46 protein-coding genes (2 of these 46 only partly in view) are annotated in these 57056 nt (G+C 72.8%); 25 read left to right on the forward strand and 21 right to left on the reverse strand.

All coding sequences use genetic code 11. The annotated features are described in order from the left end of the window. A protein-coding gene (locus tag ACIBKY_RS24890) for a glucose 1-dehydrogenase (protein WP_397099848.1) crosses the window boundary here: on the forward strand, positions 1-765 show its 3' portion. 6 nt of this gene lie to the left of the window's left edge; 765 of the gene's 771 nt are visible here — the last part of the coding sequence; its start codon lies beyond the left edge, outside the window; its stop codon occupies positions 763-765. Positions 766-866: 101 nt separating this feature from the next. Then, positions 867-1610, forward strand: a complete 744-nt coding sequence (locus ACIBKY_RS24895; protein WP_397099850.1) for an ABC transporter permease subunit — start codon at positions 867-869, stop codon at positions 1608-1610. A gap of 80 nt (positions 1611-1690) precedes the next feature. Here the strand turns inward: ACIBKY_RS24895 and ACIBKY_RS24900 are convergent, their stop codons facing one another. Continuing rightward, positions 1691-2563: a diacylglycerol/lipid kinase family protein gene (locus ACIBKY_RS24900; protein WP_397099852.1), complete on the reverse strand. Its 873-nt coding sequence runs from the start codon at positions 2561-2563 to the stop codon at positions 1691-1693. A gap of 282 nt (positions 2564-2845) precedes the next feature. On the opposite strand from ACIBKY_RS24900, the gene ACIBKY_RS24905 reads away from it, so the two are divergent. Beyond that, positions 2846-6520, forward strand: a complete 3675-nt coding sequence (locus ACIBKY_RS24905; protein WP_397099854.1) for a hypothetical protein — start codon at positions 2846-2848, stop codon at positions 6518-6520. A 71-nt stretch (positions 6521-6591) separates the two neighbouring features. After that, entirely contained in the window at positions 6592-7293 is a 702-nt protein-coding gene (locus ACIBKY_RS24910; protein WP_397099856.1) for a DJ-1/PfpI family protein, read from the forward strand. Here the strand turns inward: ACIBKY_RS24910 and ACIBKY_RS24915 are convergent. Then, positions 7286-9115, reverse strand: a complete 1830-nt coding sequence (locus ACIBKY_RS24915) for an amidohydrolase (RefSeq protein WP_397099858.1) — start codon at positions 9113-9115, stop codon at positions 7286-7288. The two genes, ACIBKY_RS24910 and ACIBKY_RS24915, sit on opposite strands and share 8 nt — an antisense overlap. A 73-nt stretch (positions 9116-9188) precedes the next feature. Here ACIBKY_RS24915 and ACIBKY_RS24920 point away from each other — a divergent pair, with 73 nt between their 5' ends. Further along, entirely contained in the window at positions 9189-9809 is a 621-nt protein-coding gene (locus ACIBKY_RS24920) for a TetR/AcrR family transcriptional regulator (RefSeq protein ID WP_397099860.1), read from the forward strand. A gap of 200 nt (positions 9810-10009) precedes the next feature. Here the strand turns inward: ACIBKY_RS24920 and ACIBKY_RS24925 are convergent, their stop codons facing one another. The 5 genes from ACIBKY_RS24925 to ACIBKY_RS24945 form a co-directional block, all read right to left on the reverse strand. Further along, on the reverse strand, positions 10010-10846 hold the full coding sequence (locus ACIBKY_RS24925; RefSeq protein ID WP_397099862.1) for an ABC transporter ATP-binding protein: 837 nt from the start codon (positions 10844-10846) through the stop codon (positions 10010-10012). Positions 10847-10926: 80 nt separating this feature from the next. Next, a complete protein-coding gene (locus ACIBKY_RS24930; protein WP_397099864.1) occupies positions 10927-11982 on the reverse strand; it encodes a FecCD family ABC transporter permease in 1056 nt (351 codons plus the stop codon). Further along, a complete protein-coding gene (locus tag ACIBKY_RS24935; protein WP_397099866.1) occupies positions 11979-13022 on the reverse strand; it encodes a FecCD family ABC transporter permease in 1044 nt (347 codons plus the stop codon). Before ACIBKY_RS24935 ends, ACIBKY_RS24930 begins: the two co-directional genes overlap by 4 nt. After that, on the reverse strand, positions 13003-13881 hold the full coding sequence (locus ACIBKY_RS24940; protein ID WP_397099868.1) for a siderophore-interacting protein: 879 nt from the start codon (positions 13879-13881) through the stop codon (positions 13003-13005). The genes ACIBKY_RS24935 and ACIBKY_RS24940 overlap by 20 nt, the downstream gene beginning before the upstream one ends. A 7-nt stretch (positions 13882-13888) precedes the next feature. Then, positions 13889-14854 (reverse strand): ABC transporter substrate-binding protein, encoded by a 966-nt coding sequence (locus tag ACIBKY_RS24945; RefSeq protein WP_397099870.1) that lies wholly within the window; start codon positions 14852-14854, stop codon positions 13889-13891. Between the two features lie 142 nt (positions 14855-14996). Between ACIBKY_RS24945 and ACIBKY_RS24950 the strand changes: the two genes are divergently transcribed. After that, a complete protein-coding gene (locus ACIBKY_RS24950) occupies positions 14997-16637 on the forward strand; it encodes an ABC transporter ATP-binding protein (RefSeq protein ID WP_397099872.1) in 1641 nt (546 codons plus the stop codon). Next, positions 16634-18343 (forward strand): ABC transporter ATP-binding protein, encoded by a 1710-nt coding sequence (locus ACIBKY_RS24955; protein ID WP_397099874.1) that lies wholly within the window; start codon positions 16634-16636, stop codon positions 18341-18343. Before ACIBKY_RS24950 ends, ACIBKY_RS24955 begins: the two co-directional genes overlap by 4 nt. A gap of 85 nt (positions 18344-18428) precedes the next feature. Here ACIBKY_RS24955 and lgt read toward each other — a convergent pair whose 3' ends face one another. Then, entirely contained in the window at positions 18429-19229 is an 801-nt protein-coding gene (lgt, locus tag ACIBKY_RS24960; protein WP_397099876.1) for a prolipoprotein diacylglyceryl transferase, read from the reverse strand. Between the two features lie 112 nt (positions 19230-19341). Here lgt and ACIBKY_RS24965 point away from each other — a divergent pair, with 112 nt between their 5' ends. Both ACIBKY_RS24965 and ACIBKY_RS24970 read left to right on the forward strand, forming a co-directional pair. Further along, positions 19342-20481: a sensor histidine kinase gene (locus ACIBKY_RS24965; RefSeq protein WP_397099878.1), complete on the forward strand. Its 1140-nt coding sequence runs from the start codon at positions 19342-19344 to the stop codon at positions 20479-20481. After that, positions 20478-21119: a response regulator gene (locus ACIBKY_RS24970; protein WP_397099879.1), complete on the forward strand. Its 642-nt coding sequence runs from the start codon at positions 20478-20480 to the stop codon at positions 21117-21119. Before ACIBKY_RS24965 ends, ACIBKY_RS24970 begins: the two co-directional genes overlap by 4 nt. Here ACIBKY_RS24970 and ACIBKY_RS24975 read toward each other — a convergent pair. Next, positions 21100-24204, reverse strand: a complete 3105-nt coding sequence (locus ACIBKY_RS24975) for a BTAD domain-containing putative transcriptional regulator (RefSeq protein WP_397099881.1) — start codon at positions 24202-24204, stop codon at positions 21100-21102. The genes ACIBKY_RS24970 and ACIBKY_RS24975 overlap by 20 nt on opposite strands. A gap of 524 nt (positions 24205-24728) precedes the next feature. On the opposite strand from ACIBKY_RS24975, the gene ACIBKY_RS24980 reads away from it, so the two are divergent. Then, entirely contained in the window at positions 24729-25079 is a 351-nt protein-coding gene (locus ACIBKY_RS24980; protein ID WP_397099883.1) for a hypothetical protein, read from the forward strand. A gap of 80 nt (positions 25080-25159) precedes the next feature. After that, positions 25160-28432, forward strand: coding sequence for a BTAD domain-containing putative transcriptional regulator (locus tag ACIBKY_RS24985; protein ID WP_397099885.1), 3273 nt, complete (start codon positions 25160-25162; stop codon positions 28430-28432). Here ACIBKY_RS24985 and ACIBKY_RS24990 read toward each other — a convergent pair. The 6 genes from ACIBKY_RS24990 to ACIBKY_RS25015 form a co-directional block, all read right to left on the reverse strand. Next, a complete protein-coding gene (locus ACIBKY_RS24990) occupies positions 28423-30183 on the reverse strand; it encodes an ABC transporter ATP-binding protein (protein WP_397099887.1) in 1761 nt (586 codons plus the stop codon). The two genes, ACIBKY_RS24985 and ACIBKY_RS24990, sit on opposite strands and share 10 nt — an antisense overlap. Continuing rightward, complete coding sequence (locus ACIBKY_RS24995) at positions 30176-31930, reverse strand: ABC transporter ATP-binding protein (protein ID WP_397099889.1); 1755 nt, start codon at positions 31928-31930, stop codon at positions 30176-30178. Before ACIBKY_RS24995 ends, ACIBKY_RS24990 begins: the two co-directional genes overlap by 8 nt. Then, the gene (locus tag ACIBKY_RS25000) at positions 31927-33063 is read right to left on the reverse strand and encodes a lanthionine synthetase LanC family protein (protein ID WP_397099891.1); all 1137 of its coding nucleotides are present in this window, start codon (positions 33061-33063) and stop codon (positions 31927-31929) included. Before ACIBKY_RS25000 ends, ACIBKY_RS24995 begins: the two co-directional genes overlap by 4 nt. Positions 33064-33295: 232 nt before the next feature. Then, positions 33296-33478, reverse strand: coding sequence for a hypothetical protein (locus ACIBKY_RS25005; RefSeq protein ID WP_397099893.1), 183 nt, complete (start codon positions 33476-33478; stop codon positions 33296-33298). A gap of 6 nt (positions 33479-33484) precedes the next feature. After that, positions 33485-35833 carry a lantibiotic dehydratase gene (locus tag ACIBKY_RS25010; RefSeq protein WP_397099894.1) on the reverse strand — a complete coding sequence of 783 codons (2349 nt, stop codon included), beginning with the start codon at positions 35831-35833 and terminating at the stop codon, positions 33485-33487. Then, a complete protein-coding gene (locus tag ACIBKY_RS25015) occupies positions 35830-36813 on the reverse strand; it encodes a thiopeptide-type bacteriocin biosynthesis protein (RefSeq protein ID WP_397099896.1) in 984 nt (327 codons plus the stop codon). Before ACIBKY_RS25015 ends, ACIBKY_RS25010 begins: the two co-directional genes overlap by 4 nt. A gap of 191 nt (positions 36814-37004) precedes the next feature. Here ACIBKY_RS25015 and ACIBKY_RS25020 point away from each other — a divergent pair, with 191 nt between their 5' ends. Both ACIBKY_RS25020 and ACIBKY_RS25025 read left to right on the forward strand, forming a co-directional pair. Further along, entirely contained in the window at positions 37005-37673 is a 669-nt protein-coding gene (locus ACIBKY_RS25020) for a HEAT repeat domain-containing protein (protein WP_397099898.1), read from the forward strand. 6 nt (positions 37674-37679) lie between these two features. Next, positions 37680-38684 carry a HEAT repeat domain-containing protein gene (locus ACIBKY_RS25025; protein WP_397099900.1) on the forward strand — a complete coding sequence of 335 codons (1005 nt, stop codon included), beginning with the start codon at positions 37680-37682 and terminating at the stop codon, positions 38682-38684. A 306-nt stretch (positions 38685-38990) separates the two neighbouring features. On the opposite strand, the gene ACIBKY_RS25030 is transcribed toward ACIBKY_RS25025, so the two are convergent. Genes ACIBKY_RS25030 through ACIBKY_RS25040 form a run of 3 tightly spaced genes read right to left on the reverse strand, consistent with a single transcriptional unit; the run spans position 38991 to position 40397 of the window. After that, positions 38991-39653, reverse strand: a complete 663-nt coding sequence (locus ACIBKY_RS25030) for a DUF998 domain-containing protein (RefSeq protein ID WP_397099902.1) — start codon at positions 39651-39653, stop codon at positions 38991-38993. Then, positions 39650-40201, reverse strand: coding sequence for a Clp protease N-terminal domain-containing protein (locus tag ACIBKY_RS25035; protein WP_397099904.1), 552 nt, complete (start codon positions 40199-40201; stop codon positions 39650-39652). The genes ACIBKY_RS25030 and ACIBKY_RS25035 overlap by 4 nt, the downstream gene beginning before the upstream one ends. Positions 40202-40211: 10 nt before the next feature. Continuing rightward, positions 40212-40397 carry a hypothetical protein gene (locus ACIBKY_RS25040; RefSeq protein WP_397099906.1) on the reverse strand — a complete coding sequence of 62 codons (186 nt, stop codon included), beginning with the start codon at positions 40395-40397 and terminating at the stop codon, positions 40212-40214. 164 nt (positions 40398-40561) lie between these two features. On the opposite strand from ACIBKY_RS25040, the gene ACIBKY_RS25045 reads away from it, so the two are divergent. Beyond that, positions 40562-41677, forward strand: a complete 1116-nt coding sequence (locus ACIBKY_RS25045; protein ID WP_397099908.1) for a S1 family peptidase — start codon at positions 40562-40564, stop codon at positions 41675-41677. 95 nt (positions 41678-41772) lie between these two features. Here ACIBKY_RS25045 and ACIBKY_RS25050 read toward each other — a convergent pair whose 3' ends face one another. Next, complete coding sequence (locus ACIBKY_RS25050; RefSeq protein WP_397099910.1) at positions 41773-42135, reverse strand: GntR family transcriptional regulator; 363 nt, start codon at positions 42133-42135, stop codon at positions 41773-41775. Beyond that, complete coding sequence (locus ACIBKY_RS25055) at positions 42129-43073, reverse strand: hypothetical protein (RefSeq protein ID WP_397099912.1); 945 nt, start codon at positions 43071-43073, stop codon at positions 42129-42131. The genes ACIBKY_RS25050 and ACIBKY_RS25055 overlap by 7 nt, the downstream gene beginning before the upstream one ends. A 184-nt stretch (positions 43074-43257) precedes the next feature. On the opposite strand from ACIBKY_RS25055, the gene ACIBKY_RS25060 reads away from it, so the two are divergent. From ACIBKY_RS25060 to ACIBKY_RS25080, 5 genes are all read left to right on the forward strand, one after another. Next, the gene (locus tag ACIBKY_RS25060; protein WP_397099914.1) at positions 43258-44010 is read left to right on the forward strand and encodes a tRNA-dependent cyclodipeptide synthase; all 753 of its coding nucleotides are present in this window, start codon (positions 43258-43260) and stop codon (positions 44008-44010) included. Between the two features lie 19 nt (positions 44011-44029). Continuing rightward, positions 44030-45244 carry an MFS transporter gene (locus tag ACIBKY_RS25065; RefSeq protein WP_397099916.1) on the forward strand — a complete coding sequence of 405 codons (1215 nt, stop codon included), beginning with the start codon at positions 44030-44032 and terminating at the stop codon, positions 45242-45244. Between the two features lie 91 nt (positions 45245-45335). Then, positions 45336-46370, forward strand: coding sequence for a M4 family metallopeptidase (locus tag ACIBKY_RS25070; RefSeq protein ID WP_397099918.1), 1035 nt, complete (start codon positions 45336-45338; stop codon positions 46368-46370). A gap of 259 nt (positions 46371-46629) precedes the next feature. Then, positions 46630-47091, forward strand: a complete 462-nt coding sequence (locus ACIBKY_RS25075) for a hypothetical protein (RefSeq protein ID WP_397099920.1) — start codon at positions 46630-46632, stop codon at positions 47089-47091. Between the two features lie 307 nt (positions 47092-47398). Continuing rightward, entirely contained in the window at positions 47399-47599 is a 201-nt protein-coding gene (locus tag ACIBKY_RS25080) for a hypothetical protein (protein ID WP_397099921.1), read from the forward strand. Between the two features lie 54 nt (positions 47600-47653). Here ACIBKY_RS25080 and ACIBKY_RS25085 read toward each other — a convergent pair whose 3' ends face one another. Then, positions 47654-48655 (reverse strand): LacI family DNA-binding transcriptional regulator, encoded by a 1002-nt coding sequence (locus ACIBKY_RS25085; RefSeq protein WP_397099923.1) that lies wholly within the window; start codon positions 48653-48655, stop codon positions 47654-47656. A gap of 78 nt (positions 48656-48733) precedes the next feature. On the opposite strand from ACIBKY_RS25085, the gene ACIBKY_RS25090 reads away from it, so the two are divergent. The 6 genes in view from ACIBKY_RS25090 to ACIBKY_RS25115 are tightly spaced (at most 53 nt apart) and all read left to right on the forward strand, a layout consistent with a single transcriptional unit that may run on beyond the window. Beyond that, a complete protein-coding gene (locus tag ACIBKY_RS25090; RefSeq protein WP_397099925.1) occupies positions 48734-50221 on the forward strand; it encodes an alpha-N-arabinofuranosidase in 1488 nt (495 codons plus the stop codon). Next, entirely contained in the window at positions 50218-51456 is a 1239-nt protein-coding gene (locus tag ACIBKY_RS25095; RefSeq protein ID WP_397099927.1) for an ABC transporter substrate-binding protein, read from the forward strand. The genes ACIBKY_RS25090 and ACIBKY_RS25095 overlap by 4 nt, the downstream gene beginning before the upstream one ends. Further along, entirely contained in the window at positions 51453-52319 is an 867-nt protein-coding gene (locus tag ACIBKY_RS25100; RefSeq protein ID WP_397099929.1) for a carbohydrate ABC transporter permease, read from the forward strand. The genes ACIBKY_RS25095 and ACIBKY_RS25100 overlap by 4 nt, the downstream gene beginning before the upstream one ends. 23 nt (positions 52320-52342) lie before the next feature. Continuing rightward, on the forward strand, positions 52343-53122 hold the full coding sequence (locus ACIBKY_RS25105) for a carbohydrate ABC transporter permease (RefSeq protein ID WP_397099931.1): 780 nt from the start codon (positions 52343-52345) through the stop codon (positions 53120-53122). A gap of 9 nt (positions 53123-53131) precedes the next feature. Continuing rightward, a complete protein-coding gene (locus tag ACIBKY_RS25110) occupies positions 53132-56977 on the forward strand; it encodes an alpha-L-arabinofuranosidase C-terminal domain-containing protein (RefSeq protein WP_397099933.1) in 3846 nt (1281 codons plus the stop codon). 53 nt (positions 56978-57030) lie between these two features. Next, a protein-coding gene (locus ACIBKY_RS25115) for a hypothetical protein (protein ID WP_397099935.1) crosses the window boundary here: on the forward strand, positions 57031-57056 show its start. 172 nt of this gene lie beyond the right edge of the window; the window shows 26 of its 198 coding nt (coding positions 1-26); the start codon lies at positions 57031-57033; its stop codon lies beyond the right edge, outside the window.

Consider the following 57056-nt stretch of genomic DNA (forward strand, 5'->3'; position numbering starts at 1 on the left):
CACACCATTTCCCGTTTTCAGGACAAGATCGCACTCATCACCGGCGGCACGAGCGGCATGGGACTGGCCGCCGCGCGGAGGTTGCTCGCCGAGGGCGCGCGGGTGGTCATCACCGGCCGCGACAAGGTACGGCTGGACGCCGCCGTGGAGGAGCTGGCCGGTGGGGAGCGCGTGCTCGCGGTACGCGGCGACGCGGCGAGCCTGGCCGACCTGGACGCGCTGATGGCCCGGATCCGGGACCGGTTCGGCCGGTTGGACGTGGTCTTCGCCAACGCGGGCGTGGCCTCGTTCGATCCGGTCGCCGAGGTCACCGAGGCCGAGTTCGACCGGGTCGTGGACATCAACTACAAGGGAGTGTTCTTCACCCTGCAGAAGGCGCTGCCGTTGCTGGCCGACCACGCGGCGATCGTGATCAACGCGTCGTGGACGCTGCACCGCGGCCTGCCCGGCGGTTCCCTGTACTCCTCGACGAAGGCGGCGGTGCACAACCTGGCGCACACGCTGGCGGCCGAGCTCGGGCCCCGGCGGATCCGGGTCAACTCCGTGAGCCCCGGCTACATCGAGACGCCGATGTTCCACGACAACGTCTCGGCCGAGGCCCAGGGCACGGTGGTGGCCGAGGTGGTGGCGGGCCGGTTCGGCACCGCCGACGACGTGGCGGGCGCGGTGGCGTTCCTGGCCTCCGGCGAGGCGTCCTACGTCAACGGCCAGGATCTGATCATCGACGGCGGCCTGGTCGCGGCCATCCCCGGGGAGATGCTGTAGCCGATCAGACCGGGGGGTTAGGAGCAGGCTCCCAGGTCGCGGGCCGCGTAACCCTGCCCAGGCAGGACGAAAATCGCGGCCCGCGCCGGGATCCTTGAATCGTGATCGACATACTCCGGTCCGAATGGACCAAGATTCGCTCGGTGCGTTCGACGATGTGGACGCTGGGCGTCACGGGCGCGCTGATGCTGGGATTCTCCGCGCTCATCAACCTCACGGCAGAGAACATGGCGCAGGGGCGGCCGGTCCCGGGGGAGGAGACGCTCTCGGCGAGCCTGACCGGCGTGATGTTCGCCTCGCTGGCCATGGCCACGCTGGGCGTCCTGGTGATCTCCGGCGAGTACCGCACGGGGAGCATCCGTACCTCGCTCATGGCGGTGCCCCAGCGCCTCATGCTGCTGGCCGGCAAGCTCGTGGCGTTCTCGGCGGTCGCGCTGGTCGTCTGCACGGTCGCCGCGGCCGGGGCGATCGTCGTCGGCGTGGTGATCGCCCAGCCGCCGTCACTGACGGCGGGCGAGATGGTGCGGGCGGCGCTCGGGGCCGGTCTCTACCTGAGCGCCTGCGGGCTGTTCGGGCTGGGTCTCGGCTCGCTGATCCGGCACACGCCCGGCGCGATCGTGTCGGCGATCGCGCTGATCATGGTGCTGCCCACGCTGACGGGCCAGTTGCCGGGGGAGTGGGGCAGGACCGTGTCCGAGTACTTCACCACGAACGCCGGCCTGCTGGTCGTCAGCGGCCAGAGCAACGGGTCGCTGGGCCCGTGGAGCGGGTTCGCGGTCTACCTCGTCTGGGTGGCGGTGGCGGTGGTCGCGGGCGCCGTCCTGATGAAGCGCCGCGACGCCTGACGCGGGCGCCGCGTGTGCGCCCACGACGCTTGACGCGGGCACCGCGTGTGCGCCCGCGCCGTCGCGGGCGCCCGCGTGGGTCAGGGGACGCAGACGGTGATGCCGCCGGGCAAAATGTCCGCCTTGAGCTTGGTCGCGCGGTCGCGGGCGCCGCCGTCCAGCTCATAGGTCCGCGGTACGGCCAGCCGGATCGTGACCTTCCTGGCCCGGGTGATGCGGACGAACGGCGACTCGTCGGAGCGCCCGGTGGCCATCTGCCCGAGCAGCCGTCCCCACTCCAGCCTGCTCCTGGCCGTGGCGACGCCCACCTCCAGCCAGCCGTCGTCGGGCCGGGCGTCGTCGAACGCCTCGATGCCGCCGGTGATCGTGCCCACGTTGCCCAGGAGCACGCATCCGGCCTCGCCGGAGAACCACTTCACGCCGTCGATCGTGATGCGGGTGGGAGTGGTCGTGTCGCCGGCGTGCCGCAGGCCGGTCCAGACGTAAGCGAGGCGGCCCAGCCGTCGTTTCAGCCCGCCGTCGACGTCGGCGGCCATGTCGGCGTCGAATCCGACGCCGGCCATGATGGCGAAGTGCTCGCCGTTGATCCGTCCCAGGTCGAGGGGTTTGCGGTGGCCTTCGAAGCCGATCCGGACGGCTTCTTCGAGGTCTTCGGGGATGTCCAGGTTGCGGGCGAGGAGGTTGGCGGTGCCGGCGGGCACGACGGCCAGGACGGCGCCGGTTCCGGCGAGGGCGTCGACGCAGCGTTGCACGGTGCCGTCGCCGCCCCAGACGAAGATGAGCTCGGCTCCAGCCTCCAGGGCCTTGCGCGCCTGTTTGGGCGCCTTCTTGCTTTTGGGCACCTCGTACCAGAGCAGTTCGCCGATGTCCCGGTCGGTGATCCGGCGGCGGAGCTCGTCCAGGCCTCCGCCGAGGGTCTTCTTGCGGTGGGCGATGACCGCGACCTTTCGCATGGTGGTCGGCTGCCCGGTGGCGGGCCGGTGAATCATCGGCCGCCGGACTGATTCGGGCGATGTCGCGATGCGGAGGGTCCTTGACATCTTTCGTGGACAAATGCAAGAAAGTGCCGGTAAACACTTTGCCCGAGCGGGCTTCTGTTGTTTCCCGCAAGTAAGTCCGCAGCTCGTGAGGTTCCCGGCCCGTTATGAGCGGTGAATGCGGCGAACAATCTTCCAGGGTTGATCAACGTCCTGACTTCGGTTTGAGTAAAGGAAAGCGATCCGGGGGGAGGCGCGGTGCCGCGGCCTGAGCGTCCGTTGGAGGGAGACGATCCGGAGGTCCTGCGCTTCGCCGCGGACCTGCGGCTGTTGCGCGCCAAGGCGGGCGACCTGACCTACCGGCAGATGGCCCGCCGCGCGCACTACGCCGCGGCCACGCTGTCGGAGGCGGCCTCGGGCCGGCGGCTGCCGACGCTCGCGGTCACGCTGGCCTACGTACGCGCGTGCGGTGGCGAGCCACAGGAGTGGGAGCGCCGCTGGCGGGAGTTGCGCGGCAGGGAGAACGACGAGCCGGAGCCGGTCGCCGACGAGGCGGCGCCGTACCTGGGACTGGCGCCCTTCCGGGCCGCGGACGCGCGGCGCTTCTACGGCCGCGAGGCGCTCGTGGAGGAGCTGCTGGAGCGGGTCGGCGAGCAGCGGTTCGTGGCGCTGCTCGGCGCGTCGGGGTCGGGCAAGTCGTCGGTGCTGCGCGCCGGGCTGCAGGCGCGTGTGCTGGCAGGGGCGCGGCCGTGGCCGGTGGTCGTGCTCACGCCGGGCGCGCACCCGGCGCGTGACTGGGTGCCGCCGGGCGACGGCGAGACGCTGATCATCGTGGACCAGTTCGAGGAGGTCTTCACGCTCTGCCGCGATCCCGGCGAGCGGGCGCGCTTCATCGACCTGCTGGCCGGCGCCGCCGGCGGGCACCGCGTGGTGATCGGCGTGCGCGCCGACTTCTATGGTCACTGCCTGGCCGAGTCCCGGCTGCTGGAGGTGCTGCGCCGCGCGCACGTCCCGATCGGGCCGATGACCGTGGAAGAACTGCGCCAGGCCGTCGTACGGCCGGCCGCCGACGCCGGTTGCCTGGTCGAGGGGGCGCTGGCCGCCCGGATCGTCGCCGACGCCGCCGGCCAGAACGGTGTGCTGCCTCTCGTCTCCCACGTGCTGCTGGAGACCTGGCGCCGGCGCAGAGGGCTCACGCTCACCCTGGCCGCCTACGAGGCCGCCGGCGGCATCGACGGCGCGATCGCCCAGAGCGCCGAGCGCGTCTACACCCAGCTTCCGCCCGACCGGCGGCGGCTGGCCCGCCGGCTGTTCCTGCGCCTGACGGTGCTTGGCGAGGGCGCCCAGGACACCAAACGCCGGGTGCGCAGGCGGCTCCTCGGTGAGGACGCGGCCACGGCCGAGGTTCTGGAGCAGCTGGTTGCCGCCCGCCTGCTCGTGCTCGACCACGACAGCGTCGAGATCGGGCACGAGGCGTTGCTGCGCTCGTGGCCGCGCCTGCGCGACTGGCTGGCCGCCGATCGCGAGGGGTTGCGCACCCACCAGCGGCTGAGCGAGGCCGCCGAGACCTGGCAGTCGCTGGGCCGCGATCCCGGTGCTCTCTACCGGGGTGTGCGGCTGGCGGCGGCGCGTGAATGGGCCGAGCGCCAGGCGCCCGCGCTGAGCCCGCCGGAGGAGGAGTTCCTGGCGGCCAGCCTGGCCGCTCGTGAGCGCGAGGAGCGCCAGGCCCGCCGCCGCGTGCTGGCCGCCCGCTCGCTCATCGCCGTTTTAACCGCCATGGTGGTGATCGCCGGTGCCGCCACCGGGTACGCGCGCAGCCAGCAGGAGGCCGCCACCGGGCAGCGCAACACGGCCCTGTCCCAGCGCGTGGCCGAGCGCGCCATCCAGCTGCGCACGGCCAACGCGCCGCTGGCCGCCCAGCTCAGCCTCGCCGCCTTCCGGCTCACTCCGACGCTGGAGGCGCGCGGCAGCCTGCTGAGCGCGTTCACCACCCCGCTCGGCGACCGTCTTCCCCACGAGATGAACACGCTGGCCTTCAGCCCCGACGGCCGGGTTCTGGCGGGCGGCGGCGACGACCGCACGATCCGGCTCTGGCGCGTCCACGACGACGGCCCGCCGGACAAGCTCGCCGAGCTGACCGGGGCGAGTGACGACATCGAATCGCTGCGCTTCACGCCCGACGGCCGTCTGCTGGTCGCGAGCCTGTACGACGGCACCGTCCAGCTGTGGTGGGCCGCGGCGGCGGGCCCGTCGGAGCCGCTGGCCGCCTTCACCGCCCACACCGGTCCCGTCTACGCCGTCGCGGTCGGCGGCGGCGGCACGATCCTGGCCACGGCGGGTGGCGACGGCAGGCTGCGGCTGTGGGACATCGCCAACGCCGGCGACCACCGCCTGCTGTCCACGCGCGCCGCGCACCGCTCCACCATCACCGCGCTCGCCTTCCACCCCGAAACCGCCACGCTCGTCACCGCCGGGGACGACGGCAACGCCGCCCTCTGGGACACCGCCGACCCGCGCCGCCCGCGCCTGCTGCGCCGCCTGAGCGGCAACGGGGAAAAGGTGACCGCCGTCGCGTTCAGCCCGGACGGCCGCCTGCTGGCGACGGCGGGCTGGGACCACCGGGTCCGCCTGTGGGAGGTGGCAGATCCGAGCCGGCCCGTCGTGCTGACCGGGCACAGCGGTCCGCTGCAGGCGCTCGCGTTCAGCCCTGACGGGCGCCGGCTCGCCAGCGGCGGCTGGGACCACACCATCCGCCTGTGGAACGTCGCCGAGCCGCGTGCCCCCGCCACGGTGCTGACCGCGCACACCGACGTCGTCTGGGCGCTGGCCTACCGGCCCGGCGGCGGCATGCTCGCCTCGGCCGCCTTCGACGGCACGACGCTGCTCACCCGTCTGCCCGGCCCCGTCATCGGCGGCAACCCGGCGGCGCTGTCGGCCGTGGCCTTCAGCCCCGACGGCCGTACCCTGCTGACCGGGAGCGAGGACTTCACCGCGGGGCTGTGGGACGTCGCGGACCCCTACCGGCCCGTCCCGCTGCCGCGGCTGCGCGGCCATACCGGGCAGGTCGAGTCGGTCACCTTCCATCCGGCCGGGGCCCTGGCCGCGACCGGCGGCGTCGACGGCGCGGTGCGGGTGTGGCGGGTCGCCGACCGGAGCCGGCCGTCGCCGTCAGCGGTGATCGGCGCCGCTCACGAGGGGGGTGTGCGCGCGGTGGCCTTCGCGCCCCGCGGCGACCTGCTGGCCAGCTCGGGCGCGGGCGACCCCGTCGTACGGCTGTGGGACCTGACCGAGCCGGCGCGCCCGCGCGCGGCGGGCTCGGTGCGCGAGGGCGGCAACGGCGGGACGGGCCTGGCCTTCAGCCCCGACGGCCATCTGCTGGCGACGCTGAACGGCGTGGTGATCGTCCTGTGGGACGTGAGCGACCCCCAGCGGCCGGTACGGCTGGCCACCAGCCCCCAGCAGCCGGAGACGATGCAGGCGATCGCCTTCTCGCCCGACGGCCGGATGCTGGCCACCGCCTCCCTGGATCGCACCGCCCGCCTGTGGGACGTGGCCGATCGCGCGGGAATCCGCCCGCTCTCGCAGCTCATCGGCCACACCGACGCCCTGCAGGGCATCGCCTTCTCGCCCGACGGCCGCAGGCTGGCCACCGCCTCGCTCGATCGCACGGTCGGCCTCTGGGACGTGCGCGACCCCCGGCGCCCGCGCCCCGCGGGCACCCTCACCGGGCACACCGACCGTGTCTACGCGGTGGCCTTCAGCCCCGACGGCCAGTACGTGGCCAGCGCGAGCGAGGACCACACCGTCCGGTTGTGGCCGGTCGACCCCGCGACGGCGGCGGTCCGCGTCTGCGCGCGGGCCAGGCCCGCGCTCACCCCCGCCGACTGGAGCCATGCGTTTCCCGGCCTCCCCTTCCGCCGGCCCTGCCCATGATCGCTGCCAGGTTTCCCAAGATTGCGGACACGCGCCGGTCGTGCCCGGCCCGGGGAGGTCAGGATGGGGGCATGGCAACCGAGAAGACCATCGCGTTCGTGCTCTACCCCGGCTGTACCATCCTGGACCTGGTCGGCCCGCTGCAGGTGCTGTCCACTCTCGCGGCGATGCGCCCGGAGTTCCGGGTCGTGGTGGCCGGGGAACGGCTGGAGACCTGGGAGACCGACACGCCCTTGCGGGTGCGCGCCGGCAACACCTTCGAGGAGGTGCCCGGCCCCGACGTGGTCGTGGTCCCCGGCGGCGGCGCGCCGACCCTGCGCGCGATGGCCGACGAGACTCTGCTCGCCTACGTGCGCGGCGCCACCGGGCTGACCACCTCGGTGTGCACCGGCTCGCTGATCCTGGGCGCGGCGGGCCTGCTCGACGGCCGCCGCGCCACCTCGCACTGGTCGATGCTCGACGTCCTGCCCGAGTTCGGGGCGATCCCGGTCCGGGAGCGCTGGGTGGCCGACGGCCCGGTGCTGACCGCCGCCGGGGTCTCCGCCGGGATCGACATGGCCCTGCACCTGACCGCCGAACTGGCCGGCCTCGACGTCGCGCGGGCCGTGCAGTACGCCCTGGAGTACGACCCGCGCCCGCCGCACGGCAGGCCGGACTGGGAGCGGGCGCCGAAGGAGCTGTACACCGCCCTGACCGGGCAGTGGGTGCGGGAGGGCCTCGGCGACCACCCCCTCGCCGGCCGTCTCGCCGCCCGGCTGAAGACCGTCAGCTGAACGGCTTCGCGGCCCAGACCACCTTCCCGCCCACCATGGTCAGCAGGACGTCGGTCCGGGAGATGTCGTCCGGCGCGACCTTGGTGATGTTCTGGTTCAGGACGATGAGGTCGGCCAGCTTCCCGGTCTCCAGCGAGCCGGTGACCTTCTCCTGGTGCATCTGGTAGGCGCCGTTGATCGTGACGGCCCTGATCGCCTCGCGCCTGGACAGGCCGGGCAGGGCGTTGACCTTCCCGGCGTACTGCGGGAAGTCCTTGCCCCAGTCGGCCTCACGCAGGATCGACGCTTCAAGCCCGAACCACTGGTCGAACGGGTCCAGGCAGCAGTCGCTGCCCAGCGAGACCTTGCCGCCGGCCCGGGTGATCGGCTTGGTGGGCTCGTACAGGTCGAACCGGGCGCCCAGGTACGGCTTGACCGCGTCGGTCGAGTCGGGCGCCGGTTTGGCCCACTGCAGTCCCATCGACGCGGTCACGTCCAGGGTGCCGAAGCGCCGGTAGTCGGCGGGGTCGACCACCTCGGCGTGCGCGATGGTCTGGTGGGCGCGGATGCCGGGATTGGCCTTGCGCGCCGCTTCGAAGGCGTCGAGGGCGGTTCTGACCGCGCGGTCGCCGATGGCGTGGATGTGGGACTGGTAGCCGAGCCGCTCCAGTTCGGCGACGACGGGATTGAGGAGCTTGGCGCCGATGTAGAGCTCGCCGCGGGCCGACTTGTCCTTGCGCGGCTTGCCCTTGGCGTCCAGGTACGGCTTGAGCAGGGCGGCGGTCTGGCCCGGGTACTGCACGATGCCGTCGAGGAGGATCTTGACGCCGTCGACGGAGACCGCGGGCTCGGCCACCAGGCGCGGGCCCTCCTGCTTGCCCGGGCGCCAGGCACGGACCGGCAGGGGGATCTGGCCGGGGCGTTCCAGTTCCTTGCGGATCTTGGCCAGGGCGGCGTACAGCTTCTTGGGTTCGCGCAGGTCGCCGATGCGGGTCCAGATGGCGAAGTGGGCGCGGGCGGTCAGGCCGCCGGCCGTACGCAGGTTCTGGAAGGTCGTGACCGTGGCGGCGTCGCTGCCGGGCACGAAGAAGCTGGTGATGCCCTCCTGGCTGAAGTCGCGCATGCGCAGGCCGGCCAGTTCGGCGGCGCGCTCGGGGGACAGGGGAGGCGGTGGCGGGATGAGCTTGGTGACCAGGCGGGCTGCGGCGTCTTCGAGCAGGCCGTTCGGCTCGCCGTTCTTGTCGTGGTTGATCCGGCCGGCGTCGGGGTCGGGGGTGTTCCTGGTGATCCCGGCCAGGTCCAGGGCTTTCTGGTTGACCAGCGTGGTGTGGCCGGTGACCGCCGCGGAGACGATGATCGGGCGGGTGGTGCCGAGCCCGTCGAGCATCCGCTTGTGCGGGGTGGTCCCGGCGGGGCGCAGGAACTGCATGTAGAGGTTCGTCACGCTCAGGAAGTCGTCCGGCTCGGCGCCCAGTTCGGGATCGGCCAGGCAGGCCTTGACCCGGCCGCGGAACTGCGCGACCGTGAGCGGTTCCGCCTTGAGGTCGCAGGTCTTGCGGTCCTCGCGGGTGATGTCGTGGATGTGTCCCTCGTGCAGGCCGGGCATCACCATGCGGCCTTTGAGGTCGATGACCTTGGTCTTGGTGCCGATGTGACGCCGCGCGCCCGCGTCGCCGCCGACATAGACGATCTTCCCGTTGTCGATCGCCACCGCCTCGGCCACGCTGTCGCGGGCGTCGACCGTGTAGACGAACCCGTGCCTCAGCACCGTGTCCGCGCCCGCCTGCGCGGGAACCACCGCGCCGGCGGCCAGCGGAAGCAGAGCCACCAGTAACCGCCTCATGGACTCCTCCGATCCTAAATTTGAATCAAATTTAAGTTGGTACGGCCGTGCGTCAAGGGGGAGGATCGAACTCATGTCAGAACTGACCGAACCGCGGGGCAGAACTCAGGAGCGCGGCAGGCTGGCCCGCAGGCGCGTCCTCGAAGCGGCGCTGGAGGTCATCGCCGAGCAGCCGGTCAGCGAAATCCAGGTCCAGCAGATCGCCGAGCGCGCCGGGATGAGCCCGGCGCGTGTCCTGTACTACTTCCCGTCACGCGACCAGATCCTCGCCGAGACGTTCCGGTGGAGCGAACGCGACCTCGCCGCGCGCCGGGCGAGCGAACTGGCCGCCGTCACCGCCCCGGCCGCGCGGCTGGCCGCCTACGTCCGGCTCTACCTGCCCGAGGGCCGGCACGACGCCTCGTGGAAGCTGTGGCTGGAGGCGTGGCTGCGCTCGACCTCGGCCAGCGAGATGAGCCGGACGGCCGACGCGATCGACAGCGGGTGGACCCGCGACCTGACCGCGATCATCGCCGACGGCGTGGCCGACGGCACCTTCCGCGCGGTGCGTGAGGAGGAGTTCCTGCCCGCGTTCAACGCGCTGCTCGACGGGCTGGCCGTGCACGTCCTGATCGGCCGGCTCGATAAGGCGCAGGCCGTACGGGCGGCGCTGGCGGAGGCCGCCGAGAAACTCGGCGGCCTCGACCCCGGGTGACCGGCCCCGGTCCCGCAAGAGCCCGGCTCCCGAAAGGCCACCTCACGGCTCCCGCAGTCCCCACGGCTGTCGCGAACCCCCCACTGCTCCCGCAATGCCGCCACGGTTTCCGCGATGCCCCGGGTTTCCGCAATGCCCCGGGCTCACGGGAAGCTCCGGGCTCACGGGAAGCTCCGGGCTCCCGGACAAGAGCGGCGGCTTCAGCGCTCGCGCTTGGCGGGGAGCATCATGGGCAGGCCCGTCAGCGGGTCGGGGAACACCGAGCAGTCCAGGGCGAAGACGTCGGAGATCAGCTGGGCCGTGACGATCTCCGACGGGTTCCCGCAGGCCACGACGCGGCCCTCGTGCATGACCACGAGGTCGGTGGCGTAGCGGATGGCCTGGTTGATGTCGTGCAGCACGGCGACCATCGTGCGGCCGGCGTGCTGGAGGTCGGTGAACAGTTCCATCAGCTCGACCTGGTGGGCCACGTCGAGGTAGGTCGTGGGCTCGTCGAGCAGCATGATCGGGGTCTGCTGGGCCAGCGCCACCGCCACCCACACGCGCTGCTGCTGCCCGCCGGACAGGGCGTTGACCCGCTGGGCGCTCAGGTCGAAGGTGCCGGTGGCGGTGAGGGCGTCGTGGATGGCCCGTTCGTCGGCCTCCGTCCACTGCTGGAAGAGCCCCTGGTGGGGGAAGCGGCCGCGGGCGACCAGGTTGGCGACGGTGATGCCGTCGGGGGCGATCGAGCTCTGCGCCAGCACGCTGATCTCGCGCGCCGCCTCCTTGGGCGCCAGCTTGTGCAGGTCGCGCCCGCCGAGCAGCACCCGGCCGGCGCGCGGCGGCAGCAGCCGGCCGAGCCCGCGCAGGAGCGTGGACTTGCCGCAGCCGTTGGGCCCGATGACGACCGTGAACGAGCCGGGCCTGATCTCCAGGTGGAGACCGTCGATGATCAGGCCGGAGCCGTAGCCCAGTGACAGGCCCTCGGCGACGAGCGGCGCGGCGCCCCCGCCCGCGGTCACGCCGGCCCCGGCGGTCAGGGCTGGGCCTGGGGTCATGGCTGGGCCTGGGGTCATAGCGGGGTCTGCGGTCACGGCGGGATCCGTGGGCATCGGGGTGGATTTCGGGTGGGCGATGGTCACAGGCGTCTCGCTTCGCGTACCAGGAGCCAGATCAGGTAGAGGCCGCCCAGGCTGGTGGTGACGACGCCCACCGGCAGCTGGACGGGCAGGAACGCCACCCGCGCGACCGTGTCGCCGAGCAGCAGCAGGAGGGCGCCGGTCAGCCCGGCGCCGATGGGGGACCAGCCGCCGCGGCCGGTCAGCCTGGCGGCGATCTGCGGCGCGACCAGCGCGATGAAGCTGATCGGCCCGGCCACCGCCGTGGCGATCGCGACCAGGCCGACGCCGGCGCCGGTCACGGCCACCTGGGTGTGCCGGGAGCGGACCCCGAGGGCGTCGGCGGCGTCCTGGCCGAGTTCGAGTGCGCGGATGCGGGAGCCGTACAGGAGGGCGAGGGCGGAGAAGAGCGCGACGCCGCCGGCGGCGACCGGCAGCGCGTCGGGGGCGACGGAGTTGAGGCTGCCTGCGCCCCAGATCGCGGCCGTCATCGCGACCTGGAGCTGCGCCTTGGCCATGATCCAGGTGTTGAGGGCGCTCAGGACGGCGCTCACGCCGATGCCGACCACGATCAGCCGGAATCCGCGGAAGCCGCCCCGGTAGGACAGGGCCAGGACGATCGCGGCCACCGCCAGGCCCGAGGCCAGCGCGCCGAAGGAGATGACGGCGGTGGGCGCGTGGAAGAGGGCGATGAGGACGATGGCGCCGGTGTAGGAACCGGTGCTGAAGCCGATGACGTCGGGGCTGCCCAGCGGGTTGCGGGTGAGCGACTGGAAGAGGGCGCCGCTGACGGCCAGGCCGAAGCCCAGCAGCAGTGCCAGCAGCACCCTGGTCAGGCGCCACTGCTGCACGACGACGGTGTCGGCCCGGGAGGCGCCGCCGTAGAAGGTGGCCAGGACGTCGGGCAGGGACACGAAGATGTCGCCGACGCCCAGCGAGACCAGCGCGGTCACGACGATGACGGCGGCCAGCGCGAGGTTCACCACGAGGGTGCGGCGGTCCAGGCGGGCGGAGAGCAGGCGGGTGCGCACGGCCCACTCGGGGCGGCCGGTGTCGAGCTTGGCGGGCGTGCTCACAGGCCGCTCGCCTCCTTGCGCCGGGCCAGCACGATGAGGAACGGCGCGCCCACGAACGCGGTGACGATCCCGGCGGGCAACTCGCCCGGCCACAGCACGAGGCGCCCGGCGACGTCGGCGACGAGCAGGAGCACCGCGCCCAGCACGGCGCTGTAGGCGGCGATCCACCGCTGGTCCACCCCGAACAGCCAGCGTACGACGTGCGGGATCATGAGCCCCGCGAAGCCGATGGGCCCGGCCAGCGCGGTCGTCGCGCCACAGAGCAGGCTGACGGCGGCGACCACGCCGGTGCGCACCGGGCCGAGCCGTACCCCGAGGGCCTTGGCGGGCCCGTCGCCCAGGGCGACGGCGTTGAGCGAGGGCGCGACGACGAAGGCGATGGCGAGACCGAGCAGGATCAGCGGCAGGACCTGCGCCACCATGGCCAGCGTGCGGTCGTTGAGCGCGCCGGTGTCCCAGTGGCGCATCAGCGTGAACGCCTTCGGGCGCACGAGCGTGATCGCCCCGGCCAGGCCCTGCAGCACGGCGCCGAAGGCGAGGCCGATCAGCACGAGCGTGACCGGGCCGGCGGTGCGGGCGCGGTTCATGGAGCCGATCAGGTAGACCACGGCGGCGGCGACGGCGGCTCCGGTGAGCGCGGCGCCGATGCGGCCGGGCACCCCGGACACGCCGAAGAAGGCGACGGCGATCACGACCGCGAAGCCGGCGCCGGCGTTCACGCCGAGGATCCCGGGGTCGGCCAGGGGGTTGCGGGTGAGCGCCTGGATGAGCGCGCCGGCCACCGCGAGCGCGCCGCCCGCGACCACGGCGAGGACGGTGCGCGGCACCCGCAGCTCGATGACGGTGCGCGCCTCCACGGATTGGGCCTCGCCGAGCAGCGCGGCCAGGACGGTCCGTGGCGAGATGGCGGCGGAGCCCACCATCAGGCTGAGCAGCACGGCGGCCAGCAGCAGCACCACGCAGCCGAGCAGCCAGGCGAAGAGCGGGACGGGCGAGCGCGCGAGGCGCCCGCCGCCCGGCTCAGAGGCCGAGACGCTCAAGCTCGGCCTCGTAGTCGTCGCGCAGGTCCTCCTCGTCGCGGGCGGTGTCCTGCCAGATCGCTTCCAGCCGGCGCCGGTCGTCGGCGGGCAGCGTGCGGAACCGCTCGGCCCAGGCCTCGCCGTCCGGCGTCCAGTAGCCGATGACCTTGTAGCGGCCGGTGGGCAGGCCGCGTTCCTTGCGCAGGTAGCGGCGCACCGCGCGCAGCGTGTCCGTCGCCCCGGCGACCCAGACGTAGCCGCCGTCGAGCGGGCGGGAGAGCGGAACGGCGGCGCGGACGGCCTCGTCGAGCCGGCTCGGGCCGGTGCCGTTGCCGCCGTGCAGCCAGGTGACCTCGACGTTCGGCCGCTGCGGCAGGTCGAGACGGGAGTCGTCGCCGGGGATCTCGGCGATCACCTTGGTGGTGACGTTCCCGGGCACGCCGGTGATCAGGCGGGCCATCGCGGGCAGGCCGGTGAGGTCGCACACGAGCACCTGCCAGCTCAGGTCGGCGGGCGGGTCGTACAGGCCGGTGGGGGAGTTCAGGCCGAGGACGTCGCCCGGCCGCGCGGCGAGGGCCCAGCGGGCGGCGATCCCGCCGTCGTGCACGACGAAGTCGACGTCCAGCTCCCGGGGACGGACCGCGCGGACGGTGTAGGTGCGCATCGGCGCCTCGGGGGCGCCCTCCGGCGTGCGCCAGTAGTCGCCGTGCGGCTCGGGCAGGGAGACCTCGCGCCGGTCGTCGCCGTGCGGGAAGAACAGGCGCACGTACTCGTCGCCGACGCCCGTGGTCGGGAAGTCCTCGGCCAGGGCCAGCGTGACCCGGATCATCGTGGCGCTCAGGCGGGTGACGGCGCTCACCTCGGTGCGGAAGATACGCATCGCCGTCTCACCCGGCCAGGTTCGGGTTGGCGGTGAGGTCCTTGCGCACCTGCTCCACGAAGGCCTGCTGGCCGCTCGGCGAGCCGTACGCGATCTCCATGTTGTAGGTGTAGATGCGCTTGTTCTTCACGAACGGCAGCGCCCGCCAGGCCGGGCTCTGGCCCAGGGTGTCGAGCATGGTGGCGAGCTCCTTCTTGCCCTCCTCGCCCACGCCGACCGAGACCCAGACGACGTCGATGCCGGCGAGCTTGCCCATCTGCTCGGGGCTGATGGTGAGCTTGTCGTCGTCGCTGAGCGGGGTGCGCTTCAGGCCGAGGTCGTCGAAGGCCTTGCAGGCCACGCCGGCGTAGCAGGCGATGTTGCCGTTGCCCTCCCAGTAGCCGAAGGTCGCCACGGTGAGATCGGCGTTGCCGGCCTTGGCGATGTCGGCCTTGGCCTGGGCGACCTGCTTGTCGTAGGTGCCCTTCCAGGCGTCGTAGCGGTCGGTGCGCCCGAGGTCCTGCGCGGTGCGCTTGAAGTGGACCTCCCAGTTCTTGCCGTCGAAGGCGTCGACGGTGTAGGTCGGCGCGATCTGGCCGAGCCGGGGGTGCACCTTGTCGTCGTAGCCGAGGCCGTTGAGGATGAAGTCCGGCTCGGCCTTGAGCGTCTGCTCGTAGTTGTACTCGGGGTAGTTGGCGAACGGCTTGACGCCCTTGAGCGGCTCCTGCGGGAAGTAGTCGGGGAAGGTGGTGAAGCCACTGTCGCCGCGGATGGGCTGGCTCTTGGCGAGCGGGATGCCGAGCGTGATCAGGATGTCGACGTCGGTGGTGTAGAAGCCGAGGGCGGCCTTCGGCTGCGCGGGCATCGCGACGGCGTGGCCCTTGGGGTCCTTGATCGTGGTGACCGCGGCGGCGGCGGATTCGCCGGAGCCCGAGCCGCATCCGGTGGCGAGGAGGGCGAGGACGGCCAGGGGGACGAGACGCTTGTACGGCATGGGGTCTCCGGTGGTGAGACGATATCGCCCCGGGAACTTAGCATAGGCTTACCTAACTTACATCGGGCACCCCACCCTCGATCAAGCTCCCATGTTCAGGTTAGCCTTGCCTAATCTTTGTCGAGTCTTGCAGGAGTGCCACGTGCGGTCAGGTCGGGACGTCCTCTCGGGGGCGATCAGAGGTCAGCGGAGCAGGCTGATCGCGGGTTCGTTGCTCGGAGCGGGGCATCAGGCGGGCGAAGCCCTGGTGCCGGTGCTCGTCGGACTGGCCATCGACCAGGCCGTGGCGGGGGCGAGCTGGAGCCGCCTGCTGGTGTGGCTGGCCGTACTGGCCGTGGTCTACGTCGGGTTGTCGTTCAGCTACCGCTTCGGCGCCCGCGCCGGCGAGCGGGCCGCCACCGAGGCCGCGCACGACCTGCGCTCGGCCATCGTCGCCCGCGTGCTGCACCCCGGCGGAGGCGCCGACCGGGACCGGCTGCCGGGCGAGCTGACCGGGATCGCCACCGAGGACGCGCGCCGGGTCGGCATGGTGCTGCTGGCGGTTCTCACCGGCGTCGCCGGGTTCACCGGCCTGGCGGTGGCCAGCGTGGTGCTGCTCACCACGTCCGTGCAGCTCGGGCTGATCGTCTTGGTGGGCACGCCGGCCCTGCTGTGGCTGGGCCACCTGCTCAGCAAGCCGCTGGAGCGCCGCAGCGCGGTCGAGCAGGAAAGCGCCGCGCATGCCTCGGGTGTCGCCGCCGACCTGGTGAGCGGGCTGAGGGTGCTGAAGGGCCTGGGCGCCGAGCGGGCCGCCGTCGAGCGCTACCGGCACACCAGCCGGACCTCGCTGGCCGCCACCCTGCGCGCCGCCCGCGCCGAAGCGCTGCAGAACGGCGTCGTGATCGCGCTCACCGGCGCCTTCATCGCGCTGCTCGCCCTGGCCGGCGGCACGCTCGCCGCCAACGGCACGATCACCCTGGGACAGCTCGTCTCCGCGGTCGGACTCGCGCTGTTCCTGCAGGGCCCGCTCTACATGCTCGCCTGGGTCAACGCCGAGCTCGCCCAGGGCCGCGCCTCCGCCACCCGCGTGGCGGCGCTGCTGTCGGCCCCGCCCGCAGTCACCGGCACGGGCACCGAACTGCCCGCGCAGATCAAGGGCGCGCTGCGGCTGCGCGGCGTCACCCACGGCGGCCTGCGCGAACTGGACCTGGACATCGTCGCCGGCGAACTGGTCGGCGTCGCCGCCACCGACCCGGCCGCCGCCACCGCCCTGCTGCACTGCCTCGGCCGTCACGGCGACCCCGAATCGGGCACGATCGAGCTCGACGGCGTACCCCTGCGCGAGGTCGACCCCGCCCTGCTGCGCGAGGCGGTGCTGGTCGCCGAGCACGACGCCGTCCTGTTCGAGGGAACCGTCGCCGACAACGGCGGCACCCCGCAGGCCCTGGCCGCCGCCGGCGCGGCCGACGTGCCGCCCGACACCCCGGTCGGCGAACGCGGCGGCTCCCTGTCCGGCGGCCAGCGCCAGCGCGTCGCCCTGGCCAGGGCGCTGGACGCCCGCCGCCCCGTCCTCGTCCTGCACGACCCCACCAGCGCCGTCGACGCCGTCACCGAGGCGCACATCGCCGAATCCGTCAGGCGGCTGCGCCACGGGCAGACCACCGTCGTGGTGACCACCAGCCCCGCCCTGCTGTCGGCCGCCGACCGCGTCCTGCTGCTGGACGGCGGCCGCGTCGCCGACGACGCCTCCCACGCCGACCTGCTCCAGCGCAACGCCGACTACCGCAAGGCGGTGCTCGCGTGAAGGACCTGCTGCCCACCGCCACCCCGGCCCGCACCCGCGCCGCCGTCCGGGAGATCATCCGTCCGCACCGCGCCGTCGCCGCCGCGGGCTTCGGCCTGCTCATCGTCGCCACCTCCGTCGGCCTGCTCGTCCAGCCCCTTCTCGGGTACGTCGTGGACCTCGTGGCCGGGCGCCAGCCCGCCACCCTGCTCACCACCCCGGTGGCCCTGCTGGTGCTCGTCGGCGTGATCCAGGGCCTGCTGACCTCGTGGGGACTCGTCCTGGTGGCCAGGTTCGGCGAGACCGCGCTGGCCGAACTGCGCGAACGCTTCGTCGAACGCGCCCTGGCCCTGCCGCTGGAACGGGTCGAACGGGCCGGCTCCGGCGACCTCACCTCCCGCGTGACCGGCGACGTCGCCCGCGTCGCCGAGGCCGTGCGCTCCGCGCTGCCCGCGCTGGCCCGCTCGCTGCTGTCGATCGTCCTCACCCTGGTGGCGATGGCGCTGCTGGACTGGCGGTTCATGGTCGCCGCGCTGCTGGCCATCCCGGTCCAGGTACACACCGGGCGCTGGTACGTGCGCAACGCCGTACCCCTGTACGCCGCGCAGCGCGTCGCGACCGGCGAGCAGCAGCAGCAACTCCTCGACACGCTCGCCGGCGCCTCCACCGTGCGCTCCCTGCGCGCCGAGGCCGACCACCTGGCGCGCGTCGACGGCCGCTCGCGCGCCGCGGTGGAGCTGACGATGCGCGGCGTGCACCTGATGCTGCGCTTCTACAGCCGCCTGCACGTCGGCGAGTACATCGGGCTGGCCGCGGTGCTGGCCGCGGGCGTGCTGCTGGTGGGCGAGGGGGCGGTCACCGTCGGTACGGCCACCGCCGCCGCCCTGTACTTCCTCAACCTGTTCGGGCCGATCAACACCGCGCTGGCCCTGCTGGACGACGCGCAGGCGGCGACCGCGAGCCTGGCCCGGCTGATCGGCGTGGCCGACGTCGCCGCCGAGGCCCCGAGGCAGGCCCACGGCGAGGGCGTCAGCGTGCGCGGCCTGGGCCACGCCTACGAGCCGGGCCGCCCGGTGCTGCACGGCGTCGACCTGGACATCGAGCCGGGCAAGCGGGTCGCCCTGGTCGGGCCGAGCGGCGCGGGCAAGACCACGCTGGCCAAGATCGTCGCCGGGGTGCACGAGCCGACCACCGGCACGGTACGCGCCCCGGCCGGGATCGCCATGGTCACCCAGGAGGTCCACGTCTTCGCCGGACCCCTCGCCGACGACCTGCGCCTGGCCCGCCCGCAGGCCACCGACGACGACCTGCGCGCCGCGCTGGCCACGGTCGAGGCGCTGGAGTGGGCCGAGGCGCTGCCCGACGGCCTGGCGACCGTCGTCGGCCAGGGCGGGCACCGGCTCACCGGGGCACAGCGCCAGCAGCTCGCCCTGGCCCGCCTGGTCCTGACCGACCCCGCCCTGGCCGTGCTCGACGAGGCCACCGCGGAGGCCGGCAGCACCGGCGCGCGTACCCTGGAACGGGCCGTCGAGCAGGCCATTGACGGCAGGACCGCGCTCATCGTGGCGCACCGCCTCACCCAGGCCGCCTCCGCCGACCGCGTCGTCGTCATGGACGGCGGGCGGGTCGTGGAGGACGGTTCGCACGACGACCTCAGGCAGGCGGGCGGCCGCTACGCCGGCCACTGGGCCGCCTGGACCCGCCACCACGCCCACGACGGCGACTGACACGCACCCGGCGCCAAAAGACACGCCCACGACGGCGACTGACACGGACGCGGTGGCCCGCCGGCCGGCGGGCCACCGTGCGTGATCAGCGGGGCTGGGGTGCGGGCTTTCTCGTGGCCGTCAGGTAGACGACCGCGGCCGCGAAGACCAGCAGGGCCGTCCAGTCGTTGAGACGCAGGCCGGCGATGTGGTAGCTGGGATCGATGCGCAACCACTCGATCCACGCGCGGCCGCAGGCGTAGGCCGCGGCGTAGAGGGCGAACGTCCGGCCGCGGTCCAGGCCGAAGCGCCGCTCGGCCCAGAGGACGAAGCCGGCCACGCCCAGGTTCCACAGCGACTCGTAGAGGAACGCCGGATGGTAGGTGGCCGTGGACTCCAGGCCGGGCGGCCGGTGGGCGGGGTCGATCTCCAGCGCCCACGGCACGGTGGCCGGCCTGCCGTACAGCTCCTGGTTGAACCAGTTGCCCCAGCGGGCGATCGCCTGCCCGATCGCGATCCCGGGCGCGACGGCGTCGGCGAAGCCGCGCAGCGGGATGCCACGCCGGCGGCAGGCCAGCCACACACCCAAGGCGCCACCGGCGAGGGCGCCGAAGATGCTGATGCCGCCCTCCCAGATCGCGAAGACCCGCAGCGGATCCCGGCCGGGGCCGAAGTACGGCTGCCAGTCGGTGGCCACATGGTAGATCCGGGCACCGACCAGGCCGAACGGCACGGCCCACGTGGCGATGTCGCCCACCGCGCCGGGATCGCCGCCGCGGGCGGCCCAGCGGCGCCTGGTCACCCAGGCGCCGGCGAGGATGGCGAGGACCATCAGGAGGGCGTAGGCGCGGATCGGGATCGGGCCCAGATGCCAGACGGCCTGGGACGGGCTGGGGATGGCTGTCACGGCGTCGAGTCTGGTCGCGCCACGGCAGCGCCCGCATCGGGCGGTGCGCCGATTGTGCGATCAGCCGACCGGTTGATGCGCATCCGGCGGACGACTGAATATCGTCGGCGGTGTGGAGTCCTGGGAGCGGTCGCGGCGCCGGTGGCAGCACGCCTTTTTCGTCTCGTGGCTGGTGCTGACCTCCGCGGGACCCGTGATCGAGGGAGGCCGGGTCCTGCCGGTGGTGCTGGTGGCCGGGCTTGCCGCCTGGTACGCGGTGTGGTTCGTGCTGCGCACGCCGCACGCGGGAGACGTGCCGCTGCCGTACGTGCTGGGCGGCGGGCTGATCTGGCTGGGGCTGTTCGCCGTCGACTCCTCCTTCCTGGTGGTCGGGCTGAGCGTGCTCGCGCCGTACTGCATGGACGCCGTGCGGGTCGGGCTGGTCGCGGTGGTGTCGTGCGCCGGGGGCTGGTTGTGGCACCGCCACCACGCGACCGGGACGATCACCTGGACCGAGATCGTCATCAGCGCGCTGGTCGCGATCAGCGCGGGCGCCGCGGTCGGATACTTCCATTCCGTGGCCCGGCAGAGCGCCGAGCGCAAACGCCTCATCGACGAGCTGCAGGCGGCACAGGAGGCGCGGGCGGCGGCGGAACGGCAGGCGGGCGTGGCGGCCGAGCGGCAGCGGCTGGCCCGGGACATCCACGACAGCCTCACCCAGGGCTTCGCCAGCGTGGTGATGCTGCTGGAGGCGGCGCAGGCGACCCTCCCCGACAACGGACACCTCAGCCAGGCACTACGGGTGACCAGGGAGAACCTCGCGGAAAGCCGCCGCGTGGTGGGGGCGCTGCGGCCCGGCGACCTCGACGAGTGCGGCCTGCCGGAGGCCCTGCGGCGGCTGTCGGCCCGGCTGCGCGACGAGACCGGCATCCGGGCGCACACCGTGATCACCGGCATGCTCCGGCCGCTGGAGGCCCACGTCCAGGCCGAACTGCTGCGCGTGGCGCAGGAAGCGGTCGCCAACGCACGCCGCCACGCCGGCGCCGAACAGGTCACGCTGACCCTGTCGTACATGGAGGACCTGGTGGTGCTTGACGTCCACGACGACGGCGGCGGGTTCGATCCCGGGCGGGCCGCCTCGGGACACGGTCTGTCGATCATGCGGGAACGGATGGAGCAGCTCGGCGGCACCCTGCTCGTGGAAAGCGCACCCGGCGCGGGCGCCACGGTCGTGGCCGGCGTCCCTGCCGCGGTGCCGATCGGGGCGCGATGACCGTCCGCGTCCTGATCGCCGACGACCACCCGGTCGTACGCGACGGCATCCGGGCCATGCTCGGCACCCAGGACGACCTGGAGGTCGTCGGCGAGGCCGTCTCGGGCACCGACGCGGTACGGCTGGCGCGCGACCTGCGCCCCGACGTCACCCTCATGGACCTGCAGATGCCCGAGATCGACGGCGCGACGGCGATCACCCGGATCCGCGAGCGCGACCCCGGCGCCAAGGTGATCGTCCTCACCACCTACGACACCGACAGCGACATCTCGCGCGCCATCGACGCGGGAGCCATCGGCTACCTGCTCAAGGACACCCGCCGTGAGCAGCTGTTCGACGCGATCCGGGCGGCGGCGCGCGGAGAGAGCGCGCTGTCGCCGGCGATCGCCACCCGGGTGTTGTCGTGGGCACGGGCCGACGCGCCCGACGCCCTCAGCGGCCGCGAGATCGAGGTCCTGGGCGCCGTGGCCCAGGGGATGAGCAACAAGGCCATCGGCGCCCACCTGTGCATCAGCGAGGCCACGGTCAAGACCCACCTCCTGCACATCTTCGCCAAGCTCGGCGTCGGCGACCGCACCGCCGCCGTGACCGTCGCCGCCTCCCGCGGGATCATCCGGCTCAGCGGCCAGACCTCATGACGGTGTCGATCGCCTCGTCCCGCCGCAGGCCGGCGCCCCGCTCGTAGGCCGTGGCATAGCCGGTACGGCCGAGCCGGTCCACCAGGCCGGCCACGAGCGCGCCCAGTTCCCGGTCACCGCGGTCGAAGGTGCCGCGGATGACCTCGCTCATCCCCAGCGCGTGGGCCGCGCCCGCCGGATCGCCCTCCAGCGACAGCAGCCGGGCCAGGAGCTCGGCGGCCGGCGCGAGGTCCATGTTCGCCCCGGCCGCCCGGAGCGCATGGGGCAGCATCGCGCGCGCCCGCGCCGTGTCACCAGCGGTGAGCAGGTTCGCCATTCTGGCGGGCACCAGCAGGCTCCGGCTCGCCTCCGCGGGCAGGGACCACTCGCGGGCGACCCGCTCCAGCCGGTCGAGCTCCCGATCGGCCGGGCCGGGCTCGCCGCGGCGGCGGTACAACTCCGCCGCGCAGGCGTGCGCCTGGATCTCCGGCATCGGCAGGCCGAGGTTCTCGGCCGCCCGCCACGCGGACTCGAGATCCTCGCCGGCGCCCTTCAGATCGCCGGCGCGCATCCGCTGCGTGGCGAGCCCGAGCCGGGAGGAGACCTCCTCCTGCCACGCGAGGCCGCCGCTGATCGAGATGGCGCGCTCGAAGTCGGCGACCGCCTCGTCGTGCCGGCCCTCGATCCCGTGGATCTGGGCCGTGCCGTTCAGCATCATCGCGGTCCACCACCGGTCGCCCGACCGCTCGAACGCGCGCAACGCCCGCGCCGCCGCGCCCGCGCCTTCCGCCCAGTCTCCGCGGGTACGGCCGCGCAGCGCCTCGACCAGGTGGGTGTGCGCGACCGCCCAGTCGTCGGAGCCCTCCCTCACCCGGGCCGTCTCCCGATCGACCAGGTCGTCAAGCCCGGCCATGAAGGCCGCCGTCAGCGTCATGGTCAGCAGCATCGGATAACGCCGCAGCGCGCCAGTCCGGGCGCAGTCCTCGACCGCGGCCCGCACCTGCCCGGCGTCCGCCGCACCGGCCAGCAGGTGGATCGCGGCGAACGCGGACCTGGCCGCCCGCGGCAGCGCGTCGCCGAACTCCAGCACCCTGGCCACGTAGACGTCGGCCCGGCCGTCGTAGCGCAGCATGTCCCAGTACCAGTACAGCGGGCCGAGGATCCGGGCCGCCGCCTCGGCGTCGCCATCCTCGACGGCCGTCTGGAGAGCGTGGACGAGGTTGTCGTGCTCGAACTCGAACAGCCGCAGCGACTCCGCCTGCCCATGCCCGCGCAGCAGCGGCTCGTGCCGCTCGGCCAGCCCGGCGTAGTGGCGCGTGAGCCGTCGGCGTACGGCTTCGCGCTCCTCGGCGCAGCGCAGTTCCCCGGCGGCGTAGGCCCGGATGGTCTCCAGCATCCGATAGCCGTCACCGGCCCGCTCCACGATCGACTTGTCGACCAGCGAATCCAGCAGGTACGCGGCGTCGCCTCCGCATACCGCCTCGATCTGCCCGAGCCCGGCCTTGGCCGGAAACATCGACATCCGGCGGGCGAGGGTCCGCTCGTCCTCGGTGAGCAGGTCCCAGCTCCAGTCGATGACCGCGCGGAGCGTGCGCTGGCGCGGCTGGGCGGTCCTGTTGCCGGTGCCGAGCAGCCGGAAACGATCATCCAGGCGGCGGGCGAGCTCACCGGCGTCCATCGTGCGCAGCCGCGCCGCGGCCAGTTCCAGGGCGAGCGGCAGGCCGTCCAGCCGGCGCACGATGTCCACCACCGGGCCCGCCGCCGGCCCCTCCAGCGCGAAGCCGGGCCGTACCGCGGCGGCCCGATCGAGGAACAGCCGGACCGCGCTCGCCCGCGCGGCGCGGACCGGATCGGCGTGGGCCGGGGGCAGGGCGAGCGGCACCAGCCGGCACAGCGCCTCACCCATGACCTCCAGCGGTTCGCGGCTCGTGGCCAGGATGGTCAGGTTCGGCAGGCGTTCGAGCAGGTGCCCGGCGAAGCCGGCCACCGCCCCGGAGATCTGCTCGCAGTTGTCCAGCACCAGCACGCCCTCGCCGCCGGAGAGCAGGGTGACCGTTCGATCGAGCGGCGTACCCGGCGGCAGCGCCTCCGTCGCGGTGACCGCGCCCAGCACCGCCTCGGGCAGCCCTTCCGGCGTGTCCACCCCGGCCAGGGGGACGAGCCAGACGCGGCCGCGCCGATGGGCCCGATGCCGGCTCACCGCCTCCACCGCCAGCCGGGTCTTGCCCACCCCGCCCGGACCGGCGACCGTGACCAGCCGCGAGCCGTCCAGCAGCCCGGCGAGCAGTTTCAGCTCCTCGTCGCGGCCGACGAAGCCGGTCAGCGGAGCCGGCAGCCGGCCCGGCGTCGCCCGCGAGCGCCGCGCCGGCCCGCTCTCGCCGCGCAACACCGCCAGATGCGCCCCGCGCAGCTCCTCGGAGGGGTCGACGCCCAGTTCCTCCGCGAGCGTGCGGCGCACCTCCTCATACAGCCCGAGCGCCTCGAACTGACGGCCCGCCGCGTGCAAAGCCCGCATCCGCAGAATGGCCAGCCGTTCGCGCAGCGGATACGCCGCGGCCGCCGCCTCCATCTCGGCCAGGATCTCGCCGTGGTTGCCCAGCAGCAGCTCCGCCTCGAACCGGTCCTCGGCGGCCGCGGCACGCAGTTCCTCCAGGCGGGCGGCGGCCGCGGCGGCGAAGGGGAGGCCGAGCACGTCGGCCAGCGCGTCGCCCCGCCACAACGCCAGCGCCGCACCCAGCAGCGCGGCGGCCCGGCCCGCGGCACCGGCGGCCAGCTCGCCGCGGCCCTGCCTGGCCAGCTCCTCGAACCGGTGGGCGTCGACGTCCTCGGCGCGTACGCGCAGACGGTACCCACCGGAGGCCAGCTCGACGACCTCGCCGTCGCCCAGCGCCCGCCGCAGCCGGTACACCAGCGCGTGCAGCGCCCTGACGCTCTCGCGCGGCGGGAGATCGCCCCACAGCCCGTCGACGAGCGCATCGACCGCCACCACCTCGCCGCCGGCCAGCGTCAGCCTGGCCAGCAGCGCACGCACCCTGGTACCGCCGACGTCGATCGGCGCCCCGCCGTCGCCATAGGCCCGGACCGGCCCCAGCACCTCAATCCGCATGGTCACCAGCCTAGGAGGACCCTCGCCCACGGCGACCGCAGCGCCGTGGGTGCCCCGTCATCGCCGGCGGGCATCACCGGGACCGTCAACGGCGGATTCCCGGGCGGCACGGCGCCACGCGGCGGCGGGCTACCGCACGCCCGTTACGGCCTCGGCCTGTTCGAGCTCGGCCGGGGCGGTGACGGGAGGGCGGGCCGTGGCCGGCGGTCACTGGGGCACATGTTCCGCGCGCCGGGCACTCCCGGCGGGGAGCACACCGTCGCACGCGGGCGCAGAGGTGTTCACGATCGCCGGAGCGGAGCTCGGTTCACGAGGGCGACGGAGGAACATCGGTTCACGATGGCGACGGAGGAACAATTGGTGAGCATTTGGTGGCTCCCGGTGACACCTGCCGTCGTCTTGCGCGGCCCTCGGGCCCGGCGCACACTCGGGTCGTCGGCGCGTCGTGGCCCGGGGGTGATCCTGTGCACGAGGAGTTCAGCAGCCAAGAGATCTGGTCCTTCGGCTGTCACCGGTGTCAGCACATGTGGGAACAGCGCTACACCGTCCGGACGGTCTCCGACGATCACCACGGCGGGGAGATCCGCGTGTGGAAACGCGGCTCGGTGACCGTCCAGCCGCCGTGGGTGAGCGTGAGCTGTCCCGGGTGCGGTGCCTATCAGGTGACCTGCCTGCCGTACGGATTCCTGTCGCGCCATCCCGAGCTCACCGCGGCCCCCGAACCACGGCCGCTGCGGCTCACCCCACCCGCCGCTCCGAAAGCGGCGCCGGTCGTGTGGCCGACGCGGCTGCTGGCGGCGCTCGGCCTGCCCGTGCTGGCGTTCGTGGGCTACGAACTCTGGCGCAACCTGGCCGGGCTCAGCCCCTCACACTGATCCGCCCCGTCGGTGGAACGCCGCGGAACGGGATGGAACGCCCTCTTTCGCGAAGGCGGCGAAGCCAACGGGTGGGGCAGATGGGTGGTCGGGTGCGGCTGCTGGGGCCGGTGGACATCTGGAGCGACGGAGAAGTCCTGCCGGTCCCTGGTGTGCGACGCAAGGCCGTGCTGGCCGTGCTGGCGCTGCGCACCGGCGAGGTCGTCGGCATCGACCACCTGATCGACATCGTGTGGGACGGCCGGCCGCCCGGAACCGCGACGAACACGCTGCAGCGCCATGTGTCCTACCTGCGGCGCGAACTCGGCACGCCCGGCGCGATCGTGGCCAGGCCGCCCGGGTACATGCTGCGGCTCGGCACGGAGCCCACGGACGTACGGCAGGCCGAGTCCCTGATCGAGCGCGGCATGAGCGCGAGCGGTCCAGAGGAGCGCATGCGCCGCCTGAAAGCCGCCCTGGCCCTGTGGCGCGGGCGGCCGCTCGCGGACGTGGCGGCCGGGTCGCCGTGGTTCGCGGCCCAGGCGGCGCGCCTGGAACGTGTGCGCCGCCGGGCCGACCTCGCGCTCGGCGAGACCCGGCTGGCGCTGGGCAGGCACGCGGAGCTGGTCCCGGAACTGGAGGGGATGCTGGAGCCGTACCCCTTCGACGAGGAAGTGCACCGGCTGCTGATGGTCGCCCTGTACCGCTGCGGCAGGCAGGCGGACGCGCTGGGCGTCGTGCACCGGCTGCGCGGCCGGCTGCGCGAAGAGCTGGGCATCGACCCGGGCGCCGGCATCCGCGATCTCGAAACGGCGATCCTGCGCCAGGACCCCGGCCTCGACCTCGTGCCCGGCGACATCACCGGGGCCCGGAACGGCGCGCCCCTGGTGGAGCGGGCCGCCGAGACGAAGGTGATCGACCACGCCCTGGAGCGCGCGTCGGACGGTGCCGGTGGCGGGCTCGTGGTCGTTGAAGGCCCGGCGGGCATGGGCAAGACGAGCCTGCTGGCCCACGCCCGCGGCAGGGCCGAGGCGATGGGGTTCACGGTGGCGAGTGCCCGGGGCACCGACCTGGAGGTGGACAACGGCTGGGGCTGCGTGCGGCAGCTGTTCGAACGATTCGCCCGCCAACCCGGCAGCCCCGCCGGCGCGGCCGTCGTGCGCGTGACGGACGCGGATCCGGCTGTGCCGCAGGGGGAGTACGCGATCATCGACTCGCTGTTCTGGCTCGCCGCCGATCTGGCCGCGGCCGGCCCGCTGCTGATCGTCGTGGACGACCTGCACTGGGCGGACGCCGCGTCCGCGCAGTTCCTGGCCTATCTGGGGGCGCGCCTGGACGGGCTGGCCGTGGTGGTGCTGCTCGCCTCGCGGCCTGGCTGCGATCGGCTCGGCCGGATCACCTCGATCATCGCCGCTCTGCCTCTGGCCACCACTCTCACCCCGGCGCCGCTCACGGTCGAGGGCTGTGCCGTCCTGCTGGGAGAGCCCCCGGAGGGGGAGCGCGCGCTGCGCATCCACGAGGCGACCCGCGGGAATCCCTTCCTGGTGCGGCAGATGCGCGACAACCCGGGCGGGTCGCTCGCCTGTTTCGTCGCCGGTCAGCTCCGGCACCTTCCCCCCTCGGCGGTGAGCGCGCTGCGGGCGCTGGCCGTCCTGGGCGACGACGTGGACGGACGCGCGCTGGCCACGCTGAGCGGCATCCCCGCGCACGAGATCATGGACGCGGTGGCGGCGCTGACCGCCAACGACCTGGTCGAGGCACGGGGCATGCCCGCCAGGTTCACCTTCTGTCATCCGCTGATCCGGCAGGCCGTCTACGAGGGCATCAGGCCGAGCACGCTGATCGGCCTGCACCTGGCCGCGCTGCGTGCGGCGGTGACCGATCGGGACGCGATCAGGGCGGCCACCCACCTGCTCCGGATCCCGCCGGGGACGGCCGGCGAGGACACCGTCGCGCTCCTCCTGCGGGCGGCCGACCTCAGCCTGGCCCGCGGTTCGGTGGACGGCGCGGTCGCGTTCCTGCGCCGGGCCCTGGACGAGGACCTGGGCGAGCGGCGGCTGACCGTGCTGACCCAGCTCGGGCTCGCCGAGGCGCTGGTGGACATGCCACGTTCCCTGGAGCACCTGGCCGAGGTCCTGGAGCTCGAACCCGATCCCGAGCGCCGCGCCGGGATAGCGCTCACCATCGGCTGCACCATGTGGATGACCGGCCGCCCGCGTCAGGCCGCCCGCGGCTGCCAGGCGGTCCTCGACAGAGAGCCCCGGCTCTCCGAAGGCGCCCGCCAGGCGCTGGTGGCCTGCATCGGCATGGCCGGATACGGCACCCCGCACGGCGCCGACCTCGTCGGCATGCTCGACGAGCTGGGCACACGCCCCACCGGCTCCTCCTTCGGCGGCCTCATGCTGGAGGCCTGCCTGGCGCTCAACGACGCGATGAAGTCCCGGCGGGAGCAGACCGAGCGCCGTGCCCTGCGGGTCCTGGCCGAGCAGGGCCTGGTCGGCCAGCTGCAGGCCGTACCGCTTCTGACCTGCGCCTGGTACGCGCTGGGCCCCTGCGACAGCCCCCGGATCCTGCCCTCCGTCGAGGCGGTGCTACAGCACAGCCGCGAAGCGGGGTCGTTGCGCGGAGCGGCTCCCGCCTTCACCTACCGCTCGATGATCATGCTCATGAAGGGCCATCTGGAGGACGCGGTCCGCGACGGATGGCTGGCGATGGAGGCGGCCACGAACAGCGGAGTGGACCTCGGCGTCGTCTTCGCCGGAAACTGGCTCATCGCCGCCCTGCTGGCCCGCGGCGACAACGACGCGGCCCGGTCCGTCCTGTGCCGGGTCAAGGCCGCCCACGGACACGACCTGTCCCGGCACATCTACGCCGGCGGCGAATTGAACCTGCTCCTCGCCCAGGGCCAGGCCCGCCAGGCGCTGCGGCTGGCCCAGGAAACCCGCGAACACTGCGCGACCATGGGCATCACCAACCCTGAGCTGTTCGACTGGCGCGAGCCCCTGGCCCGTGCCCTGACCATGCTCGGGCGCGCGGACGAGGCCCGATCCGCCGCCCAGGACCTCCTGGCCGCCGCGCACAGGTGGGGGAGCGCCCGCGCGATCGGCCGCGCGCTCCGGGTCGCCGCCACCACCGAACCCGTCCCGCGCCGGCTGCAGCCGCTGACCGAGTCGGTCCGCCTGCTGGAGGGCACCGACGCCCGGCTGGAGCACGCCGCCTCCCGGTATCTGCTCGGTGAGACTCTGCGGGAGACGGGCCACGCCACGCGGGCCCGCGCGCACCTCCACGGCGCCCGCGACCTGGCGGCCCTGTGCGGCGCGGTCCCGCTGGAGGAGGCGGCCCTCGCCGCCCTGCGGCGGACGGATCACCGGTAGCCGCGCGCCTGCAGCCGGTACAGCTCGGCGTACCTGCCGCCGGCGGCCATCAGCGTGGCGTGGTCACCCAGCTCCACCAGCCGTCCCGCGTCGAGCACGACGATCACGTCCGCCATGCGCACGGTGGAGAAGCGGTGCGAGACCATGACCGTGATCGTCCGGTGGCCGGGCCGCCGGGCCAGCGCCGCGTAGCGGGTGAACAACGCGTGCTCCGCCTCGGGAGCGAGGCCGGAGGTCGGCTCGTCCAGTACCCGCAGGATCGGCTCGGCCCGCATCGCGGCGCGGCCCAGCGCGATCCACTGCCATTGCCCGCCGGAGAGCTCGACCCCGTTCTCGAAGGAGGTGCCGAGCTGTGTCGCCAGGCCCGCGGGCAGGTCGCCGACGAGCCGTTCCGCTCCGGCGTCGGCCAGCGCGGCCAGCACGGCGGGCTCGTCGTCCGCGCGGGGCAGGTCGCCGACGCCCACCGACGCGCGGGTGACGAGCTCAAGGCGGCAGAAGTCCTGGAATCCGGCCGACAGCCGCTCCTGCCAGGCGGCGAGCCCGTAGGCGGTGATGCCGGCGCCGCCGTACCGGATCGTGCCCTCGGTGGGGTGGTAGAGGCCGCACAGGAGCTTGACCAGGCTGCTTTTGCCCGCGCCGTTCTCGCCGACGACCGCGACCACGCTGCCGGAGGTCAGGCGCAGGGAGACGTCGCGCAGCACCGGGTTCGCCGCGCCCGGGTAGCGGAAGCTCACGTGGTCGAGGGCGATCTCGCCGCCGGAGGTCAGAGGCAGGGGTACGGCGGGCGAAGAGGGCCCGGCCGGGGAGTAGCCGGCCAGCCAGAAGTAGTGGCGCGCGGCGTGGGCGCTGCGCCGGAGCGAGGAGTACAGGCCGATCAGCGTGCCCGCCGTCCCGTCGAGCTGACCGGCGAGCACCAAAACCAGCGCCACGTCGCCCGCACCGGCCCGGCCGGTGGCGGCGAGGGTGAGCGCGCCCAGGAATCCGGCGGTGAAGGCCAGGCGGCCGGTCGCCGTCCAGAGCGCCGCCGTCCGCTCCGCTCCGCGGCGGCGGCCCTGGACGCTGAGGACCAGCCGTTCGCAGCGGGCGGCGAGTTCGCGGGCCAGGCCGTAGATCCGCAGCTCCTTGCCGGCGGCCGCCGAGGTGGCCAGCGTCACCAGCGCGTGGTGCGCGCGGGCGTCGGGGGCCACCGCCTCCTCCGCCTCCTGCAGCACCCGCTCGCCGCGCGCGGTGGCCAGGGCGGCCGGTACGGCGAAGGCGGGCAGCAGCAGGAGCCGGGGATCCAGCGCGGCGAGCAGCGCCAGGATGCCGCACATCTGCACCGCTCCGCGCAGGCCCTGGAGTAGCTGGCCGTAGGTGGTGCCCAGCTCGCCGCGGGTCTCGCGGAGCACCTCGATCCGGTCGAGGTAGCCGGGATCCTCATAGTGGGCGATCTCCGGCACGCGGGTGCACATCTGGAGGACCCGCCGGTCGAGTTCGAACGCCACCTTCTGCTGGAAGGCCATTCTGACGCGGGCGCCGGCCGTACCAATGAGATGGACGAACGTGATCATGCCCGCCAGGACGAGCGCGGCGGCCACCGTCGCCTCCGCCGCGCCCGCGCTCACGCCGTCGACCAGCCACTTCAGGCCCAGAGCGTGAAGGATGCCGCCCAGCCCGGCCACGACGGCGAGCGCGGGCACCGCGATCGCCCGCCGGGCGTCGGCGCGGAAGGCCACCTCGATCGGCAGCCACCACACGCGGAACCTACGCATCGGCGGCCTCCCGCCGGAACCGGCCGGCGTGCAGGGCGTAGCTGCGCGCGTAGACGCCGCCCGCGCGCACCAGTCCGGCATGGTCGCCCAGCTCGGCGACGCGGCCGCCCTCCAGCACCGCGATCCGGTCGGCCATGCGTACCGTGCTGAACCGATGGGAGACCAGGATCGTGGTGACGCCGGAGGTGAGCTCCAGGAACCGTTCGTACAGCCGGCTTTCCGCGCGCACGTCCAGATGGGCCGTGGGCTCGTCGAGGATCAGGACGCGGGCGCCGTGCCCCACCGCGTAGATCGCCCTGGCCAGCGCGACCTTCTGCCACTGCCCGCCGGACAGCTCGCCGCCGCCCTCGTACTGCCTGGACATGATCGTGCCGAGCCCGTACGGCAGGCGGCCCGGCAGGTCGCCCGCCCCTGCCAGCCGGAGCGCGTCGAGCACCGCGTCGTCGTCAGGAGGGCGATGCACCGCTCCGAAACTCACGTTGTCCCGCAATGTCGCTTCAAAGCGGCAGAAATCCTGGAAAACCACGGCGAGCTGCCGGCGCCAGGAGTCCGGATCGATCGTGGCCAGATCCGTGCCGTCGATGAGGATCCGGCCCTGTCCCGGCTCGTACAGGCCGGCCAGCAGCTTGAGCAACGTGGTCTTGCCCGCCCCGTTCCCGCCGACCAGGGCCAGCGAGCCGCCCGCGGGGACGGTCAGGTCGAGCCCGTCCAGAACGTTCCGGCCCGCTCCCGGGTAGGCGAACCCGGCCCCTTCGAACCGGATCTCCCGCGCCGGCATCCCGCTCGCGCTCCCGCCGCCTCGTGGCCGCGCGGTGGCCAGCTCCCGCACGTGCTCGATGTGCGGCAGAGCGGAACCGGCGGTGGCCAGCGTCCATTGCGGGTCACCCGCGTAGCCCAGCGCCGCCGTCCCGAACACGGCCTGGACCGCCACGGTCAGCCCGCCCACGTCGAGCCCGGCCACGGCCAGCGCGCTCAGCGTCACCACGTGCGCCCCGGCCAGCACCGCCAGGCGCGCCGCGAACGCGCTGCGCGGCTGCCGGAAGGCGAGCACCTCCCTCATGCCCTCCGCCCAGGCCGCGGCGAAGCGCCGCACCAGCCACGGGCCCAGACCGAAGACCCTCAGCTCCTTCGCCCCCGCGGGCAGCAGGCCGAGGTTCCTGAAGTACGTCGCGCGCCGCAGGGAGGCGGTGCTGGCCGCGAACCCGGCCACCGCGCCGCGTACCTCCCGATCGACCCAGCGTCCGGTGAGCATCCAGGCGGCGGCCAGCGGCAGCGGCGCCCACCAGGCGTAGGAGGCGAGCGTGAGCGCCGCCGCGAGGCCGGTTAGCCGGGTCGCGCCGAGCTGGGCGAGCGCCCCGACGGCGGGACCGACCGGCAGCGCGCCGGGCGCACGGCCCTGGGCGAGGCTGAAGTGGTCGGCCACCTCCGGGTTCTCCATCCGCGCGACACCGGCGGTCAGCGCGGCCCGCACGATCGTGCCCGTGGTCTTTCTGGTCACCGCCCGCGTCAGATCGCCGGCCAGCATCGTCTGCGCGGGCCCGGCCAGGTCCTGGGCGAGCATGAGGGCGCCGAGGACGACCAGCGGCCCCACGAGGTCCCGGGGGCCGCCGTCCGCGATGGCGGACACCAGCGCGCCCACCGCGAACATGTACCCCGTGGCCAGCCCCGCCTTCACCAGCAGGACCAGGCCGAGGAGCGGTGTGCGGACCGGGCCGGCGGACAGCAGCAGGCGGATCAGGCCCTTCATCGCAGGCCGTACTGCGCGAGCCAGGCACGGTCGCCGCCGCGCACCGTGAGCAACGCGGCCAGGACGCCGGTGGCGCCGTTGAGCAACAGGACCCTCCGCCCGGCCAGCACGGGCACCTGGTCGAGCCGGTCGAGCAGATAGGTCTCCAGCAGGTCGCGCAGCGCGCCCGCCCCGCCCAGGTCCGCGTGCCGGGCGAACGCGTCGGCGACCAGCATCGTGCCGGCCGCCCCGTGACAGATCGCCAGGCTGTCCAGGCCGCCGCGCTCGCCGTCGAACAAGTAGCGCTCCGGGTCGAACGCGGCGCAGAACGAGGCCATCGCCCGGCTCGCCACCTGCCGGAGCATCCCGTCGCCGAGCACCCGGCCCGCCTCCCACAGCGCCCAGGAGACTCCCGGCGTGCCGTAGCACCAGGCCTGGCGGCGGCTGGGATGCGCGGGCGGGCCGCCGCCCTCCCTTCCGTGGGGCGGCCAGGTGAGCACGCCCCAGGCGTCCTCGTACATCTCGGCCACCAGCCAGTGCGCGACCCTGGCCAGCGCGGGAGCACACCCCCGTGGCGCTCCCGGAACCTCGCACGCCGCCCGCAACGCCATGGCGACGCCTGCCACGCCGTGGCCGACGCCGGTGTTGACGGTCCCGGGGCACCAGCCGCGGACCTCTTCGCCCGGCCCCGTCTCCCGGACCCTGAGGCCGTCGAGATCACTTCTCTGCGCCGCCCTGACCAGCAGAGCGGCACCCGCCCGCAGGAGGTCCGGCCTGGTCGCCCCGCCCGTGGTCAGTGCCAGCACCGCCCCTGCCGGGCCGGTGATCAGGTCGTAGTCGTCCCAGCCCACGGCCTCCCGCGGCCACCGCCGGCGCGACAGCCGTACGGCCAGCGACTCGGCGGCCCGATCCGCGAGCACGGACAGCCGCGGCCATCTGGCCCTGGCCGTGCCGACACCGGCGACGAAGCCCGCCTGCCCCTGGTAGAGGGCGATTCCCCGCGTTCCCTCGCCGAAGCCTTCCAGCCAGGCGCCCAAGGCCCGCTCGTCACCGACCAGGCGCGCCAGCACGGCGGGCCCCGCGTCATCCGGCCCCGGCGGCCTGCCCGCCCGGTAGGCGGTCAGGACCTCACCGGCCAGCTCCTCAGCATCCATGGGTACACGTGATGGTGCAGTGGCTGGTGCAGTTGTTGCTGTCCGGACAGAGCTGGCGCGTGCAGCCGACGGTGCACGTGTTCGTCTCCGGGGGAAACAGGGCCTCTACGGTGGGAACGTGCCGTGGGTGAAGCCGGGCTTCCAGGGATGTGATCAGCAGGTCGAGCTCGTCGTTCATGAGAGTCTTCCTCCCTTGGGTGTGGCCGCCCCATCCCGGGGGCGGCCACGGGAATCACGCCAGGCAGGACTTGGTGCAGCCGCCCGTGCAGCCGTTCGTGCACGCGTAGGTGCAGTCGTTCGACGTCCACGGCTCTTCGGGCTTCTCGTTGGTGACGGTCGCGAACTGCGCCTCCAACTGCACGATGAGCCGGTCGACGTCAGGAATGTCGATGCTCGTCTCGATCGGGTCGTTCATGTGCGTTCACCTCCTTTCTCCATCGGCGTTGATGGCTCGGGCGGTCCGGCGGGCGAGGACGTCAGGGCAGACGTCCATCGGCAGCCGCAGCATGAGCTGGGCGGCGTGCCGTGCGGCCGGGCCGGGGGAGGGGGTCGTGACCGGATAGTCCGGGGGCGCGGGCAGCGCCTCGGTCACGGTGATCGTCTTGGGGTCGTGGGTGAGCATCCGGTCGATCGCCGCGACGGCCCGCAGGCTCTCCAGGTCGCAGCGGACGCGGCCACCGGAGCGCGGATCGGTGACGAGGACCCAGCGGGGCAGGCCGAGCCGCTCGCGCAGCGCGTCCAGCGCCCGCGCCCCGCTGAGAGCCGGCTCGCCGGCTGGCCACAACCGCTCGCGCCCGACCCGCCACTGCGCGGCCGAGATCACCAGCCGGTCACCCGCCATGACGCGGGGGAGGAACGCCCGCCCGGGCAGAGCCGTCAGGGGCGCGCGCAGGTCGATGCCCAGGGGACGGCCCAGCGGCGTGGGCGCGGCCGACTGCAGAAGGCCGGCCAGCAGGTCCCAGGGCGGGATCGCCACCCGGGTCGAATGCAGGATCGGCCAGATCGGGCGGTCGTCCACCGTGGCCACGGTCCGGTGGCCCTCCCGCCTGATCATGATCGTGTCCAGGGGGATGTAGCGGGCCGACGCGGTGTCGCCGCAGTAGGAGGCGAGGTCGGCGTCGCCGGTCCAGGCCCGGGTGTAGCGCGGGCGGCGTACCGCGTTGGCCGCCCTGAGCGACAGCGGCGGCACCAGCACCTCGACGAACAGGTAGCCGGTCTCCCGCTCCACCCGTTCGAGGAAGCGGCGGTAGGCGGTGACGTGCGGGGGCGGGCCGTACAGCGTGCGCAGGGCGTCGGCGAACCGGGCGTCGAGCGCCGCGGCCGGGGCCAGCGCGTCGAACGCGGCACCCGAGCCGGGCAGGGGACGCAGCAGGCAGTCCACCGGCCAGCTCAGCTCCTCGTCCCCGGCGCCGAGGTCCGGGATGACGACGGGGTGCTCACCCGCCTCGCCGTCCAGCCAGGCGATCAGCCTGTCGTACGCGGAGCCTTCCGTCCGCGGGCGCGGCCAGCCGTCGGCCGGCGCGTGCCTGTGGGGACGCGCCGTCTCCAGACGGCGCCGGAAGAGGGAGAGCGCGGGCTCCTGCGCGAAGTCCTCCCCGGGTACGGCCGGCGGCGCGTCGTCGCGCATCAGCCTCAGCAGAGCGAGCACCTGCCGGAGCTCGGGCTCCATCTCCCGTCCCGGCGCGACCACGCCGGACGCGCGGCGGTAGACGTCGAGGAACCCATCGCGGTCAGGCGGCTGTGGCAGAGGCCGCGCCCATCCCGACACCGTGACGCGGGGCGGGCGGCACACCTCGACCAGCCCGATGCCGGCCAGGTGCGCCAGGAAAGGCCTGAGCACCCGCCGGTCGGGAACCGCGATGGATTCCTCGAGCTTCGCGACCGTCATGGCGCCGGGCCGCAGCGCGGCGCAGACGGATTCCAGCAGCGGGATGCGGCGCACCCGGACCTCGGTGACCGGCACCTCGCTCTCCAGCCTGGTCACCCACGCCACCAGCGTGTCCCCGTCGGACCAGTGCAGCGGGGTGACCGTGAGCAGGGTCCCGGGATCGCCGAAGGCGTCCTCACCGTCAAGGACGGCGTTTCTGCCGGCGTGCAGGTTCTCGGTCCACTGCCAGGCGGTGGCACCGCCGGGGACGTGGCTCGCGGCCACCTCCTCCAGGCCGACCAGCGCCACGTGCGCGAACCAGCCACGCGGCGTCGGTTTGGTGGCGCCCCGGTCGATGAGCCGCCACAGGTACCCGTCGCGCCGGCGCATCCGCTTGCTGTCCCAGCTCTCACCGGCCGCCACGCGCCGCCGGATGTCGTCGAAGAGGCCGGGGCCGGCCTGCCGCATGGCCCTTTCCACCTCGGGCGCCTTCTGGGCGAGCTCCCACGGCCACCCGAGCAGCCGCCGCTCCTCCTCCCGCACCGCGTGGACGGCCAGCCGTTCCAGCTCCGCCACGGTCAGCCCGCGATCGAGCACAGCCCGGACGTCCTCGGCGCGCAGGCCGTGCGCCGTCAGCCGCTCCGCCTCGGCCGCCGTGAGCGGGCCGCCCCCGTGCAGCCGGCGGCGCACGTCCAGCGCCCACCCCCGATCCCGCCCGGCCCGGGGGACCAGATCGCGGCCGATGACCTCCGCCAACGCGGCCGCGGCGTCCCGGTAGCCGAGACCCGCCACCCGCAGACAGCGGATCAGCGTGAACAGCTCGGGATTGCTTCCCTGAAGCCAGAGGTGCGCGGGGAACCCGGCGACCCGCAGCAGCCCGGACGCCCCCATGCGGGGCGTCATGACGCCAGCGCCTCGGCCAGGAACGCCTGCCTGGCGAAGGGGAGCCCGCCGCGGTTCCAATGGAAGACGACGGCGAAGGCGGCGGCCTCGCGGGGGCCCACGTAGGCGTGCCAGGTGTCGAAGTAGTCCGTGCGCCACCGGGCCGCCTCGGTCGTGACGTCCGCCGCGTACCGGTCGATCAGCGGCTGCGTCTCCGGGGCGAGGAGCTCGCGCAGGGCGGTCTCGTCCGCCCAGACGCGCCGGACCCCCTCGGCCGCCCGGCCGAACCCGTCGGCCGCCCGGTGCCCGGGGGACAGGCGCCGGCCCGTGCTTCGCCGTACCCGATCCCAGACGTCGCGATCCTCCCAGCCCACCACCCCCAGCGCGGCGAAGAGCCGGCGCAGCAGCACGAGCGAGAACGCCCACGCCGGTCCCGGCCGCACCGACGTGTGGAAACCGAGCCAGGCCATCGAGTCGGCGGTGAACAGCCGGTGCACGCTCGTCATCGACACCGGCCCGCCGAACAGGTGCGCCTCCGGCTCGTAGCAGGCGGGGGTGACCGAGGTGACGAGCCCGCCGGTCCGCCAGCGTCCGGTCCGTTCCTCCACCGTCGCGAGCATCCGCGGGCGGAGGCCGGGTGGCGCCTCGACGCGTACGCGCAGGCCGGGCGGTTTGTGCATGAAGAAGAAGTTGGCCGCCCCGCCGGACAGCAGGTCCCCGGCCAGCCGCAGCAGCTCCACGTACACCGCGCCCAGCTTGCCCTCCGTGATCTGGAGGCCCGCCTGCGTCCACGACGTCGCGTCCGTGCCCATCGAGCGGACGGCGGGCAGGCCTCCCGCCAGCAACGCCTCCCTCCAGCCGGCCAGCCGGGCATCCGCCGGGGAGGTCTCGGCGGCGGGATCGAGGCCGCGTGCGCAGGCGGCGAGGAAGTCGTGGACGGCCATCGGCCGGCCGTCCACCCTGAGCGCCGCCGGATGCGTGGTGGTCTGCTGGGAAGTCACCCTCGTAGCGTGTCGGCCGCCGCGGCCGTGGCGCTGAAACGGCGCTGAAACCCGCAGGTCACCCACGATCTTCTTCGCCGGCCGGGGCTTGGCGGAGGTCCGGCGGGGAACACCCCTGGGACCGGCCCGCTGATCCCGCTTGACCTTGACACAGTGACAAGGTCTTCACTGTTGCCGAGGAGGTGGTCCCGATGACCATGCGGAACCAGGACACGGATGCGATGCGCGCCTTCCAGGCTCTGGACGACGGCAGCTCGTCCGTGCGGCTGCGGGCGGCGATGGCGGTCGGTACGGCCCCCGACCCGCGGTTCGTCGGCAAGCTCATCGAAAGGAGCGCGGTCGAGCCCGAGTTCTACGTCCGCGACATGCTGACGTGGGCGCTCACCCGCCACCCGGCGTCCATGACGGTTCCGGAGCTGCTCGGCGAACTCCGCTCGGAGCGTACGCAGGCACGGAGCCAGGCGCTGCACACCCTGTCCAAGATCGGGGACCGGCGGGCGTGGCCGGCGATCACCGGGGCGCTGCTGACCGACGCCGACGACGAGGTGGCACGCAGCGCGTGGCGGGCCGCGGTCGTGCTCGTGCCGGCGGGTGAGGAGCCCGAACTGGCCACGGTGCTGGCGACCCAGCTCGGACGCGGCGAACGGGAGACGCAGCTCAGCCTCAGCCGCGCCCTCGTCGCGCTCGGCGAGGCGATGGTGCCCGCGCTGCGCGCCGCGACGACCGACCCCGACCCGCGCGTCCGTGCCCACGCGATCGCCACGGAGCGGCTGTCGCGCGACCCGGACACCGGATTCGCGTTCGCGATCGAGGAGGCCAAGCGCGTCGTGGCCCTCGGCGGCGCGGGCAAGGAGGAGTGACGGGCCATGTTGATCGGTGACGTGGCACGACGGTCCGGGGTCAGCGCCCGCATGCTCAGGCACTACGACGCGCTCGGCCTGGTGCGGCCGACCGGCCGCAGCCACGCGGGCTACCGGGAGTACTCCAGCCGGGACATCCAGCGGATCTTCCACATCGAGAGCCTGCGCTCCCTGGGGCTGTCGCTGCGTGAGGTCAGGCGCGCGCTCGAAGATCCCGCCTTCACGCCCGCCGAACTCGTCGCCGACCTCATCCGCCAGACGCGCGAACGCATCGCGGCCGAGACGGAACTGCTCACGCGCCTGCGCCGGATCGACGCCGTGGAACCCACCGGCTGGGAGGACGTGTTCCAGATCGTCGCGCTCCTTCAGGCGCTGGGCTCGAAGAGCGCGGGCAAGCGCCAGAGCGCCGCCCTGTCCTCGGCCGAAGAGGTCGCGCTGCCGGTGGAAGCCCTGGTCGAGGCGGCGCTGAGCGAGACGGACCCGAACGTCGCCGGAGCCCTCCGCTGGGCTCTGGCGCAGTCGGGCGAGGACGGGCTGGCACTGCTGGCGGAGGGACTCGGCTCACCGGCGGCCGAGGTGCGCGAACGCGCCGTCCGGTCGATCGCCGAGCTGGCGAACGACGGCGCGACCACGCTGCTGCGGCAGGCCCTCACCAACCCCGACCTCGTGGTACGCAGGCACGCGGCCCTGGCACTCGGCGCACGGGGAGTGGCCGAAGCCGTCCCGGCGCTCATCGACATGGTCGTCGAGGGGACGAACGACGTCGGCGCCGCCGACGCCCTCAGCGCGCTGGCGAGCCGTCCCGCGTCGGCGAAACGGATCGCCACCAGGCTCGTGGACCGCCTCGCCCGCGAGGGCGCCGAACCGGCGGCACGCCGGCGGCTGACACAGGCGCTCGCCGACATCCCGGGAGGCACCGCGTCACAGGCCCTCGCGGACCTGTCCCAGGACGAGGACCGTGCCGTCGCGCTGACCGCGACCTACATTCTCGGCATACGCGACGCGCGCTGACCGACGCCTTCCCGGACAAGGCCGGCTCCTTCTCCGCGCGGCAGTACGATCACCCCGGCGCCCGCAACGCGCTGACCCGCACCCGTTTCGCGACCGGCACGCCCATCAGGTCGCTGATCACGGCTGTCGGGCGCGCCACGGGCCGGAGGCGCCCTGATGCCCGAAGCGCTCACCCGCCCGGGCCGCGCTCCCCGAAGGGGAAGCCGTCGAAGGTGCCGGACAAGGCCGGTTCGGTGGAGAACGCCGCCCAGGTCAGCGTCGCCTACAGGAAGATTCCGCCCCGGAGGCTGCTCCCGGGGACGCGGGTCAGGGGGCCGGGTCGGCGGGAGGGCGCCGGAGACCCGCGAGCGTGCCGGTCCGGGCGGGCCGTGGGCCGCCATGCCGCAGGGTGACGGCGAGTGCGGTGATCCAGGCCCACGCGGTGATGATCGCCGCTCGCTGGAACAGGCCCGCCAGGTCGACCAGCGAGGGGTTCTGCTCGAAGCCCATCCCGGCCAGGATCCAGAGTGCGGGGAACGCCACCGCCGTCAAGAGCGAATAGACCGTCCACGCGGGCCCGAAGCGGCGGGCCAGGATGAGGCAGGCGGGTGGCAGGGCCAGGAGGGTGGCGATGGCGCACAGGTCGTGCAGCAGGCCGGAGGTGGTGTAGCCGGACAGCGGGGGAGTGCCGGGCGGGTAGCCGCCGACCGGGTCGGTGACGAAGACCCCGGCGCCGACGAGGCTGAGCCCCCAGACGGCGATCAGCAGGCGCCCCCACGGGCCGTGCAGTGCGACGGCGAAGGCGACCACGAGCAGGCCGCACCCGATGAAGGTGGCGGACTGCACCCATCCGGCCGGTCCCAGCGCGAGCGAGCTGACCGGGTGCCGGAGCGGGTCGTAGTCGGCCAGGACCGCGCCCCGGAGCAGGAACGAGGCGACGAACACCGGGCCCGCGACGACGCCGCAGCCCAGCAGCGCTCTGGTGTTCACGCCGTCTCGCCGGCGCCGCGCCGTACCCCGTCATAGGTCACCCCGTGCCCGGCCAGCACGGCCGCCAGCGGCGGGGACACTCCCAGCCGGAGCAGCGCGAGCAGCAGGTGCGGGGTGCCGATCTCGCGCGCGCCCAGCGCTCTCGCCTCGCGCAGGCTGATCTCCAGGACCTTCTTGGCCTGCGGGCTGTACGGCCCCCCGACGCGACCGGGTTTGCGTGACGGCGGCGAGTCCGGCTGGTCGAGCGAGCCGGGCCCGAAGGTCTCCTCGATCCGGCGGAAGACCTGTTCGACGTCGATGCCGACCGCGCCGAGGGCGTCGGCCTCGTCGTCGGTGAGCCCGGCGCGCAGCCGGGGGCCCCGGGCGGCCGCGGCCAGGTCGTCGGCGGTGACGCCGTGGCCGTTCAGAATGTCGGCGCCCGCCCCGCCCGCCCGGGACAGGGCGAGCAGCAGGTGGTCGGGCTCGGCTTTGGCGGCGCCCGACTCGGCGGCCATGCTCGCCGCGGCCAGCACGCTCTGGCGCGCGTCGGGGGTGAACCTTTCGAACATCGTGCGGCTCCTAGTCCTGTGCTCGCTGGGCGAGCTTCTGGTGTACGGCCTGCCGGGTGATGCCCAGCGCGTCGGCGATCGCCTGCCAGGACCATCCGCGCCGCCTGGCGTTGCGCACGTGGAGCGCTTCCAGATGGTCGGCGAGTTTGCGCAGGGCCACCACGGCCTTCAGTCCCACCGCGGGATCGTCGTTCATGCTGTCAAGTTATATTGACACTCTCGATCTGTCAATATAACTTGACAGTGCGATCCTTAACGGCGCCTCAACGGACGCTCATGGCGCGATGAAGGGGCCTCTTCGGGGCTGCGCAGCCCGGAGATCGGCCGCTAGCTTGACACCACCCCCTAGAAGGAGTGGATATGTCGAGTAAAACCGTGCTCGTCAGTACCACCGTCGCGGCGCTCTGCTTAGCGGGCCTGGCCACCGCCGCCCACGCGGATCCGCCGTCCACCGCCCCCGACCAGGCGCCACCGGCCATGGTCGACGCCATGGAGCGGGACCTCGGTCTCACCGAACAGCAGGTGCACACCCGCCTCGCCAACGAGCAGCGCGCGGCGGCCGCCGAGGCCAGGCTCTCCGCCCAGCTCGGCGCCAGCTACGCGGGCGCCTGGCTGAACGCCGACGCCTCCAAGCTGAACGTCGCCACCACCGACCAGGCCGCCACCGCGTCGATCGAAGCCCAAGGCGCACAACCGGTCGTCGTCTCCCGCACCCTGGCCGAGCTGAACGCCGTCAAGGACCAGCTCGACCGCGCCGCCTCCGGGCGAGCCAGCCTCTGGTACGTCGACGTCAGCACCAACACCGTCATCGTCGCCGCCCCCAGCCGGCGGGCCGCCGACGCGTTCGTCACCCGAGCCGGCGTCGACAGGAGCGCCGTCCAGATCACCACGTCGGCGGAAAGCCCCCGGCCGTACATCAACATCGTCGGCGGCGCCGCCTACTACATCGGCTCCGGCACCCGCTGCTCGATCGGCTTCTCCGTCACCCGCGGCTCCACCCCCGGCTTCGTGACCGCCGGCCACTGCGGCCGTACCGGCGCACGGACCAGCCAGCCGACCGGCACCTTCCAGGGCTCGTCGTTCCCCGGCAACGACTACGCGTGGGTCGCGGCCCCGGGCAACACCGTCCGTCCCTGGGTACGCGGCTCCGGCGGCCAGAACGTCATCGTCCGCGGCTCGACCCAGGCCTCGGTCGGTTCCTCGATCTGCCGCTCCGGTTCCACCACCGGATGGCGCTGCGGCACCATCCAGCAGCACAACGCCTCCGTCCGCTACCCCGAGGGCACCATCACCGGCCTGACCCGCACCAGCGCGTGCGCCCAGCCCGGCGACTCCGGCGGCTCGTTCATCTCCGGCAGCCAGGCCCAGGGCGTCACCTCCGGCGGCTCGGGCAACTGCACCAGCGGAGGAACGACCTACCACCAGCCCGTCAACGAGATCCTGCAGACCTACGGCCTGACGCTCGTCACCGGATAGTCCACCTCCCGGCCCTGGGCAGGTTGCTCACACCCCCCACCTGACCCGGGCCACCCGCGTGCCCGGCGCCCCACCGCGCCGGGCACGCCGGGTGATCAGGGAAGGTCGCGCAGTGCGGCCTGGGCGGCGGCCATGGCCTGCTCGTCGCTCGCACCGGCCTGGCGGGCGGTGGCGGCGAACTCCCGTGCGGCGGCCTCCAGCCGGAGGCGCAGCTGGTCGGTGGTGCCCGAGATGACCGCGGTGCGGCCCCGGCGCAGCTCCACCAGGCCTTCGTCGCGTAGTTGCTGATAGCCGCGCAGCACGGTGTGCAGGTTGATGCCGAGGCTGGCGGCGACGTTGCGGGCCGAGGGCAGCCGGTCGCCCGGCGCCGCCGTACCGTCGGCCAGTGCGGTACGCACCGCGCCCGCGACCTGGTCCGACAGCGGCTGGGCGGAGGCGAAGTCCACGGTGATCAGCACGAGCCCGCCCGGAGCCGGTGCAGCCAGCCGTTGACCAGCGCGGCCGCGGTGCCGGCCTGGCTCGTGGAGTAGACCAGGCGGCGGTCGTCGGACAATGACACCACCAGCACCGGGCCCTTCCCGGCCAGCGCGCCCCAGCCCCAGCTGCCGTCGTCCAGCTTGTAGCGGCCCTTGGGCGGCTCGCTCGTCACCTCGGCGTGCCGGACGCGGGTCCATGGCACCGTGCGCCGCAGTCCGAGCCACGGCAGCGTCACGCTGAGGCCGCCGGCGTCGATCTGCAGCCGGGTGCGCGCCTGCGCGGCCTCGAACACCGCCCACGCCAGCAGCGGCCAGAAGCCGAGCCACAACGCCAGGCCCACGAGCATCGCACCAGTCGCGAGCCTGCGCACCGACCACGCCCAGGTCACGAACATCACCCGCTGCGCCGCCCCGATCGGCATGGCACGCAACCACGGCGGCGGAACCACGTCCGTCTCCGGATGCCGCGGCAGCGGCCCGGCCACCACCCAGCCCAGCGCGAACGCGGCCACCGTACCCGCGACCTGCGCGGCCATCGGCCAGCCCGGCCGCACCTCGCCACCGAGCGAGGAGGTCAGCCCGAGGGCCCACAGCCCGTACGCCACCGGGATGAGCAGGCCGACCGTCCAGCCGAGCGCCACCACGAGGCGCTGGCCAAGCGGCACATACCAGTACGTCAGGAACGCCACGGCCAGCAGCGCCTGCGCCCACACCATCATCCCGAAGACCGGCTGCGCCGACCACTCCTGCCAGGTGAAGCCGATCCGGGTGCCGAACGACCAGGAGTGCACGGTGACCCTCTCGGGCAGGCGCTCGCCCAGCGTGGCGACCAGCACGATCGGCACGAGCACCACCAGCGGCGGGCCGAGGGCGGCGATAACCAGGCGGCGCAGGCGCCCCCGGGCGGCATAGTCGGACATGGCCCACCTCCAACTGTTTGATTATGACTATAACACTTCTAACAGTTCGCGCGAAGAGGCCCCTACAAGGCTTGACAGGAAGGCAGCATGCCGGTGTTCACCCATCTGACGTTCACCGCCAAGAACCGGTGAACGGGGCCGCGGGCGGGTGAGCCGCGGTCCACGCCCGGGAAGACACGGAGGGATGAAGCCTCTCGCGGGAACCCCGCTCGTCGACGTCGAGCCCTGCAGCGCCCGGTGCGCCCGGATCCTGGCCGGGCGTGAGCACATCACGTTGCTGGTCAGCCCGGGAAACCCCTACTTCTCCGCCGCCCGGCTCGCGGCGACGTTCCGGTGGGCGGCCCGGACGGTCAGACGGGTCGACGTCCTGGTCTCCGACCTGGAGATGACCGCCGCGACCTATCTCGCCCGGGGCCGCCCGGAGCATCACGCCTACCGCAGAGCCCGCGCCGACATCAGCCAGATGGCGGCCAGGATCCGGCGCGCCCGCGACACCGCGGGCCGCCCGGACCTGCGCGTCAGCGAGTTCGCCGAGTGGGCGGGCACCGCGGAGTACCGTCGCGGGCTGGCCTACGCCCGCGAGGCCATCGCCGACCCCGCCTATGGGCCGCTCCTGCGCGCGGGGACGCGGGACGCGCTCATGGCCAGGATGCCCCAGGGCTGGGAGCCCACCCCGCAGCAGATCGACATCGGCCTGGTGCACGGCGAGAAGACCCTGCCGTTCATCGTCAACGCGGTCGGGATCCTCGGCGTGAGCGAAACCGTCACCGCCTACAGCCGCCCCACACCCTGCACCCGCTACTTCTTCACCGACGGCGCGAAGTACCGCGCCTTCCCCGGCCAGGGATACGTCGCGCTGCGCGTCCGGGAACCGGATGTACCTAGGACCAACGACGGAGCGTGCCTGGGCACAAGGGCTGATCCGCCCGGCGCGTGATCCGGTGAGACTGGCCCGCATGCCTGTCACGTCCGCCACACGTGTCCGGGGCGAGCGGGCGTTCCTGACGGGGATGTTCGTCGACGCGCTGGGCAGCGGCCTCTACCTTCCGCTCACCCTGCTGTTCATCCACGAGGTCACCGGGCTGTCCATGGCCGTGGTCGGACTCGGTGTGACGGTGGCTGCCGCGGCCGGGCTGGCCGCCAATCCGGTCGCGGGCATCCTGATCGACCGCTTCGACGCGCGCGGCGTGCTGGTGGGAACCTACGTGCTGCGCGCGCTGGCGTTCGCCGCCTATCCGCTCGTGGACGGATTCACCGCGCTGATCATCGTCGCGGCGCTGGTCGCCGTGGGGGACCGGGCCTACTATCCGGCCTCGGCCGGCTATGTCGCGGTCCTGGCCGAGGGGGCGCGGCGCGACCGGCTCTACGCGCTCATGGCCACGGCCCGCAACGTCGCCTTCGGCCTCGGCGGGCTGCTGTCGGCGGGCGCGGTCTCCCTGGCCGGCGGCGCCGGGTTCACGGTCATCGCCGTGGTGAACGCGGCCAGTTTCGTGCTGGCCTCGACCTGCCTGATCCTCTCGGGGCCACGCGTCCAGGCCGCCAGAGACGCCGGACCGCGTGGCGGCTACCGGCGGGTTCTGGGCGATCGGCCGTTCATCGCCCTGGTGGGGGCCGAGCAGGCGTTCACGCTGGCGCACATGATCCTTCCCGTCGCGCTGCCGATCTACGCGGTGACCGTGCTCGGGGCTCCCGCGGCCGTTCTCGGGGTGCTCTACGCGCTCAACACCTTCCTGGCGGCCTCGGGTCAGCTTCTGGTCCGGCGGCTGCAGCGTGCGGCCCGCCGTACGCACTCCCTGGCTTTGGGCGGGGCGGTGCTCATCGCGGCGTGCGGCGCCTACGCCGCGACGGCGCTGCTGCCGCCGGGGCCCGTGCGGATCGGCGGGCTCGTCGCGGCCACGCTCATCCTCACCGTGGGCGAGCTCATGCACACCGTCCCCTCCTGGGGACTGGCCGCGGGCACCGCGCCGCCCGCCATGCGCGGGCGCTACCTGGCGATCTACCAGCTGACCTGGGCGATCGCCGCCGTCGTCGCGCCGGTCGGGTTCTCGGCCCTGCTCACCACGGTCCCGGCGCTGCTGTGGGCGACGCTCGGCGTGCTGCTGGCGGCGGCCGCGCTCACGGTGGTCCGGCTCGCCCGCCGCCTGCCCGCCGAAGCGGTCACGGTCGCGTGATCACGGTACGGCCGGCGCCCCTTCCGGCGGGTTGACGGCCGGTCAGACGGATCTTAACCTCCAGACGCCACAAGCCCCTGGAAGGAGCATCGTGAAGCTTCCTGTCTATGCGGCGACAGCGTTCTCGGCGGCCATAAGCCTCGCCCTGACCTTCGTCCCGGCCTCCGGACTCGGCCACCACAACGGCGGAGTCCAGATCGACGTCACCGAATCCGGCGGGTACTACACCCTGACCGACCCGTTACGTCCAGGCATCTCCTGCGGTATCAACGGCACCATGCCCGTCAAACTGCCGTCCGGCGCCACGATCGGCAACGGACGGCGCAACGACACGGTCACCGCCTGCGTCGACGTCCTGTACGGCGTGCAGCGCATGTGGGACATGCTGCGCGACTGGCTGGGCCGCAACGGCATCAACGGCAGCGGCCGCGGCGCCCCCGCCCGGATCGTGACCGGCACGCCCATCCCCGGCTCCACCGTCGACTTCCCCGGCGGCCAGAGCTTCCCGACCCAGCTGGACCTGGTGGGCCACCAGTACGGCCACGTCGTCTACCAGACCACACCCGGCGGTACCGGCGCGGGCAACGAGAACGGCGGCATCAACGAGGGCGCCGCCGACATCTTCGGCACCCTCACCGAGTGGTACGCGAACAACCACGTCGACCGGCCCGACTACCTGATCGGCGAGGGAGAAGACATGATCGGCGGCGGACCACTCCGCCACACCTACAACCCGAGCCTGGACGGCCACCCCAACTGCTACAGCGCCCAGATCCCGGCCACCGAGGTCCACGCCGCCTCCGGCCCGATGCGCCACTGGTTCTACCTGCTGGCCGAAGGCAGCACGCCCGGCGGCGGGAAACCCTCCAGCCCGATCTGCGCCGGCGGCCCGGCCTCGGTGACCGGCATCGGCCTGGTGAAGGCCGGACGCGTCTTCATGCAGTCCCTCCTGCGCAAGACGTCCGGCTGGCGCTACGTCCACGTCCGTACCGCCTCCGTCATGTCGGCCATCGATCTGTACGGCCCGGCCGATCCGGCCTGCGTCACGGTCAAGGCCGCGTGGGACGCGGTCAGCGTACCGGCCCAGCCAGGCGAGCCCGCCTGCGCGCCACCTCCGGCCCGCTAGGCCCGGCCGCCTCTCGCATCCTCGCCGGCTTGTCCCTCGCGGCGGCCACCGTGCCCAGCACTCCCTCGGCAGCCGGTGGCGAGCCGGCTGAGGTGATCACGTCCGGGCTCCCGGCAGGGCACGGGCGCCGGACTGGCGCGCGGCGGGGTGTCGGGCACGACATACCGCGGCCATACCGCCGGTGTTTAGCATCATCGGCGGTGCTCTGAGCACAGGCGGAGCACGGTGAATTCTCGTTGACTGACAAGGATCGAATTTCATGCGGAAGCTCTCCCCTTCGAAGATGCTCGCCACCGTCGCCGGGGTCTCTGCGGCCTTCGCCGTACTGACGCCGGCCACGCCGGCCACGGCCTCCACCACCACCGCTTCCTCGGCCGTCTCCTCGGCCGGCTGCAAGGAAAAGTGGAGCAAGCTGAACACGAAGGACGGCTTCGTCAGCTACGTCCTGCAGCTCTGCAGCAATGGCTACGGCCTGGCGCGCGGCAGTGTCACGGACACCAAGAAGGACGTCTGGACGGCCGTGGTCGAGGTCTCCTTCAAGAAGAGCAACGGCAGCGAAATCTACGGCGGGTACCAGGAGGCCGGTCGCAACAAGGGCCACAAGAGCTTCAAATGGTCCACGACCCGCACCAACCTCGACCGCATCACGATCAGGGCCAAGCGCTGCCTCCCGGGCACGATCGTGTGCAACAACACCAAGACCTACACGATCTACCCCTGACCTGAAATACATCGCCGGTGGCGCCGGGACGCCTGCCGCCGGGATGGTGACACAGCATGTCGAAGGCCTGATCGCCGGATGGCGGCGACCTGACCTGCCCCGGGCGCACCGGGTCACAAAGCTCCTACTCCCGACCGGCCAGTGGCGTACAGGCCGGCTGCGGGTTCTCTTTCGCGACCCGTCCGCGGTGCTCCGCCAGTGGTCGACGGAGCGGACGAGGTCGTCGTTGATGTGGCCGAGGAACCGGCTCACGTCCCGCAGGCGGGCACCGCCGGGTGGCCTGCTCGTCGTCGCCACGGTCGCCGCCATGGCCACATCCGCGACCGCGGCCGGAGCGGACCGGATCCCCGGCCGGCCCGGCGCGCTCCCCGGCTCATGGTCATACGCCTACGGCACCCGCGACGCCACCCGCATGCTCGTGCAGAACGTCAACGGTGACTGGAAATACCCCGTGGCCTCCTTCACCAAGGTCCTCGAAGCCGAATTCTGCGCCGCCGGACAGCCCTGACATCCGGCCCACCCCACGCCCCTCGGCGTACCGCATGACGATCAACCCTCGGACTCACGGGCCGGTGGCCGTGCTCTCGCGGACGATCAGGCGGTGCGGGGCGCAGAGGTCCTGCGGCGGTTCGGCGCCGGCCGACAGGCGGGTGGCCAGGAGGTTGACCGCGGTCTCGGCGATGTGGGCCTTGTCCGGCGCGATGGTGGTCAGGGTGGGGGTGGAGAAGCGGCCGTCCTCGATGTCGTCGAAGCCGATCAGGGCGACGTCCCGCGGGACCCGCAGGCCGCGCGACAGCAGGGTGCGCAGCGCGCCCAGGGCGAGGGTGTCGTTGAAGCAGAAGACGGCGTCCGGCGGGTCGCCGGTGAGCAGGCGGGCCATGGCTTCCGCGCCGTCGGCACGATGGTAGTCGGCGACGTCGGCGACGGCGTGCTCGGACAGGCCCGCGTCGGACAGGGCGCGGCGGAAGCCGCGCAGGCGCTGTTCCGCCGTGACCGCGCGGGCGGCGCGCTGGGCGCCGATGGCCGCGATGCGGCGGCGGCCGAGGGCGACCAGGTGAGAGGTGGCCAGGTGGGCGGCGGCGACGTTGTCGACGGCGACGTGGTCGAGCGTGCCGCCGCCGATGCGCTCGCCCAGCAGGACCATCGGGGTCTGGTCGGTCCGCGCGCGCAGGTCCTCGGGGGTGAGGGCGAGCGGGCTGAACAGCATGCCGTCGATGAGCTGCGCCCGGATGCCGGACATGACGAGTTGTTCCTTGCGGCGTTCGCCCTGGGTCTGGTCGATGAGGACGGTCCAGCCCCGCAGGTCGGCCACCTCGATCACCTTGGTGGCCAGCTCGGAGAAGTAGGGGATCGACAGATCCGGTACGGCCAGCGCGATCACCCCTGAACGGCCGCTGCGCAGGTTGCGCGCGGACAGGTTGGGCCGGTAGCGCAGCTCGGCGATGGCCGCCTCGACCCGGGAGCGGGTGTCCGGGCTGACGTGGGGGTAGCCGTTGACCACGTTGGAGACGGTCTTGATGGACACGCCCGCGTGTTCGGCGACGTCTTTCAGCCTGGGCCGCATGCCGAGCACTCTATCGCGATTTACAACGATGAAATAGGCCGTTTACAACGTTGCAGACAACGATGTAGAAAGGCTGCCATGGAAGACGCACACCTCAGCCTGGATCCGGCCTTCGAGATCGCCCCCGTCAACCGGCGCCTGTTCGGCTCCTTCGTGGAGCACATGGGCAGGTGCGTCTACACGGGGATCTTCGAGCCCGGTCACCCCAGCGCCACGCCCGAGGGCTTCCGCGGCGACGTGCTGGACCTGACTCGCGAGATGGGCGTCAGCGTGGTGCGCTATCCGGGCGGCAACTTCGTCTCCGGCTACCGCTGGGAGGACGGCGTCGGCCCCGACCGCCCGACCAGGCTCGACCTGGCCTGGCGGCAGATCGAGACGAACCGGTTCGGGCTCCACGAGTTCATGTCCTGGACCGGCAGGGCGGGCGTCGAGCCGATGATGGCCGTCAACCTGGGCACCCGGGGCATCCAGGAAGCCTGCGACCTGCTGGAGTACGCCAACCTGCCGGGCGGCACCCACCTGTCCGACCTGCGGATCAAGCACGGGGCGGCGGAGCCGTACGGGATCAAGCTGTGGTGCCTGGGCAACGAGATGGACGGCCCGTGGCAGATCGGCCACAAGACGGCCACCGAGTACGGCCGGCTGGCCAACGAGACCGCCAAGGCGATGCGGCTGGTCGATCCGGGGGTCGAGCTGGTGCTGTGCGGCAGTTCCAACTCCCAGATGCCCACGTTCGGGGCGTGGGAGTCGACGGTGCTGGAGCACGCCTACGACGCGGTCGACTACATCTCGCTGCACGCCTACTACGAGGAGGACGGTGACCTCGGCAGTTTCCTCGCCGCGGCGGTCGACATGGACCGGTTCATCTCCTCCGTGGTCGCGACCGCCGACCACGTGAAGGCGCGGCTGCGCCGTACCAAGAAGATGATGTTGTCCTTCGACGAGTGGAACGTCTGGAACCAGGCCCGCTACGAGGGCCGTGAGCAGGGAGACTTCGAGGAGGCGCCCGCGCTCATCGAGGACACCTTCACCGCGGCCGACGCCGTCGTGGTCGGCGACTTCCTCATCACGCTGCTGCGCCACTCCGACCGCGTGAGCGTGGCCTGCCAGGCGCAGCTGGCCAACATCATCGCACCCATCCGCACCTCGCCCGGCGGTCCCGCCTGGCGTCAGACGATCTTCCACCCGTTCGCGCTGACCGCCCGCCACGCGCGGGGGACCGTGCTGCGGGTGGAGCCGCGCTCGCCGCTGCTCGACACGGCGAGGTACGGCGAAGCCGCGCAGCTGTCCGCCGTGGCCACCCTCGACGACGAGGGCGTCACGGTGATCGCGGTCAACAGGAGCGCCCACGAGGCCCTGGACCTGACCGCCGACCTGCGCACCCTGGGACGGCTGAGACTCGCGCACACCCACGTGCTGGAGGCCGGGGCCGACCCGCACGCCACCGAAGCGGCCGTCGTGCCGCTCGCCAACGCGCAGCTCGACGGGGCACAGTTGCGCGCCCTGCTCCCGGCTGCGTCCTGGAGCCTGATCCGTCTCACCTTCACCGGAGCTGACCCCGTATGAAACGCCTGCTCGCTCTCGCCGTCGTCACCGCGCTCTCGCTGACCGCCTGCGGATCTACCGATACATCCGGCACATCCGGCGGACAGGTCACGCTCACCTTCTGGAACGGCTACACCGGCCCCGACCGTCCCGCGCTGGAAGGGCTGGTGAAGAAGTTCAACGACACACATCCCGGCATCCGCATCGAGATGAACATCATGACCTGGGACGTGTTGTTCCAGAAGCTGCTGCCCGCCTACACCAGCGGCAACGGCCCCGACCTCGTCGCCTTCGACGACGCCCACATCGGCCGCTTCGCGGCCAAGGGCGTGCTGGCCCCGCTCGACGACTGGTTCACCGCCGAGCGGACGGCCACCCTGGTCAAGCCCGCCGTCGAGGCCACCCTGTTCAAGGGCAAGCACTACGCGGTACCGATGACGTTCACGCCGATCCTCATGTACTACAACAAGAAGCTCTTCAAGGACGCCGGGCTCGACCCCGGCAAGCCTCCGGCCACGTGGCAGGAGTGGCAGTCCGCGCTGAAGAAGCTGACCAAGGACACCAACGGCGACGGCCGCCCCGAGCAGTACGGCACGGCGCTGCCCGACCACCAGACGATCCAGGTCTGGCCGATCCTGCTGTGGGGCAACGGCGGCGACCTGCTCTCGCTCAGCAGCCCGCAGTCGGTGCAGGCGGTCCAGCAGTGGAGCGACCTCGTCGCCAAGGACCGGATCTCGCCCACCGGCCTCGGCGGCGCGGACGCCGACAAGCTCTTCCAGACCGGCAAGGCGGCCACCAACATCACCGGGCCGTGGATGACCACCGGGTTCAAGGAGGCCGGGGTGGACTTCGGCGTCGCCATGGTCCCGGCGGGTCCCGCCGGGGCGGTGACGCTGGCCGGAGCCTCCTCCTTCGTGCTCAACGCCAGGTCCGACGCGGCCAAGCAGAAGGCGGCCAAGGAGTGGTTCACGTTCTGGAACTCCAAGGAGTCGCAGATCGCGTGGTCCAACGGCTCCGGCTTCCCCGGCGTCAGAACCGACGTCACCCCCGAGGACACCAAGGCCAACCCGTACGTGGCGCAGTTCGCGGCCCATTCGGAGAAGGCCCGCGTGCTGCTGCCCGGCCAGGCCGAGTTCCGCAAGATCTACGAGGAGATCTTCGAACCGGCCGTCCAGCGGGTGACCACGGGCAAGGCCCAGGTCCGGCAGGCGCTTGACGAGGCGGCCAAGGAGATCGCGCCGCTTTCCGGCCCATGAGGGCCCGCCGTACGGCGACCGCGTACGCCTTTCTCGCACCGACCCTGATCGTGGCCGGGGTGTTCATGGTCTGGCCCATGCTCCAGTCGCTGGCCGACTCCTTCTACGACAAGTCCATCGGCCCGGGGACCTTCGTCGGGCTCGGCAACTACACCAAGCTGCTCGCCGACCCGGCCTTCCTGGTCGCGCTGCGCAACACGGTGTTCTATGCGGTCGTCGCCACGCCCGTCGCGGTCGCGCTGGCCCTGGGCCTGGCGCTGCTGCTCAACGGCCACGTCAGGGGGCGCGGGTTCTTCCGGTCCGCGCTGTTTTTGCCGTCCGTGGTCTCGCTGGGCGTGGTGGCGATCGCGTGGAAGTTCCTGCTCGATCCGGACATCGGGCTGGTCACGTACTGGCTGCGCGGTCTCGGCGTCGACGTGGGCGACGGCGTGCGGGACGCGGACGTGGCCATGTGGTACCTGATCGGCGTCGGCGTCTGGAAGAACGCCGGCTTCTACATGGTCATGTACCTGGCGGGGCTGCAGACGATCCCGCGGATGTACTACGAGGCCGCCACCATCGACGGCGCCGGTCCGTGGCAGCGCTTCCGCAAGGTGACCTGGCCGCTGCTGGGGCACACCACGATGTTCGTCTTCATCATCGCCGCGATCGCCGCGCTCCAGGTGTTCGACCAGATCTTCGTCATGACCCGCGGCGGGCCGCACTTCGCCACCGAGTCGCTGGTCTACCTCGTCTACCGCAAGGGCCTGCAGGACTTCGAGTTCGGCTACGCCTCGGCCATCGCCTGGGTGCTGGTGCTGATCGTGTTCGTGCTGTCACTGGCGCAGAACGTCTTCTTCAGCCGCCGGGCGGTGAGGTACTAGTGCGAGTCCTGAAATATGGGGCTTTGTTGGTCGGTGCGGCGCTGGTCCTCCTCCCGCTGGTCTGGATGGTCGTGGCGTCGATCACGCCGGAGGCCGCGATCGTCCGCTATCCGCCCTCGCTGCTGCCCGGCGGCTTCACCACCGACCACTACACGCAGATCTGGGAGCGGATCCCCTTCGGCCGGCAGTTCCTCAACACCGTCGTGTTCGCGGGCGGTGTGACGGCGGTGTCGCTGCTGCTGGACTCCCTGGCCGCCTACGCCCTGGCCAGGATGGACTTCCCGGGCAAGAACGCGGTTTTCGTCCTGATCCTGCTCCTGCTGATGATCCCGCCGCAGGTCACGCTGGTGCCGTTGTTCCAGCTGCTCAGCTCCATGGACTGGATCAACACCTACCAGGGGCTGATCGTGCCTCGGGCGACGAACGCGTTCGGCATCTTCTTCCTGCGCCAGTACTTCCTGACCATCCCGCGCGAACTCGACGAGGCAGCCCGCATCGACGGCTCGTCCGAGTTCGGCATCTACCGGAGGGTGATTCTGCCGCTGTCCGGGCCCGCGCTGCTCACGCTGGGCCTGTTCCACTTCATGTACAACTGGAACGACCTGCTCTGGCCGCTGGTGTTCACCACCGAGACCGACATGCAGACGCTGCCCGCGGGGCTGGCGCTGTTCATGGGCGAGCACGTCATCGAGTACGGCCTGCTGATGGCCGGCGCCGTGCTCACCCTCCTGCCGATGGTCGCCGCGTTCCTGCTCGTCCAGCGGCGCTTCATCGAAGGCATCGCAACCACCGGAATGAAGTAGGTACCACCCATGGTGAAGCCCGTCCTTGCCTGCCTAGCCCTTTTATGCGGAAATATCGCCTTAACGACCGCCACGGCCGAAGCCGGCGTCCATGCCGGCGTCAATGCCAACGTCATCTCCGTCGACGCGAGCAAGCCGGTCGGCGTCGTCCAGCCGTCGGTCACCGGCCAGATGATGGAGTGGGCCTCCGACTCCATGAACAACGCCTGGGCCGAGAAGGTCGCCAACCGCTCCCTGGAGACCGAACCCGCCCGCAGTACCCTCTATGACGGCTTCGACGCCGCCGACCGCTCGAAGTGGACCCCCACCAGCCTGGACGGCGCGCCGGCCGGGACGTTCACCGTCTCCGGCGGCACCGCGGCCATCACCGCCGCCCAGCCCGGCCGCTTCGGCATCATGTCCAACCCGGTCCCCGGCAGCCGGTACGCCACGGTCAGCGTGGAGACGAGGATCGTCTCCTCCACGGGCACCAACGCGATCCTCAGCGTCTACGGCGGCTCCGGCGCGTTCACGAACTTCGCCGAGTTCGCCATCGAGGGCGGCGTGCTGAAGGTCCACGCCGACGGCCGCCCCACCTGGACCGGCGGCCCGGCCACCACGCCGTCGGTCCTGCGCGTCGACGTCTCCGGCCGCGACGGCACCGCGCGGACGTTGCGCTTCTTCCACAACGGCACGCTGGTGCACACCCTGACGGGCTTCACCGGCCTGCCCGGTGACTACCGGGCCTTCCTGTACGGCTGGAGCGGCACGGTCACCGCCGACTACCTCGCCCTCACCCCGGACGGCACCTACGACTCCTTCTCCGGAAGCTCCCTGTCACCCCGCTGGACTCCGTCCCGCCTGGAGGGCACGGCCAACGGAACCGTGAGCGTGAGCGGTGGCCGCGCCACCGTGACCGGCGGCGCGCAGTCACGCTACGGCCTGCTGTCCGACCCCATCGCCAACAGTTCCGTGGACTGGACGACGATCGAGACCAGGCTCGACGGCGTCACGGGCACGAACGGCCTCATCAACGTCTACGGCGGCGCCGGCGGCTTCGACCGCTTCATGGAGTTCGGCGTCGAGGGCGGCGTGGCCAGGGTCTTCACCAGTGACGGCACCGGCAACTGGACGGGCGGCGCGGTCACCCTGCCGGCGACGCTGAGCGTGCAGGTCAGCCCGTACTGGTCCAACGGCAGACTGTTCAGGTTCTTCGTCAACGGCGTGCGCGTGCACGAACTGGCCACCCGCACCGACGTCCCCCACCAGGACTTCCGTCTCTTCCTGTACGGCTTCGGCACCTCCACCACCGTCTGGGACGAGGTCAAGGTCGGCCAGGTGCACATGCTCGACCGCTGGGACAACCACTTCGAGGGCGGCGGCGTCTCGGGCGCCTGGACGCCGACCACGCTCGAAGGCGGCTGGGGCAGCGCGGGCGCGGCCAACAGCCAGATGACGATCAACGGGGCGGCCGGAAGCCGCTACGGGCTCATGTCCCAGCCGCTCGTCGAGAGCGACGTTCAGGACTACGCGGTCGAGGCCAAGCTCGACTCCTACACCGGAGTGAACGGCCTGCTCAACCTGTACGCGGGCACCGGACGCGGCGATTTCTCGAAATATCTGGAATTCGGGGTCGAAGCGGGCACCCTGCGCGTCTTCGGCGACGGCGTCACCCCGTGGACCGGCCCGGCGATCTCGCTACCCGTCACCCTGCGCATCGAGGTCGGCGACACGGTCTCCTTCTTCGCCAACGGCCGTCTCGTCCACAGCCTCCCCAAGCCCGCCGTCCTGCGGAACACCGAATACCACGCCTTCCTCTACGGCTACGGCACCAGCGTGACGAAGTGGGACTACCTGACCTGGTGGCGCACCGACAACGCCTGGCGTCCCGACGGCCACACCGACGTGGCCACCTACGAGCGCGAACGCACCGCCGCCAACGGCAGCTACGCCCAGCGCGTCGACGTCCAGCACACCGGCGGGCGCCGAGGGATCAGCCAGGGCGGCCTCGCCGTCACCGCCGGTCGCGCCTACGAGGTCAGCGTCTACCTCAAGCAGAGCGGGCTGAGCGCGCCCGTCACTGTCGCGCTCGGCCCCGACACCGGCGACTCACCGGGCTACACGCCCTACGCCACCGCCAACGTCACCGGCGCCGGGACCTCGTGGTCCAAGCACACGGTCACCCTCACCCCGTCGGTCACCGACCGCTACGCCAAGCTCTTCATCGGTACGGCCGGCACCGGCACCCTCTGGATCGACATGGCCGGAGTCATGCCCAAGGACCCGGCCGAGGTCGTGCACGGCGGCTGGCGCAAGGACTTCGTCGACCGGGTGGCCGCGCTCAACCCGGGCTCGATCCGGTGGCCCGGCGGGATCATCGCCGACAGCTACACCTTCAGCGACGGCATCGGCCCCCGCGACCAGCGCCCGCCCATGTACTACGGGCAGTGGGAGGCCGGGTGGATGACCAACGACGTCGGCACCGACGAGGTGCTCGGCCTCGCCGAGGCGCTGAACATCCCGGTGGTGCTCAACGTCAACTGGGGCCAGGGGACCGCGGCGACCGCGGCCAACTGGGTCGAATACACCAACGGGGCCGCCGGGACCACCTGGGGCGCCAAACGCGGGCGCGCGCCGTACAACGTGAAGACGTGGGAGATCGGGAACGAGGTGTGGGGCTCGTGGACGCCCGGTCACACCAACGCGGCGGCGTTCGCCGCCAGCTACGTGACCTTCCGCGACGCGATGGCCGCCAAGGACGACACGATCACCTTCATCGGCGAGGGCGGTGACGGCACCAACAACGACCAGAGCTGGAACACCACCATGATCGCCAACGCGGGATCCAAGCTCGACCACCTGTCGATCCACTACTACAGCCCGCAGCCACTGCCGCAGGCCTACGACAGCGCGGCCGTCTACGCCGCCTCCGTCGGCGCGCCCGCGGTGATCGGCGACCGCATGGCGACGGTCACCAACACCATCCTCAACGGCACCAGCCGGGACATCAAGATCGCGGTGACCGAGCACAACGCCATGTACTTCAACGAGGAACACCGCAGGTCCAGGACCCTGGAGGGCGCGCTGCAGGAGGCCGGGCTGCTCAACCTGTTCATGCGCAGAAGCGACGTCAACGAGGTGAACGCGGCCTCGACCCTCATGGAGTTCTGGGACGGCAGCGCCATCCGGCTGGGCAACAGAGGCAGCTTCGTCACCCCGACGTACCTGGTGCAGAAGCTGATCGCCGACCGCCACGGGCCACTGCTGCTGCCCACCACGGTCACCGGTCCCACCTACAACGCCCCCGCCATGGGCAACCTGCCCGCCCGCAACGGCGTGCCGATGCTCGACGTCACCTCCACCCGATCGGCGGACGGCTCCAAGCTCTACGTGTCGGTCGTCAACCGTGACCCGTCGGCCGCGCAGGCGGCGACGATCAACCTCGCGGGCGCGGGAACGGTCGGCTCGACCGCCACCGTCTCGACGGTCGGCTCGCCCGGCTACCTCGACCGCAACACCTGGCGGCAGCCGACCGCCATCCAGACCACGACCACCACGACCACCAGCGTGAACGCCCACACCTTCCCGGCGCACTCGTTCACCGTGCTGACGTTCGACATCACGGCGCCCGCCGTCGCGGCACCCGTGATCGTCGGCAGGGTGACCAAGACCGACGGCACCCCGATCGCCGGCGCCACGGTCACCGCGGGCGGCCCCGGCGTCGTCACCGACGCCTCGGGCCACTACCGGCTGCCCGCCGCCGCCGGCGTCCGCGACCTGACGGTGTCGGCGTCCGGCTACACCACCTATGTCCGCACGGCGGTGGAGGTGTCGGCACTGGGCGCGAGCCCCTTGCCCGTCCGCCTCACCCCTTAGCCACGGACACCGGCGCCCCCGCGGTTTCCCGCGGGGGCGCATACCATTCGCTGGTGATCTTAAGCGTCCTCCTCTTCTT

The sequence above is a fragment of the Nonomuraea sp. NPDC050394 genome (assembly GCF_044459065.1).
Taxonomy (GTDB): domain Bacteria; phylum Actinomycetota; class Actinomycetes; order Streptosporangiales; family Streptosporangiaceae; genus Nonomuraea.

Excerpts from the sequence above, each read along its gene's own strand:
- ACIBKY_RS25055 (WP_397099912.1), bottom strand. The coding sequence starts at position 43,073 with ATGTCCGACTATGCCGCCCGGGGGCGCCTGCGCCGCCTGGTTATCGCC.
- ACIBKY_RS25040 (WP_397099906.1), bottom strand. The coding sequence starts at position 40,397 with ATGAACGACGATCCCGCGGTGGGACTGAAGGCCGTGGTGGCCCTGCGC.
- ACIBKY_RS25035 (WP_397099904.1), bottom strand. The coding sequence starts at position 40,201 with ATGTTCGAAAGGTTCACCCCCGACGCGCGCCAGAGCGTGCTGGCCGCG.
- ACIBKY_RS24985 (WP_397099885.1), top strand. The coding sequence starts at position 25,160 with ATGGGTGGTCGGGTGCGGCTGCTGGGGCCGGTGGACATCTGGAGCGAC.
- ACIBKY_RS24940 (WP_397099868.1), bottom strand. The coding sequence starts at position 13,881 with ATGCGTATCTTCCGCACCGAGGTGAGCGCCGTCACCCGCCTGAGCGCC.
- ACIBKY_RS24900 (WP_397099852.1), bottom strand. The coding sequence starts at position 2,563 with ATGCGAAAGGTCGCGGTCATCGCCCACCGCAAGAAGACCCTCGGCGGA.
- ACIBKY_RS24920 (WP_397099860.1), top strand. The coding sequence starts at position 9,189 with ATGTCAGAACTGACCGAACCGCGGGGCAGAACTCAGGAGCGCGGCAGG.
- ACIBKY_RS25045 (WP_397099908.1), top strand. The coding sequence starts at position 40,562 with ATGTCGAGTAAAACCGTGCTCGTCAGTACCACCGTCGCGGCGCTCTGC.
- ACIBKY_RS25065 (WP_397099916.1), top strand. The coding sequence starts at position 44,030 with ATGCCTGTCACGTCCGCCACACGTGTCCGGGGCGAGCGGGCGTTCCTG.
- ACIBKY_RS24995 (WP_397099889.1), bottom strand. The coding sequence starts at position 31,930 with ATGAAGGGCCTGATCCGCCTGCTGCTGTCCGCCGGCCCGGTCCGCACA.
- ACIBKY_RS25085 (WP_397099923.1), bottom strand. The coding sequence starts at position 48,655 with ATGCGGCCCAGGCTGAAAGACGTCGCCGAACACGCGGGCGTGTCCATC.
- ACIBKY_RS24910 (WP_397099856.1), top strand. The coding sequence starts at position 6,592 with ATGGCAACCGAGAAGACCATCGCGTTCGTGCTCTACCCCGGCTGTACC.
- ACIBKY_RS24975 (WP_397099881.1), bottom strand. The coding sequence starts at position 24,204 with ATGCGGATTGAGGTGCTGGGGCCGGTCCGGGCCTATGGCGACGGCGGG.
- ACIBKY_RS25060 (WP_397099914.1), top strand. The coding sequence starts at position 43,258 with ATGAAGCCTCTCGCGGGAACCCCGCTCGTCGACGTCGAGCCCTGCAGC.
- ACIBKY_RS25020 (WP_397099898.1), top strand. The coding sequence starts at position 37,005 with ATGACCATGCGGAACCAGGACACGGATGCGATGCGCGCCTTCCAGGCT.
- ACIBKY_RS24925 (WP_397099862.1), bottom strand. The coding sequence starts at position 10,846 with ATGACCCCAGGCCCAGCCCTGACCGCCGGGGCCGGCGTGACCGCGGGC.
- ACIBKY_RS25110 (WP_397099933.1), top strand. The coding sequence starts at position 53,132 with ATGGTGAAGCCCGTCCTTGCCTGCCTAGCCCTTTTATGCGGAAATATC.
- ACIBKY_RS24945 (WP_397099870.1), bottom strand. The coding sequence starts at position 14,854 with ATGCCGTACAAGCGTCTCGTCCCCCTGGCCGTCCTCGCCCTCCTCGCC.
- ACIBKY_RS25010 (WP_397099894.1), bottom strand. The coding sequence starts at position 35,833 with ATGACGCCCCGCATGGGGGCGTCCGGGCTGCTGCGGGTCGCCGGGTTC.
- ACIBKY_RS25075 (WP_397099920.1), top strand. The coding sequence starts at position 46,630 with ATGCGGAAGCTCTCCCCTTCGAAGATGCTCGCCACCGTCGCCGGGGTC.
- ACIBKY_RS25090 (WP_397099925.1), top strand. The coding sequence starts at position 48,734 with ATGGAAGACGCACACCTCAGCCTGGATCCGGCCTTCGAGATCGCCCCC.
- ACIBKY_RS24990 (WP_397099887.1), bottom strand. The coding sequence starts at position 30,183 with ATGCGTAGGTTCCGCGTGTGGTGGCTGCCGATCGAGGTGGCCTTCCGC.
- ACIBKY_RS25005 (WP_397099893.1), bottom strand. The coding sequence starts at position 33,478 with ATGAACGACCCGATCGAGACGAGCATCGACATTCCTGACGTCGACCGG.
- ACIBKY_RS25025 (WP_397099900.1), top strand. The coding sequence starts at position 37,680 with ATGTTGATCGGTGACGTGGCACGACGGTCCGGGGTCAGCGCCCGCATG.
- ACIBKY_RS25080 (WP_397099921.1), top strand. The coding sequence starts at position 47,399 with ATGGCCACATCCGCGACCGCGGCCGGAGCGGACCGGATCCCCGGCCGG.
- ACIBKY_RS25000 (WP_397099891.1), bottom strand. The coding sequence starts at position 33,063 with ATGGATGCTGAGGAGCTGGCCGGTGAGGTCCTGACCGCCTACCGGGCG.
- ACIBKY_RS25100 (WP_397099929.1), top strand. The coding sequence starts at position 51,453 with ATGAGGGCCCGCCGTACGGCGACCGCGTACGCCTTTCTCGCACCGACC.
- ACIBKY_RS24915 (WP_397099858.1), bottom strand. The coding sequence starts at position 9,115 with ATGAGGCGGTTACTGGTGGCTCTGCTTCCGCTGGCCGCCGGCGCGGTG.
- ACIBKY_RS24980 (WP_397099883.1), top strand. The coding sequence starts at position 24,729 with ATGTGGGAACAGCGCTACACCGTCCGGACGGTCTCCGACGATCACCAC.
- ACIBKY_RS24970 (WP_397099879.1), top strand. The coding sequence starts at position 20,478 with ATGACCGTCCGCGTCCTGATCGCCGACGACCACCCGGTCGTACGCGAC.
- ACIBKY_RS25095 (WP_397099927.1), top strand. The coding sequence starts at position 50,218 with ATGAAACGCCTGCTCGCTCTCGCCGTCGTCACCGCGCTCTCGCTGACC.